This window comes from Pseudoduganella sp. SL102 (genome assembly GCF_027856995.1).
Taxonomy (GTDB): Bacteria; Pseudomonadota; Gammaproteobacteria; order Burkholderiales; family Burkholderiaceae_D; genus Rugamonas; species Rugamonas albidiflava.
On sequence record NZ_CP115554.1, the window covers coordinates 287,793 to 343,094 of the forward strand.

At 65.9% G+C, this 55,302-nt stretch carries 55 protein-coding genes and 1 pseudogene (1 of these 56 cut by a window edge); 37 read left to right on the plus strand and 19 right to left on the minus strand.

The genetic code is table 11. The annotated features are described in order from the left end of the window. Positions 1 to 64: 64 nt before the first annotated feature. On the plus strand, positions 65 to 2,170 hold the full coding sequence (locus OU994_RS01210) for a TonB-dependent receptor (protein ID WP_281609297.1): 2,106 nt from the start codon (positions 65 to 67) through the stop codon (positions 2,168 to 2,170). Between the two features lie 7 nt (positions 2,171 to 2,177). On the opposite strand, the gene OU994_RS01215 is transcribed toward OU994_RS01210, so the two are convergent. Then, a complete protein-coding gene (locus OU994_RS01215; protein ID WP_131148540.1) occupies positions 2,178 to 2,567 on the minus strand; it encodes a RidA family protein in 390 nt (129 codons plus the stop codon). A gap of 122 nt (positions 2,568 to 2,689) precedes the next feature. Here OU994_RS01215 and OU994_RS01220 point away from each other — a divergent pair, with 122 nt between their 5' ends. Both OU994_RS01220 and OU994_RS01225 read left to right on the plus strand, forming a co-directional pair. Next, positions 2,690 to 3,589, plus strand: coding sequence for a LysR substrate-binding domain-containing protein (locus OU994_RS01220; RefSeq protein WP_281609298.1), 900 nt, complete (start codon positions 2,690 to 2,692; stop codon positions 3,587 to 3,589). A 209-nt stretch (positions 3,590 to 3,798) separates the two neighbouring features. After that, positions 3,799 to 4,233, plus strand: a complete 435-nt coding sequence (locus tag OU994_RS01225) for an STY0301 family protein (RefSeq protein ID WP_281609299.1) — start codon at positions 3,799 to 3,801, stop codon at positions 4,231 to 4,233. Positions 4,234 to 4,320: 87 nt separating this feature from the next. Here OU994_RS01225 and OU994_RS01230 read toward each other — a convergent pair whose 3' ends face one another. The 5 genes from OU994_RS01230 to OU994_RS01250 all read right to left on the minus strand — a co-directional run bounded on the left by OU994_RS01230 (position 4,321) and on the right by OU994_RS01250 (position 9,356). Then, positions 4,321 to 4,920, minus strand: coding sequence for a LysE family translocator (locus tag OU994_RS01230; RefSeq protein WP_229420614.1), 600 nt, complete (start codon positions 4,918 to 4,920; stop codon positions 4,321 to 4,323). Between the two features lie 297 nt (positions 4,921 to 5,217). After that, positions 5,218 to 5,640 carry a PaaI family thioesterase gene (locus OU994_RS01235; RefSeq protein ID WP_131148537.1) on the minus strand — a complete coding sequence of 141 codons (423 nt, stop codon included), beginning with the start codon at positions 5,638 to 5,640 and terminating at the stop codon, positions 5,218 to 5,220. A gap of 71 nt (positions 5,641 to 5,711) precedes the next feature. Then, a complete protein-coding gene (locus OU994_RS01240) occupies positions 5,712 to 6,635 on the minus strand; it encodes an ABC transporter permease (RefSeq protein ID WP_281609300.1) in 924 nt (307 codons plus the stop codon). Next, entirely contained in the window at positions 6,632 to 7,735 is a 1,104-nt protein-coding gene (locus tag OU994_RS01245; RefSeq protein WP_281609301.1) for an ABC transporter permease, read from the minus strand. The genes OU994_RS01240 and OU994_RS01245 overlap by 4 nt, the downstream gene beginning before the upstream one ends. After that, positions 7,722 to 9,356 (minus strand): ABC transporter ATP-binding protein, encoded by a 1,635-nt coding sequence (locus OU994_RS01250; protein ID WP_281609302.1) that lies wholly within the window; start codon positions 9,354 to 9,356, stop codon positions 7,722 to 7,724. Before OU994_RS01250 ends, OU994_RS01245 begins: the two co-directional genes overlap by 14 nt. A 263-nt stretch (positions 9,357 to 9,619) precedes the next feature. Between OU994_RS01250 and OU994_RS01255 the strand changes: the two genes are divergently transcribed. From OU994_RS01255 to OU994_RS01270, 4 genes are all read left to right on the plus strand, one after another. After that, complete coding sequence (locus tag OU994_RS01255) at positions 9,620 to 10,516, plus strand: GntR family transcriptional regulator (protein WP_281609303.1); 897 nt, start codon at positions 9,620 to 9,622, stop codon at positions 10,514 to 10,516. A gap of 222 nt (positions 10,517 to 10,738) precedes the next feature. Beyond that, on the plus strand, positions 10,739 to 11,587 hold the full coding sequence (locus OU994_RS01260) for an outer envelope protein (RefSeq protein WP_131148532.1): 849 nt from the start codon (positions 10,739 to 10,741) through the stop codon (positions 11,585 to 11,587). 18 nt (positions 11,588 to 11,605) lie between these two features. After that, a complete protein-coding gene (locus tag OU994_RS01265; RefSeq protein ID WP_281611557.1) occupies positions 11,606 to 12,691 on the plus strand; it encodes a BMP family ABC transporter substrate-binding protein in 1,086 nt (361 codons plus the stop codon). Between the two features lie 154 nt (positions 12,692 to 12,845). Then, positions 12,846 to 13,328 carry a nucleoside deaminase gene (locus OU994_RS01270; RefSeq protein ID WP_281609304.1) on the plus strand — a complete coding sequence of 161 codons (483 nt, stop codon included), beginning with the start codon at positions 12,846 to 12,848 and terminating at the stop codon, positions 13,326 to 13,328. Between the two features lie 3 nt (positions 13,329 to 13,331). Here OU994_RS01270 and OU994_RS01275 read toward each other — a convergent pair whose 3' ends face one another. Beyond that, positions 13,332 to 14,750: a cytochrome P450 gene (locus OU994_RS01275; protein WP_281609305.1), complete on the minus strand. Its 1,419-nt coding sequence runs from the start codon at positions 14,748 to 14,750 to the stop codon at positions 13,332 to 13,334. 107 nt (positions 14,751 to 14,857) lie between these two features. Here OU994_RS01275 and OU994_RS01280 point away from each other — a divergent pair, with 107 nt between their 5' ends. Both OU994_RS01280 and OU994_RS01285 read left to right on the plus strand, forming a co-directional pair. Then, on the plus strand, positions 14,858 to 15,733 hold the full coding sequence (locus OU994_RS01280) for an AraC family transcriptional regulator (RefSeq protein WP_281609306.1): 876 nt from the start codon (positions 14,858 to 14,860) through the stop codon (positions 15,731 to 15,733). Between the two features lie 9 nt (positions 15,734 to 15,742). Next, positions 15,743 to 16,177 carry a lysozyme inhibitor LprI family protein gene (locus tag OU994_RS01285; RefSeq protein ID WP_281609307.1) on the plus strand — a complete coding sequence of 145 codons (435 nt, stop codon included), beginning with the start codon at positions 15,743 to 15,745 and terminating at the stop codon, positions 16,175 to 16,177. A gap of 10 nt (positions 16,178 to 16,187) precedes the next feature. Here OU994_RS01285 and OU994_RS01290 read toward each other — a convergent pair whose 3' ends face one another. Beyond that, the gene (locus OU994_RS01290) at positions 16,188 to 16,850 is read right to left on the minus strand and encodes a uracil-DNA glycosylase (protein ID WP_281609308.1); all 663 of its coding nucleotides are present in this window, start codon (positions 16,848 to 16,850) and stop codon (positions 16,188 to 16,190) included. A gap of 400 nt (positions 16,851 to 17,250) precedes the next feature. Continuing rightward, positions 17,251 to 17,997, minus strand: a complete 747-nt coding sequence (locus OU994_RS01295) for a helix-turn-helix domain-containing protein (protein ID WP_281609309.1) — start codon at positions 17,995 to 17,997, stop codon at positions 17,251 to 17,253. Positions 17,998 to 18,500: 503 nt separating this feature from the next. On the opposite strand from OU994_RS01295, the gene OU994_RS01300 reads away from it, so the two are divergent. From OU994_RS01300 to OU994_RS01325, 6 genes are all read left to right on the plus strand, one after another. Beyond that, the gene (locus tag OU994_RS01300; RefSeq protein ID WP_281609310.1) at positions 18,501 to 19,748 is read left to right on the plus strand and encodes a hypothetical protein; all 1,248 of its coding nucleotides are present in this window, start codon (positions 18,501 to 18,503) and stop codon (positions 19,746 to 19,748) included. A gap of 11 nt (positions 19,749 to 19,759) precedes the next feature. Continuing rightward, positions 19,760 to 20,185: a phosphate ABC transporter substrate-binding protein gene (locus OU994_RS01305; protein WP_281609311.1), complete on the plus strand. Its 426-nt coding sequence runs from the start codon at positions 19,760 to 19,762 to the stop codon at positions 20,183 to 20,185. After that, positions 20,185 to 22,848, plus strand: coding sequence for an EAL domain-containing protein (locus OU994_RS01310; protein WP_281609312.1), 2,664 nt, complete (start codon positions 20,185 to 20,187; stop codon positions 22,846 to 22,848). Before OU994_RS01305 ends, OU994_RS01310 begins: the two co-directional genes overlap by 1 nt. Positions 22,849 to 23,223: 375 nt before the next feature. Beyond that, positions 23,224 to 23,499 (plus strand): hypothetical protein, encoded by a 276-nt coding sequence (locus tag OU994_RS01315; RefSeq protein WP_281609313.1) that lies wholly within the window; start codon positions 23,224 to 23,226, stop codon positions 23,497 to 23,499. Between the two features lie 13 nt (positions 23,500 to 23,512). Next, positions 23,513 to 24,130, plus strand: a complete 618-nt coding sequence (locus OU994_RS01320; RefSeq protein ID WP_281609314.1) for a GAD-like domain-containing protein — start codon at positions 23,513 to 23,515, stop codon at positions 24,128 to 24,130. Positions 24,131 to 24,222: 92 nt separating this feature from the next. Next, a complete protein-coding gene (locus OU994_RS01325) occupies positions 24,223 to 24,840 on the plus strand; it encodes a GAD-like domain-containing protein (protein ID WP_281609315.1) in 618 nt (205 codons plus the stop codon). Between the two features lie 202 nt (positions 24,841 to 25,042). Here the strand turns inward: OU994_RS01325 and lipA are convergent, their stop codons facing one another. From lipA to OU994_RS01340, 3 genes are all read right to left on the minus strand, one after another. Further along, positions 25,043 to 26,035 carry a lipoyl synthase gene (gene lipA, locus OU994_RS01330; protein WP_131148520.1) on the minus strand — a complete coding sequence of 331 codons (993 nt, stop codon included), beginning with the start codon at positions 26,033 to 26,035 and terminating at the stop codon, positions 25,043 to 25,045. A gap of 21 nt (positions 26,036 to 26,056) precedes the next feature. Beyond that, on the minus strand, positions 26,057 to 26,770 hold the full coding sequence (lipB, locus tag OU994_RS01335) for a lipoyl(octanoyl) transferase LipB (protein ID WP_281609316.1): 714 nt from the start codon (positions 26,768 to 26,770) through the stop codon (positions 26,057 to 26,059). A gap of 89 nt (positions 26,771 to 26,859) precedes the next feature. Then, positions 26,860 to 27,135, minus strand: a complete 276-nt coding sequence (locus OU994_RS01340) for a DUF493 family protein (RefSeq protein WP_131148518.1) — start codon at positions 27,133 to 27,135, stop codon at positions 26,860 to 26,862. On the opposite strand from OU994_RS01340, the gene OU994_RS01345 reads away from it, so the two are divergent. Continuing rightward, positions 27,134 to 27,511, plus strand: a complete 378-nt coding sequence (locus OU994_RS01345) for a hypothetical protein (protein ID WP_281609317.1) — start codon at positions 27,134 to 27,136, stop codon at positions 27,509 to 27,511. The two genes, OU994_RS01340 and OU994_RS01345, sit on opposite strands and share 2 nt — an antisense overlap. 31 nt (positions 27,512 to 27,542) lie before the next feature. Here OU994_RS01345 and OU994_RS01350 read toward each other — a convergent pair whose 3' ends face one another. Together OU994_RS01350 and OU994_RS01355 are read right to left on the minus strand one after the other, a co-directional pair. Further along, positions 27,543 to 29,639 (minus strand): DUF6600 domain-containing protein, encoded by a 2,097-nt coding sequence (locus OU994_RS01350; RefSeq protein WP_281609318.1) that lies wholly within the window; start codon positions 29,637 to 29,639, stop codon positions 27,543 to 27,545. A 108-nt stretch (positions 29,640 to 29,747) separates the two neighbouring features. Beyond that, the gene (locus tag OU994_RS01355; protein WP_281609319.1) at positions 29,748 to 30,383 is read right to left on the minus strand and encodes a LysE family transporter; all 636 of its coding nucleotides are present in this window, start codon (positions 30,381 to 30,383) and stop codon (positions 29,748 to 29,750) included. A gap of 109 nt (positions 30,384 to 30,492) precedes the next feature. On the opposite strand from OU994_RS01355, the gene OU994_RS01360 reads away from it, so the two are divergent. The 12 genes from OU994_RS01360 to OU994_RS01415 all read left to right on the plus strand — a co-directional run bounded on the left by OU994_RS01360 (position 30,493) and on the right by OU994_RS01415 (position 42,526). Further along, complete coding sequence (locus tag OU994_RS01360) at positions 30,493 to 31,425, plus strand: DUF808 domain-containing protein (RefSeq protein ID WP_281609320.1); 933 nt, start codon at positions 30,493 to 30,495, stop codon at positions 31,423 to 31,425. A 77-nt stretch (positions 31,426 to 31,502) separates the two neighbouring features. Next, positions 31,503 to 31,919: an inner membrane protein YiaA gene (yiaA, locus tag OU994_RS01365; RefSeq protein ID WP_131148515.1), complete on the plus strand. Its 417-nt coding sequence runs from the start codon at positions 31,503 to 31,505 to the stop codon at positions 31,917 to 31,919. Positions 31,920 to 32,252: 333 nt separating this feature from the next. Then, positions 32,253 to 33,689: an oxygen-independent coproporphyrinogen III oxidase gene (gene hemN, locus OU994_RS01370; RefSeq protein ID WP_281609321.1), complete on the plus strand. Its 1,437-nt coding sequence runs from the start codon at positions 32,253 to 32,255 to the stop codon at positions 33,687 to 33,689. 20 nt (positions 33,690 to 33,709) lie between these two features. Then, positions 33,710 to 34,483 carry a sulfite exporter TauE/SafE family protein gene (locus OU994_RS01375; RefSeq protein ID WP_281609322.1) on the plus strand — a complete coding sequence of 258 codons (774 nt, stop codon included), beginning with the start codon at positions 33,710 to 33,712 and terminating at the stop codon, positions 34,481 to 34,483. Beyond that, the gene (locus tag OU994_RS01380; protein ID WP_281609323.1) at positions 34,480 to 36,912 is read left to right on the plus strand and encodes a heavy metal translocating P-type ATPase; all 2,433 of its coding nucleotides are present in this window, start codon (positions 34,480 to 34,482) and stop codon (positions 36,910 to 36,912) included. The genes OU994_RS01375 and OU994_RS01380 overlap by 4 nt, the downstream gene beginning before the upstream one ends. 13 nt (positions 36,913 to 36,925) lie before the next feature. Next, the gene (gene ccoS, locus OU994_RS01385; RefSeq protein ID WP_281609324.1) at positions 36,926 to 37,072 is read left to right on the plus strand and encodes a cbb3-type cytochrome oxidase assembly protein CcoS; all 147 of its coding nucleotides are present in this window, start codon (positions 36,926 to 36,928) and stop codon (positions 37,070 to 37,072) included. 366 nt (positions 37,073 to 37,438) lie between these two features. Beyond that, complete coding sequence (gene ccoN, locus OU994_RS01390) at positions 37,439 to 38,854, plus strand: cytochrome-c oxidase, cbb3-type subunit I (protein WP_281609325.1); 1,416 nt, start codon at positions 37,439 to 37,441, stop codon at positions 38,852 to 38,854. A gap of 11 nt (positions 38,855 to 38,865) precedes the next feature. Then, complete coding sequence (ccoO, locus tag OU994_RS01395; RefSeq protein WP_131148509.1) at positions 38,866 to 39,492, plus strand: cytochrome-c oxidase, cbb3-type subunit II; 627 nt, start codon at positions 38,866 to 38,868, stop codon at positions 39,490 to 39,492. Between the two features lie 4 nt (positions 39,493 to 39,496). Next, complete coding sequence (locus OU994_RS01400; protein WP_281609326.1) at positions 39,497 to 39,673, plus strand: CcoQ/FixQ family Cbb3-type cytochrome c oxidase assembly chaperone; 177 nt, start codon at positions 39,497 to 39,499, stop codon at positions 39,671 to 39,673. Next, complete coding sequence (ccoP, locus tag OU994_RS01405; RefSeq protein ID WP_281609327.1) at positions 39,666 to 40,592, plus strand: cytochrome-c oxidase, cbb3-type subunit III; 927 nt, start codon at positions 39,666 to 39,668, stop codon at positions 40,590 to 40,592. Before OU994_RS01400 ends, ccoP begins: the two co-directional genes overlap by 8 nt. A 31-nt stretch (positions 40,593 to 40,623) precedes the next feature. Beyond that, the gene (ccoG, locus tag OU994_RS01410) at positions 40,624 to 42,009 is read left to right on the plus strand and encodes a cytochrome c oxidase accessory protein CcoG (RefSeq protein WP_281609328.1); all 1,386 of its coding nucleotides are present in this window, start codon (positions 40,624 to 40,626) and stop codon (positions 42,007 to 42,009) included. Positions 42,010 to 42,019: 10 nt separating this feature from the next. Continuing rightward, entirely contained in the window at positions 42,020 to 42,526 is a 507-nt protein-coding gene (locus OU994_RS01415) for a FixH family protein (RefSeq protein WP_307731783.1), read from the plus strand. A 192-nt stretch (positions 42,527 to 42,718) separates the two neighbouring features. Here OU994_RS01415 and fnr read toward each other — a convergent pair whose 3' ends face one another. Further along, the gene (fnr, locus tag OU994_RS01420; protein WP_131148504.1) at positions 42,719 to 43,477 is read right to left on the minus strand and encodes a fumarate/nitrate reduction transcriptional regulator Fnr; all 759 of its coding nucleotides are present in this window, start codon (positions 43,475 to 43,477) and stop codon (positions 42,719 to 42,721) included. A 194-nt stretch (positions 43,478 to 43,671) separates the two neighbouring features. Here fnr and OU994_RS01425 point away from each other — a divergent pair, with 194 nt between their 5' ends. Continuing rightward, complete coding sequence (locus OU994_RS01425; protein ID WP_281609330.1) at positions 43,672 to 46,818, plus strand: response regulator; 3,147 nt, start codon at positions 43,672 to 43,674, stop codon at positions 46,816 to 46,818. On the opposite strand, the gene OU994_RS01430 is transcribed toward OU994_RS01425, so the two are convergent. After that, positions 46,815 to 47,315: a hypothetical protein gene (locus tag OU994_RS01430; RefSeq protein ID WP_281609331.1), complete on the minus strand. Its 501-nt coding sequence runs from the start codon at positions 47,313 to 47,315 to the stop codon at positions 46,815 to 46,817. The two genes, OU994_RS01425 and OU994_RS01430, sit on opposite strands and share 4 nt — an antisense overlap. A 63-nt stretch (positions 47,316 to 47,378) precedes the next feature. Between OU994_RS01430 and OU994_RS01435 the strand changes: the two are divergent. The 4 genes and pseudogenes from OU994_RS01435 to OU994_RS01450 all read left to right on the plus strand — a co-directional run. Beyond that, positions 47,379 to 47,747 (plus strand): annotated as a pseudogene (locus OU994_RS01435) (NAD-dependent epimerase/dehydratase family protein); the annotation flags it as partial. Positions 47,748 to 47,847: 100 nt separating this feature from the next. Continuing rightward, a complete protein-coding gene (locus OU994_RS01440) occupies positions 47,848 to 48,651 on the plus strand; it encodes an SDR family oxidoreductase (protein ID WP_281609332.1) in 804 nt (267 codons plus the stop codon). Further along, a complete protein-coding gene (locus OU994_RS01445; protein WP_281611558.1) occupies positions 48,651 to 49,115 on the plus strand; it encodes a DUF2269 domain-containing protein in 465 nt (154 codons plus the stop codon). The genes OU994_RS01440 and OU994_RS01445 overlap by 1 nt, the downstream gene beginning before the upstream one ends. Positions 49,116 to 49,296: 181 nt before the next feature. After that, positions 49,297 to 49,950: a hydrolase gene (locus tag OU994_RS01450; protein ID WP_281609333.1), complete on the plus strand. Its 654-nt coding sequence runs from the start codon at positions 49,297 to 49,299 to the stop codon at positions 49,948 to 49,950. A gap of 82 nt (positions 49,951 to 50,032) precedes the next feature. On the opposite strand, the gene OU994_RS01455 is transcribed toward OU994_RS01450, so the two are convergent. Then, positions 50,033 to 50,512: an SRPBCC family protein gene (locus tag OU994_RS01455; protein ID WP_281609334.1), complete on the minus strand. Its 480-nt coding sequence runs from the start codon at positions 50,510 to 50,512 to the stop codon at positions 50,033 to 50,035. A 104-nt stretch (positions 50,513 to 50,616) separates the two neighbouring features. On the opposite strand from OU994_RS01455, the gene OU994_RS01460 reads away from it, so the two are divergent. Continuing rightward, a complete protein-coding gene (locus OU994_RS01460) occupies positions 50,617 to 51,576 on the plus strand; it encodes a LysR substrate-binding domain-containing protein (RefSeq protein ID WP_281609335.1) in 960 nt (319 codons plus the stop codon). Here the strand turns inward: OU994_RS01460 and OU994_RS01465 are convergent. Then, a complete protein-coding gene (locus OU994_RS01465; protein WP_281609336.1) occupies positions 51,508 to 51,798 on the minus strand; it encodes a hypothetical protein in 291 nt (96 codons plus the stop codon). The two genes, OU994_RS01460 and OU994_RS01465, sit on opposite strands and share 69 nt — an antisense overlap. 234 nt (positions 51,799 to 52,032) lie before the next feature. On the opposite strand from OU994_RS01465, the gene OU994_RS01470 reads away from it, so the two are divergent. Genes OU994_RS01470 through OU994_RS01480 form a run of 3 tightly spaced genes read left to right on the plus strand, consistent with a single transcriptional unit; the run spans position 52,033 to position 54,092 of the window. After that, positions 52,033 to 53,244 (plus strand): MFS transporter, encoded by a 1,212-nt coding sequence (locus OU994_RS01470; RefSeq protein WP_281609337.1) that lies wholly within the window; start codon positions 52,033 to 52,035, stop codon positions 53,242 to 53,244. Then, positions 53,244 to 53,375, plus strand: a complete 132-nt coding sequence (locus tag OU994_RS01475) for a hypothetical protein (protein WP_281609338.1) — start codon at positions 53,244 to 53,246, stop codon at positions 53,373 to 53,375. Before OU994_RS01470 ends, OU994_RS01475 begins: the two co-directional genes overlap by 1 nt. A 12-nt stretch (positions 53,376 to 53,387) precedes the next feature. Beyond that, a complete protein-coding gene (locus OU994_RS01480; protein ID WP_281609339.1) occupies positions 53,388 to 54,092 on the plus strand; it encodes an Abi family protein in 705 nt (234 codons plus the stop codon). 52 nt (positions 54,093 to 54,144) lie between these two features. Here OU994_RS01480 and OU994_RS01485 read toward each other — a convergent pair whose 3' ends face one another. Next, positions 54,145 to 55,302 carry the 3' portion of an IS256 family transposase gene (locus tag OU994_RS01485; protein ID WP_281609340.1) on the minus strand. It continues 39 nt past the right edge of the window, so 1,158 of the gene's 1,197 nt are visible here — the last part of the coding sequence; the start codon falls outside the window, past its right edge; the stop codon is at positions 54,145 to 54,147.

Genomic DNA, 55,302 nt, shown 5'->3' on the forward strand with positions numbered 1-55,302 from the left:
GGGCTCTTTCGACATGGCGGCCCCGCGCCGCACCCGTGCCATGCGACCTGGAACGACGCTTTCGATGATCCTGTTCGGACTGCCCGCACTCTTCTCGCTGCCGGAACACGCGCACGCCGAAGATCCCCCCATCGCGACCGTGACGGTGACGGCCCAAAAGGAGCCGGTCGTCCGGAAACTGGACAAGACGGTCCATGACGTTGCGTCAATGCCCCGGGCGGCCAACGGTACCGCGCAGGACGTGCTGCAATCGACGCCCGAGGTATCGGTAACGGCCGACGGGCGCATCGCCGTCAAGGGCAACGACCAGGTCACGGTGCTGGTGGACGGCAAGCCGACGGCCACGATGTCGGGCGAAGAACGCGCGGTGGCCCTGCAGACCATGAGCGGGGCGGACATTGCCAGCGTCGAGGTGATCACCAACCCTTCCGCCGCATACCAGGCCAACGGCGGCGCGATCGTCAACATCGTCCTGAAGCGCAATCGCCGGCCCGGTGCCCGCGCGCAGGTGCGGGCCAGCGCCGCGGACCGGGGCCTGTGGAATGCCGGCTGGTCGGGCGACATGGCCAGGAAAAACTTCAGCGTGCATGGCAGCCTGGCGTACCGCCGCGACGGCACGCAGAAATGGCGCCGCTCGGCGGTCGACTGGCATGATCCGTCCGGCCAAGAAGCCGGCGACGGCGCTGGAGGCGAAGGTGGAGACGGAACGAGATACAGCTTGCAGACCTCGGGCGTATTCGTGCGCCGCATCGTTCGGAGCGCGGCACTGGGCATCGACTACACCCTGAGCGACACCGATAGCGTGAGCTTCTCCGCGCGGCACAACTCGCGCCGCTCGCGTCCACTGCTCGACACGCTGAACGTGGCGGGCAGTGGCACTGGCGAGACGGTGTATCACCGCATCTCCGAGGGCCCCAACGAGCAGTCCGACGACAGTGCCAGCCTGGCCTGGACCCGCCAGGGCGGCGGCAAGGCGCTCAAGGCCACCGTGCAGCGCAGCCGCACGACCGGCCTGCTCGACAAGTCCTACCGGGACGTCTTCGTCGCACCGGCGTACGCCACCGCGTACAGCCATGGCGCCACCAGGTCGGCACGCCGCCTCGACCAGGCCACGCTGGACTGGAGCCGGCTGGCGGGCAGCGGCACCGTGCATGGACAGTGGGGCCTGGGCGCCGATCTCCAGGACGAAGTGAACGACCTCCATAACTACCAGGCGTCCATCGACGCCTCGACGGGCATGGAAACGCCCGATCCCGATACGACCAACGGCTACAAGGTGAAGACGACGCTGGCCGCCGCCTACCTGACGAACCGGCTCAGGTACGGCCAATGGGAAGCCCTGCTGGGCGGCCGGTTCGAGCGCATGGAACTTCAGGTAGGGTCGGCGCAAACCACCCTGCGAACCGGGCATTGGCAGGCATTCAATCCCAGCCTCCACCTCGAGTATGCGCTCGCCGGCAACGCTGCCTTGACCCTCGGCTATCGCCGCAGCCTGCAGCGCCCGGACCCGCGCGACCTCAATCCATTCACGACCTACGTCGATGCGCAAAACCTCAGCCGCGGCAATCCCGACCTGGGACCGCAGCGCCTGGCCTCATGGGAGATCGGCACCACCGCGACAGCCGCGCAACTGAGCGGCAGCCTCGGCGCCTTCCACCGCACCAGCCGCGCCACGGTGGTCGATGCGCGCAGTAACGCCGGCGATGTGCTGGTGACGTCGAAACAGAATGGCGGACTGGCCCGCTCGACGGGCATCACCGGCTCGCTCGACTGGACACCCGCCGCGGCGCTGCGCCTGGGCGTGGACGGCAGCGTGTACCGCATCGCGCTGTCGACGCCCGATGCAGCAGCGCTGGTGCACCAGCACGGCGCGTCGGGCTACCTGAACTTCAGGGCCGCCTACAGCGCCGGGCAGGACCACGTGTCGCTCGATGCGCACGTGCAGGCATCCGCCATCACGCCGCTGGGCCGGAATGGATCGACCAGCAACGTCAACCTGACGTGGAAGCGCGCCTTGACCGGGTCGCTGGACCTGACCGTCAACGCCAGCGATCTGTTCGATGGCAGCAAGCGCACTTACCGGACCGGGACAGCCACGTTCCGCCAGGCGGGCTTCGATCATTTCGTCGCCCGGCGTGTGTATCTGGGCTTCGTTCAAAAGATCGAGTGATGCGCGATCAGCCGCCCGGCCGAACCGCGGCGATGGCCTCGATTTCGATCATCGCCGCTGGATCGTACAGCGCCCTGATTTCAGCAATGGTGTCGGCGGGATACGGCGCGCTGAAGAACTTGCGGCGCAGTTCGACCACGTCCTGGAAATGCCCCATGTCGGTCACGAAGATGGTGACCTTGACGACATCGCCAAGGCTGGAGCCTCCCGCTTCCAGCACGCGCCGCAGGTTGGCGAATGCCTGCTCGCCCTGGGCGCGGAAGCCGCCCGCAACGATCCGGCCATCGTCGCCGGCACCGGCCTGGCCGGAAACAAACAGCAGGTCGCCGAACCTGATGCCCTGCGAGAGCAGGAATGGTTCGTAGTTGTCCGGTTGGGTGATCACGCGTTCCAGCATGGTAAAGTCCTTTCGCTATCAGGGATGCGGCATCTGCCGATACCAGCAAGGTAAGTGCATCCCGTGGCGGCGACAAACTCGAAATCCTCAGGCATCAGGTGAACCCGGCTCATTCATAGCGCATGCGGCGACTCCCTCCCCTTTCGGCATTGCGCGCCTTCGAAGCGGCGGCGCGGCATGGCAGCTTCAAGGAAGCGGCCAGCGAACTCGCCGTGACACCCACCGCCATCAGCCACCAGATCCGCACGCTGGAAGAGCACACCGGCGTCGCGCTGTTCGATCGCCAGGTGCGCAAGGTCGTGCTGACCGAGGCCGGCAAGGCCCTGTATCCGGTGCTGCGCGACGGCTTCAATACCTTCGAGCTGGCACTTCAGCGCCTCGCCCGGCCCCAGGTCCCGCAGCGCGTGACGATCTCGACCACCAGTGCCTTCATGGCGTACTGGCTGGCCCCGCGGGTCGCCCGTTTTCGCGCTCTGCACCCCGGCATCGACTTGGAATTGCATGCTTCCGACCGGGCCGTCGCACTGGATGGTGCTGGCGCCGACCTGGCGATCCGCTATGGCCGCGGCGAGTATCCCGGCATGGTGGCCGAGCCGCTGTTCAGCGACCGCTTCGCCCCGCTCGCCAGCCCGGATCTCGGCGCCGCGTCGATCGCGGACCTGCATCGCCTGCCGCTGATCGACTTCAGGTGGGAATACCAGCATCCGTCGAATCCCACATGGGAACGCTGGTTCGCCGCCGCCGGGCTGGCTGCCGATGCAGTACGCGCCCAGCTGCGCTTCTCGGACGAAGCGCATGCCATCGGCGCCGTGCTGGCTGGCCAGGGCGTCGCGCTGCTGAGCCTCGACCTGCTCGCGGCGGAACTCGCCGATGGCCGGCTGGTCCAGCCCTTCGGGCCGGCGATTCCGGGCCACACCTATCACCTGGTGCGCAGTGCCGGGCATGCGCCGGCGCCCCATGTGGAGGCTGCGCTGGCGTGGCTGAGGAATCAGGCAGCCGTGCCAGCCGGGCTGCCTGGGTGAGGCGAAAGCGCCCCAGGCCCGGCACTCTGCCGTTCGCCAGGCCTGCGCCAGAGCCACAACAACCAGTACCGGAATCTCGGTGATGGACCAATAGAATCCGATGGAAATAAACCCTTCATCTCTCGCCGTTTTATTTGGCGACTGAAGATCTACAATGACGGTACGTACCATCGCCCTTCCGATAACGCATTTGCCTTTTCGGTGATCAAATGAGCCCTGCACGCGTCGTTTTGACCCGCATTGCATTGTCCCTGCTGGCGGCAGGTGGTGCCCAGGCTGCGCAAGCCGGGCAGCTCGAATGCCCCGATGAGATAACTCCCGGCCACGTCACGCTGGCCTCGCGCGGCGAGTGGCAGCCGTATGTGCCACATTCCCTGCCACTATTCGGTGCGGGCATGTCCGCCGGCCCGCCCGCGAGCGAGATGCAACTGCGGGGCGAACCGCTGGATGCCAAAGGTAATGGCACGTCATATCGCTTCGGCGGAGCCGGCCAGGACGAAGAACGCTGGCTTGTTTGCAGATACGGCAGATCGGGTGAGTTCATCATGTCGCGCCGGCTCGACGACAAGATCAGGCAATGCATCATCAGGCATCACAAGCTGGTGGCCGGCAATCCGAGGCGCATCGAGATCCGCTGCAGCTGAGCTGAAACCCTTGCGTTACAGGCATCGGCAATACGTGGCGAAGACAGGCACTAACGCCTGCCTTCGTTCACGTTACAGCCACTCCACCTACAGCCACATCGCCAGCGCCGAATACACCGTCAACGCCACCATCGTTGCGCAGAACACCTTGCGCCACAACGGCTGCGACAGGTAGCGCCGCAGCAGTGCGCCAGCGCCGGTCCACACGGAGATGCACGGCAGGTTGACGGCGCAGAAGATCAGGCAGAACAGCGCGATCGCGACGGATGCCGGCATGCCTTGCGGCAGGAAGGCCGAGCTGCCCGTGATCGCCATGACCCAGGCCTTGGGATTGCAGAACTGGAAAGCGGCGGCGGCCATGAAACCCATGGGCTTGCGCGCCTGCTCGGCCTGGCCATCGAAACGCATGTCGCGCAGCTGCCAGGCCAGGTACAGCAGGTAGCCGGAACCGGCGACCCGCAGCGCGAACTGTGCCGCCGGCACCGCCATCACCAGCGCGCCGATGCCGGTCGCGCAGACGGCCAGCAGCGCACCGAAACCGATGGTAATGCCCAGCATGTGCGGGATCGAGCGGCGAAAGCCGAACCAGATGCCGGACGAGGTCAGCATGATGTTGTTCGGCCCTGGCGTGATCGACGACACGAAGGCGAACATCATCAGCGGCAGGTAGGGGATCAGGAAGTGCATGGCTCGCTCCACGGGTAACGTGTCCATGCTAAACCAGGTGCTCGGTACAGTACCGATACACCGGCGCCAGTATGCACGGCCTTCGTTGCGGCGCTTGTACCAGTACAGTTGCCGATGGCGGCGCTGGCCGATGGCTCCGCTGGCCGACGGCAGCGCCAGGGAAGCGCTAGCGCCTAGTGCCGGTCCCTGCCCTCGCGCTCTTTCCGCTTGCGGTGCGCGTACCACTCGCGCAGGATCGGCGACAGCGCCGACACGATCCCTGTGATGATGATCGCTATCCCCGCGTACAGCATGGTGTCATTTCGGATAAAGGATCATCTGCGTGCAGCGGAACAGCGCGATCGTCTTGCCGGTCGCCTTGTTGCTGACGGTGGCGTCCCACACCTGCGTGGTCTTGCCCATGTGGACAGCCCGGGCCGTGACGGCGATGGTGCCGTCGCGCGCGGTGCCCAGGTGGTTCGACTTCAGCTCGATGGTGGTGAAGTTCTCGGCGCCTTCTGGCAGGTTGACGAAGCAGCCGTAGCCGCACGCCGTATCGGCCAGCGTGACCACCGTGCCGGCGTGCAGGAAGCCGTTGGGGGCGAGGTGATGCTTCTGGATCTCGATCTCGGCCGAGAGTTCCCCCGCCGCTGCGGCCGTGAAGCGGATGTTCATGTGGTCCGGCAGCGTGCCGCCGGCGCGGCTGTTGAAGCGTTCGAGTTTTTGCTGGATGTCGTCCATGGTGTCTCCCCGATTGAATGTTGCATGATAAACCTTGGGACACCATGCCAGAGAGCCGTTCCTCTAAATCGTCAGTCGGCCTTGAAGTTCTGCCCCAGCGACATCGGCTTGTTCAGCAGGATCGTCTTCGGATCGCGGCAGATGATCACCAGGATCACGATCGTCGCCAGATACGGCAGCATCGACAGGAATTGCGACGGCACCGCCAGCCCCATGCCCTGGCCATGGAACTGCAGTACCGTCACGCCACCGAAGAGATAGGCGCCCAGCACCACGTTGCGCGGCTTCCAGGTGGCGAACACCACCTGTGCCAGCGCGATCCAGCCGCGGCCGGCCGTCATGCCTTCCACCCACATCGGCGTGAGTGCCAGCGACATGTAGGCGCCGCCCACGCCCGCCATGGCGCCGCCGAACAGCACGGCGGCATAGCGCAGCCCGATCACCGGCATGCCGATCGCATGCGCGCTGTGCGGCGCTTCGCCCACGGCACGGATCTGCAGGCCGATGCGCGTGCGCGCCAGCATCCAGCCCGCCGCGACGACCAGCAGCAGCGACAGGTAGACCACGGGATCGAAGCGGAACAGCAGCGGCCCGAAGAAGGGTATGCCGGAGAGCACCGGGAACGACAGCGGTGCGATCGGTGCCACCGTCTGGCCGACCAGGTCGCGGCCGAGGAAGGCGGACAGGCCGATGCCGAACAGCGTCAGGGCCAGGCCGGTCGCCACCTGGTTGGTCTGCAGGGTGAGCACGAGGAAGCCGAAGATCAGCGACATCGCCATGCCGGCCAGCAGCGCGGCCAGCAAGCCCAGGGGGAGCGAACCGGTAGAGACGGTGGCCATGAAGCCGGTAACGGCCCCCACCAGCATGATGCCCTCGAGCCCCAGGTTCAGCACCCCGGAGCGTTCCGCCACCAGCTCGCCGGACGATGCCAGCACCAGCGGCGTGGCGGCACCGGCGGTGCTGGCCAAAAATGCGATCACGTAGTCGGGATTCATGCGGCGATCTCCGGGGTGGCCGCCGTTTTCCCGGCGGGTGCCACGCGCACGCCCGGCTTGAAGCGGTAGTGGATGAACAGGTCCGCCGCCAGCAGGTAGAACAGCAGCAGCCCCTGGAACAGGCCGGTGATGGCGGATGGCAGCTGCAGCTCGATCTGCGCCGCCTCGCCGCCGATGTACAGCAGCGACATCAGCAGCGCCGCCAGCAGCACGCCCACCGGATGCAGGCGGCCGACATAGGCGACGATGATCGCCGCGAAGCCATAGCCGGGCGACACGGAAGGCTGCAGCTGCCCGATCGGGCCGGCCACCTCCCCCACGCCCGCCAGCCCCGCCATGGCGCCGCTGACGAGGAACGCCAGCCACACGTTCTTCGGCGCCGAGAAGCCCGCATACAGCGCGGCGGCCGGCGCCATGCCGCTGACCTGCATGCGGTAGCCGGCGAAGGTGTGGCGGCAGAAGAACCACGCGCCCGCCACGCCGGCCAGCGACAGGAGGAAGGCCGCGTTGACGCGCAAGCCTTCGACCAGCAGCGGCAGCGTGGCGGAGTCGCCGAACATCTTCGATTGCGGGAAATTGAAACCGTCCGGATCGCGCAGCGGGCCATGCACCAGGTAGCTCAGCAGCAGGTAGGCCACGTACACCAGCATCAGGCTGACGAGGATCTCGCTCGTGTTGAAGCGCGTGCGCAGCAGCGCCGGGATGGCCGCCCACGCCATGCCGCCCAGCGCCCCGGCGACGAGCATCAGCGGCAGCACCCAGGGCGCTTCCACGCCATCGAAGTACAGCGCCACGCAGCCGGCGGTGATGGCGCCCACCGTCAACTGGCCGTCCGCGCCGATATTGTGCACATCGGCCCGGAAACCGATCGCCAGGCCCACGCCGCACAGGATCAGCGGCGTGGCCTTCAACAGCAGTTCGCCCACGCCATACAGCGTGGTGGCCGGCTTGATGAAGTACACATAGAACGCGTGCAGCGGTTCCTGGCCCAGCAGCAGGAACAGGATCGAACCGGTGACGAGCATGGCCAGCGCGGCGATCAGCGGCGAGGCGAGCATCATCGCGCGCGAGGGCGCGGGGCGGGCTTCAAGCCGGGACATGGTGGTTCCCTTCTTCCTTGGTGGCGGGGGCGGTGGCGCCTGTGGAAAAGTCGCCACTCATCCACACCCCGATCTGATTGACGGTGGCTTCCTTCACCGGCACGGCGCGCGACAGGCGGCCCTTGGCCAGTACGGCGATGCGGTCGCACATCATGAACAGTTCGTCGAGTTCTTCCGAGATCACCAGCACGGCGACGCCCTGGTCGCGCAGGTCGATGATGGCCTGGCGGATCAGCATCGCCGCGCCGATGTCGACACCCCACGTGGGCTGCGCGAGCACCATCACCCTGGGCGCCAGCGCGATCTCGCGGCCGACGATGAATTTCTGCAGGTTGCCGCCGGAGAGGCTGGACGCCGCCGCGCCGGCGCCGGCGCATTTCACCTTGAAGCGGCTGATCACGCTGTCGGCGAAGTCGCGCACCGCGCCACGCCGAATCAAGCCTCCCGTCAAGCCCCCCGTCAAGCCACCCGCCAGGCCACTGCGCAGCATGCCAGCGCCCTCGGCCAGGTAGCCCGTGAGCAGCGCATTGTCCGCCAGCGACATGCCGGGAACCGCGCCGCGGCCGAGCCGTTCTTCCGGCACGAAGCCGAGGCCGAGCCGGCGGCGCGCCGCGGCGTTCAGCCGCCCCGCTTCGATGCCGCACAGCCGGATGCCAGCCGCACCGCGCAGCGGTACCTCGCCGGAAATCGCCTTCATCAATTCCTGCTGCCCGTTGCCGGAGACACCGGCCAGGCCGACGATTTCGCCGGCATGCAGGTCCAGCGTGATGTCGCGCAGGTCGGTACCGAATGGATCGGGGCTGGGCAGCGACAGCTTGTTCAGCGCCAGCCGCACCTCGCCCGGTTCGCGCGGCGCCAGCGTGCAGGTGGGCAGGTCGCCGCCGATCATCAGTTCGGCCAGTTCGTGCGCCGTCTGCGTGCGCGGCGTGGCGGTACCGGATACGCGGCCGGCGCGCAGCACGGTGGCGCGGTCGCACAGCGCCTGGATCTCGTCGAGCTTGTGGCTGATATAGAGGATGCTGACGCCTTCGGCCGCCAGCTGGCGCAGGGAGACGAACAGCTTCTGCACCGCATCGGGTGTCAGCACCGAGGTCGGCTCATCCATGATCAGCAGGCGCGGCGACTGCAGCAGGCAGCGCACGATTTCCACGCGCTGCCGCTCGCCGACGGACATGCTGTGCACGCGCCGTTCCGGGTCGAGCGGCAGGCCGTAGCGGGCCGACACCTCGCGGATGCGCGGCGCCAGCTTCGCCGGCGTGATCCTTTCATCCAGCGCCAGCGCGATGTTCTCCGCCACGGTCAGCGTTTCGAACAGGGCGAAGTGCTGGAACACCATGCCGATGCCGAGGCGGCGCGCGGCGGCCGGCGACGGGATCGTGACCTGCCTGCCTTCCCACAGGATCTCGCCGGCGTCGGGCCGCGTCACGCCATAGATCATCTTCATCAGCGTGCTCTTGCCGGCGCCGTTCTCGCCCAGCACCGCATGGATTTCTCCCGGCATGACGGCCAGGTCCACGCTGTCGTTGGCGACGACGGAGGGGTAGATTTTCGAGATGCCGAGCAACCGCAGCCGCGGCTCGGTTCGGTGCGGGCCGGGCGGCGCTGGCTGTGGTTCGTTCATCTGCGGCTCCATCGGGGTAATGGCACAGTCCGTGCAAGTTGCATGCCAACGGTTTCCGCCCGGCATCCGGCCGGGCGCGCCCATCCAGGATACGCCATCGTTCATTTTGTATACAAATTGCACCAAAAAATGTGCACTATTGCCCCACTATCGTGCATCCGATATGGCGCGGCCCCGGCCATCGCGTGCACGCTTCGTGCTTTGCCATTACGATCGCGTGCGGATCGACCCCGCCCGATCCCGAACCGATGCGGAGACTGCCAATGACCAAGCACACCCCAGCGGAGCGCCCACCAGGCCGCCCCGCGCACGCCGCCGATCCGGCGGCGGACAGTAACGCAACAAGCAATGCCGTAAGCAAGGTAGCAAGTAAGGTAGTAAATAAGGTAGCAAGTAAGGTAGTAAATAAGGTAGTAAATAAGGTCACCAGCAAGGCGGCAGGCAACGCGGCGGACAACGCCGCAGGCACGGCACCAGCCAGGAAGCGCGGCGCCGCCGCCGTCGACCTGCGCATCTACAGCGCCGTCGTGAATGCCGTGATGGGCCACAAGCTGCCGCCGGGCACGCGGCTGGGCGAGGCCGAATTCTGCGAACTGTATGGCGTGAGCCGCACCACGGTGCGCAAGGCGCTGCAGCGGCTGGCGCATGAGCACATCGTGGTGTTGCGCCCCAACCGCGGCGCGGTGGTGGCATCGCCCTCGCCGCAGGAAGCGCGCGACGTGTTCACGGCCCGCCGCGCCATCGAGCGCGAGATCGTGCCGCTGGTGATCCGCAACATCACGCCCGCCTCGATCGGCCGCATCCGCGCCGCGCTGGACGCCGAGGAACAGGCACGCCGCAGCGGCGACCGCACCGCCTGGATCCGCCTGGGCGGCGAATTCCACCTGCTGATGGCCGAGCTGGCGGGCAATGCGGTACTGCAGCGCTTCATGGTGGAACTGGTGTCGCGCTCGTCGCTGATCATCGCCGTCTATGAAAACCCGGGCGCGCCGATGTGCGGCAACCACGAACACCACGACCTGCTGGCGCTCATCGAACGGGGCGACGTGAAGGGCGCCACCGCGCTGATCGAGCATCACCTGGCGGAAATCGAGGCACGGCTGCATTTAGGCACACCGGAACGCAAGTTGAGCCTGGCCGAAGCACTGGGCGGGCTCTAGAAAATTGTATACAAAACGCCCCAAAATTGTGTGCATAATGCACCGGCAATGCACATCGGCAGCGTTGGAACGACCCGTCCTGGTGCGGCGTTACACAGCGGCGGACATTTCGTAGAGGAGACAGCGGGGTGGCCCGGTACTTGCTAAAGGTACTGTCGTGTTGCATGCAATCGATCGGCACATTGGATGCAATCCGTTACACAACACTTACAAGGACCCCGCATGAAGACCATTCGTTTTGCTGCTACCTTCGCCCTCGCCGCCACCTGCGCCAGCGCCGCCCATGCCGCCGACTGGAGCGATACGGCGCTGAGCTACCGCTACGGCTCGAAGTTCTCGGAGCCCTACAACGGCGCCGACATCGTCAAGCACGTGGTGAACTTCAGCCATGCCAGCGGCTACAAGTACGGCAGCAATTTCTTCAGCATCGATTACCTGATGTCGGACGAAAACGACCCGTCGGCCGTCGGCGCCCGGTCCGGCGCCCACGAAGCCTACGCGCTGTACCGCCACACCCTGGACCTGGGCAAGGTCACGGGCAAGAACCTCGCCTTCGGCCCGGTGCGCGGCGTGGGCATCACGGCCGGTTTCGACATCAACAGCAAGACCGACGCGGGCTACAACTCGAAGAAGCGCATGCTGGTGCTCGGCCCCACGGTGATGTTCGACGTGCCGGGTTTCCTGAACGTGAGCCTGGTGGCGTTGCATGAATCCAACGCTCCGTACAACGGCTTCACGCAAACCTCCACCAACCGCTACCGCTACGACACCCACGCGGCGCTGTTCAGTTCCTGGAGCATCCCGATCCCGAACGTGCCGCTGGAATTCGAAGGCTACGCGAACTACATCGGCACCAAGGGCAAGAACGAGTTCGGCGGCCCGACGGCGGTGGAAATCAATGTCGACATGAAGCTGATGTACGACGTGAGCCCGCTGCTGGGCGCCAATCCGAAGACCTTCAAGCTCGGCGTGGCCTACCAGTACTGGAAGAACAAGTTCGGCAACCCGTCCGATACCGTCCGCGGCGCCACGGCACGCACGCCGATGGTGCGTGCCGAATACCATTTCTGACCAACCTGAAAGAGGAACATCATGAATCGTCGCAAGCTGCTCGCCCTTGCCAGCCTGTCCGCCGCGCTGTCGGTGGCCGCCATCGCACCGGTGCAGGCACAGGAACCTCTGAAGGTGGGCTTCGTCTACATCGGCCCGGTCGGCGATGCGGGCTGGACATACGCCCACGAACAGGGCCGCCTCCAGATGGAGAAAGCGCTGGGCGGCAAGGTGAAGTCCACCTACGTGGAGAACGTGCCGGAAGGCGCGGATTCCGAGCGTGTGATCCGCAAGCTTGCGGCGGATGGCAACAAGCTCATTTTCACCACCTCGTTCGGCTACATGAACGCCACGGAAAAGGTGGCGAAGGCTTTCCCGAACGTGGTGTTCCAGCACGCCACCGGCTTCAAGACCACGAAGAACATGGGCGCCTACGAGGCGCGCCTGTTCGAAGGCTCCTACCTGCAGGGCATCATCGCCGGCAAGATGACGAAGACGAATACGCTCGGCTTCGTGGGTTCGTTCCCGGTGCCGGAAGTGATCCGCAACATCAACGCCTTCACGCTGGGTGCGCAAAGCGTGAACCCGAAGATCAAGACCCGCATCATCTGGGTCAACAGCTGGTATGACCCGGCCAAGGAACGCCAGGCGGCGGAAACGCTGATCGCCCAGGGTGCCGACGTGCTGACGCAGAACACCGACTCCCCGGCCACCCTGCAGGCCGCCCAGGAAAAAGGCAAGTACGCCTTCGGCTGGGATTCGGACATGCAGCGCTTCGCGCCGAAGGCGCACCTGACGGCCAGTACCAACCAGTGGGGCGGCTACTACACCGAAGTGGCGAAGGCCGTGCTGGCGGGAACGTGGAAGACCGGCCATGTGCACGGCGGCCTGAAGGAAGGCATGGTCAGGATGTCGCCCCTGAACCCGGTAGTGCCGGCCGACGCGGCCAAGCTCTTCGACGAGAAGAAGGCGGCCTTCGCGGCCGGCACGGCGGTACCGTTCACGGGTCCGATCAAGGACCAGTCGGGCGCCGTGAAAGTGGCCGCCGGCGTGCAGATGCCGATGAAGGAACTGATGTCGATGAACTTCTACGTGCAGGGCGTGGAAGGCACGATTCCCAAGTAATGATTCACGGGTCATGAATCCGGGGTCATGATTCCGGGGGTAATGATTCCGGATTGATTCCTGCGCGATCCGACACGCGCTACGGGGCGGAATCAGCCGCCCCGCTTTTTTTTGCTGGGCGGCTGATTCCGCCCCGCTTTTTCGAGAAGAATCCATGACTGAACCGACAGCGCGCGACCACCAGTTCCTCACGGACGTGCTCGCGCTGGCCCAGCGCTCGCGCGACGAAGGCCACCACCCGTTCGCCGCCATCATCGCGGATGCCGATGGCAACGTGATCGCGCAGGCGATGAATGCTTCGAGCAGCGACCGCACCGCGCACGCCGAGATGAATGCGCTGCGCATCGCCTCGGCGCAGCACTCGCCGGACAGGCTCGCCGGTGCCACGATGTACACGAACGCCGAACCCTGCGCGATGTGCGCCGGCGGCACCTACTGGAGCGGCGTGGGGCGCGTGGTGTACGCGATGTCCGAAGCCACGCTGCTGTTGCTGACCGGCAGCGATCCGGAAAACCCTACCCTGTCGCTGCCCTGCCGCCAGGTGTTCGCCGCCGGGCAGCGGCCCACCGAGGTGATCGGGCCGCTGCGCGAAGAGGAAGCGAAGATCGCGCACGCGGGCTTCTGGCACAGGGCCTAGGCGTTATTCCGCCCTGGGCCGCAGCCGCATCGCCATCGGCGTCGGCCCCATCACGAATCCCATGACCTCGGCCGGTTCGCTGCGATCTCGCGCCCGCACGCCGGCGATGTCGAAACGGCCCAGCAGCACGGCCATCGCCACCTTCAGTTCCATCAGCGACAGGTAGCGCCCCGGGCACATGCGCGGCCCGGCACCGAACGGCAGTGCCACGCTCTTGTCCACCGTGCCGGCCAGCCAGCGTTCGGGATCGAAGCGCAGCGGATCGGGGAATGCCTTGTCGCCCACGCTGTCATGCCGCATTACGCACCACAGCAGCGTGTCCTTCGGCAGGTGCACCCCCAGCACCGTGGTGTCGCGCATGGCTTGCAGCGGCAGGAACGGCGCCGGCGGTTTCAGGCGCATGGCCTCCAGCGCGCAGGCGTCGAGGTAGTCGAGCGCAGCGATGCTTTCCACCGTCAGTTCGGATGCATGCTGGCGCACCTCGGCCTGTGCGCGGGCCAGCGCCTGCGGGTTTTGCCACAGCAGCCAGATCAGCCAGGCCAGCGCGCTCGATGTCGTGTCTTCGCCGGCCAGCAGCATCGTCGAGACGTTGCCCGCGACGGCATCGTCGTCCACCCCGCTGCCTGGCTGTTCAGCCGCGGCCAGCATGGCCTGCAGCAGGTTCGCGGGGCGCTCCCGCAGCGCCGGATCGGTCGCCATCGCGGCCCGCGCGGCGGCAATGAAACCATCGGTGGCCTCGCGCACCGCGCGCACGCTGCGCTCCAGCCGGCGGTCCGCCGGCAGCCTGCACCAGCGCCAGTAGGCGAACGGCAGCAGCGAACGGCGCGCGACACCCGCCAGCACGGTTTCCACGTGCTCCTGGATCGAGTCGCCGCCACTCTCGAGCGTGTTCACGTCGGCGCCGAATGCAAGGCCGGCGATCACGTCCACCGCGTAGCGCTTCAGGTCCGCGTTCAGGTCGATGTCACGGTCGCCGGCTGCCATCCAGCGGGCTTCCAGGCGCTGCGCCACCTGCACCATGCGGTCGAAGTAGGCGCGGATCGCCGTTGGCGAGAAGGCATGCATCACCATGCGGCGCTGGTCGCGCCAGACATCGCCTTCGGCCAGGAACAGCCCCACGCTGCCGCCCAGTTCGGCCGACACCTCGGCCGTGATGGCGGGACGCCGGAAGCCATCCGGCCGGTCGCGCAGCAGCGTCATGATGGCCGCGCTGTCGGACAGCACGACGACCTCGCTCGACCCGATCCGCGCGCGGAACATGGCGCCATATTCCCGGCTCCAGCGCTCCATCGCCAGGTGGATCGTGGCGGGCTTCAGCTGCAGCGCGTTGCCCAGCAGCGGCAGGCCGCGCGGACCGGGCAGGTCGGCGATGGCGCGCGGATGGGGCGTCGGCTGGGGCATGTTCACGGCGGCGGTTGTCATGCGGGCTCCTGTGCATTCGATGGTGCCAGTGTGGCGCCCCGTGCGCCGGCGGTCTTGAACGTTTGCGACATGGACAGAACGACATCGCGCCGCGATAGAATCGGCCCATGACAAACCAAGCCATGACTGCGCCCTTGCCGCCAACGGTCGCCCGCCTCGTCGCACCCGGCGTGCCGCTTGCCTCGTGCATCCGCGGCTACATGCTGCGCAGCACCCTGGCTGTACCCCTGGCGCCTGCCCAGCGGCTGAACCGCTTCCCCGCCACGCCATTCTGCGGGATCACCTGGATGATCGCCGGCAGCGGCGAGCTTGTCGAACCGGCCACGCCCGGCGCGGTGGCGCCCCAGGGCGCCGCCATCTTCTCCGGCCCGCGTACACGGCCATGCGTAACAGGCAATCCCGGCCCGGTGCACACGCTGACGGTGCTGTTCTTCGCCGATGCGCTGCATGCGTTGACAGGGCTCGACATGGCCACGCTGCTCGACACCATGACACCGGCCGATACCGTACTCGGCGACGAGTGGCATGAAGTGCTGGCCGCGGTGGTGGCAGCGCCCGACGACGACGCGCGGATCCGTGTGTTCGAAGCATGGCTGGAACCACGCTGGCGCGCAGCCCGCGCCCCGACTGGCGTCGGCGCATGGCTGCCGGCGCGGGACTGGGTGCAGGCGCTCGCGGTGCGCGCCGCGGCCACCGGCGCCGGACGCAGCGCGCGGATGGCCGAACGGCGCGTGCGGGCCTGGGCGGGGCATCCGCTACGCACGCTGCGGCGCTTCGCTCGCGTGGAGGAATCGCTGCTTGCCGCGCGCGACGAGCACCAGGCCGGGCACGTGTCGCTGTCGGATGTCGCGCTGCGCGGCGGCTATTCGGACCAGGCGCACCTGTCGCGCGAAGCACGTGAGCTGATCGGCAACAGCCCGCGGGAGATCATCCGGCTGGCGGAGACGGATGAGAGTTACTGGCCGTACCGGATCTGGTGGTAGGAGGAAAACATGTGGAGAAAGTTCAGTCTTGCCTGTGCCTGCGCGATGGCCTTCACTGAAGTTCATGGCGAGCCGCAAGTGGATGCGGCTGCCGCGGTGCTCGAACAATGCGACGAGTTTTCCCAGGCCGGCTTTCGGGAATGCCTGCAACGCAAGGTGCGTAACAGCTTGAAATCACTCGCCCGGGCGGAAGCCAGGGCAGCGATCTCAGTCGAGCGATGGGATGAAGATGAGCAGTACATCGCGCGTGCCCGAAGCCGGCTGCGTACATCGAAAAACGCTTTCGTGAAATACCGCGACGCGCAGTGCGCATTTGCCACGTCGCTCGGCGGCGGAGCGATTGGCGCGGCCCTGGAAATGCGCCGGCTGGCATGTGTCTATGGCCTCAATACAGAACGTACCGTGGCGCTGAAGCGGCTGACGGAGACCATGCCACTCGAATAACGGCGCCTGCTCACCCCCAAGAAATCGGCTCCTTGCCCTGCTCCCGCAAATAATCGTTCGCCCGTGAAAACGGCCTGCTGCCGAAGAACCCTTTATGCGCCGAAAATGGCGACGGGTGCGGCGATGTGATGACGAGGTGCTTCGCCGTGTCGATCAGCGCCTTCTTGGCGATTGCATAGCTGCCCCACAGGATGAACACGAGATGCTCGCGTTCTTCGGACAGCGTGCGGATCGCGGTATCGGTGAAGGTTTCCCAGCCCTTCCCCGCATGCGAACCGGCGGCCCGGGCGCGCACGGTCAGCACGGCGTTCAGCAGGAACACGCCCTGTTCCGCCCAGTCGGACAGGTCGGTGCGCGTGCGCCGTATGCCCAGGTCGCTTTCCAGTTCCTGGAAGATGTTCTGCAGGCTCGGCTGCGGGCGGTTGCCGTCCGGGACGGAGAAGCAGAAGCCCATCGCGGCGCCGGGCGTGTGGTACGGGTCCTGCCCGAGGATGACGACCTTGACCTGGTCGAACGGCGTGAGGTCGAAGGCCCGGAAGATGTGCTTGCCCGGCGGGCAGCATTGGCCGGCGGCGTACTCGGCGCGGACAAAATCGGTGAGTTCGGTCCAGTAGGGCTTCTCGAACTCGGCGTGCAGGTGCTGCTTCCAGGATGGCTCGATGCGTACGGTCATGGTCGGGTCCGGATGTGAAAACGGCGGCCCGGGGGCCGCCGTCCGTACAGACAGATCGATGTCGAGCCAGCGTCTCGCCAGGTGACCGCGGTGGATCGCAGCTCGGCTGTGTGCAGCGGAGCCCCGATTATACGGCCCGTTGCGTGAACGACCCGCAGGCCACCGAAGCGTACAGGGTCACCCTGGGGAACCGGGCTCGATCGACTTGACCACCTCCCCTGTTCATCCAGCATCTGGATCTGCGCCTTGCCGTCGGCACTGACCAGCAACAGCACCTGGTGCGGCCCCGGGCACCTTTCCAGGCGCCGGTCAGCGCGAACACGGCGGCCAGGGTGGCTGCCATCGTCGTGGCACCGCTGAGGAAAGTCCGGATCTGCGACATGTGAATCTCCTTGCCTGGTCAATGGGTTTTGTTTTTCATGCGGCGCAGGCGCCATTCGATGAACAGTCCGACGAAACCGGAGGCGAGGATGATCGCGCCGAGAAACTGGAGGACGCGGTTGCCGGGCGCCTCGATGTGTTTCTCGTTGAGCAATTCGAATCGCCGGCGGCCGTTTTCCGCCGGTTCCAGGTATGCGCTGCCGCGATAGGCCGTTGTCTCCACCGTCAGGGGCCTGGCCCGGTTCGCCTTGAAGTCGGCCAGCTGGCCGGCGAACTCTTCGGGCGTGATGATCTTGGCCAGTTGCCGCAGGTTCAGGATCTGCTCGTACTTGTCGAACACCAGTTCGCTTTCCCCCGCCAGGATCACGCCGGGCGAAAAATAGCGGTACACCTTGTTGGAATAGAAAATGCCATCGTTCGCCGCCAGCATCAGCGCGAACCCGACGATCCACACCAGCGCGCAGCCATACAGCCAGCGCTGGTAGTGATGCACCTGTACCGTCACCGCATGGTCGCTGAACCGGGTCACCGCCGGGATGTGCCGCAAGGTCGTGGCGAGCGTTTCCTGGTCGATGTCGCTCAGGAACGTGGCGGCGTCCATGCCGGTGCCGGCAAGGATGGCGTTGAACATTTCCGCGGACGGGACCGATTTATCATTTTCCAGCTTCGAGAGGTAGGACTGTTCGATTCCGAGCTGTTCCGCGAACTGTGGCTGGGTAAGCCCGCGCTGCGTACGGATCTGCTTGAGTTTTTCGCCGAAATTCATTGCATCCTTTCCTGGAGGTCATCGAATAGCCCGTATTCTTCGGCATTCATGCATGACTTGGAAGATGAATATTGATGAATTAGCAAGAATTTCCGAGAAACTCATCCGCCTGGTCGTTCCCGCTGGCCTCGGCAGGTGCGCAGATCGACGGCAAGCGTTCCCCACCACCCCCCTGGTGCGGGAAAGTTCCCGTTGTTGGCCGGACGGCGGGCGACGCGCCCTGGCATGCGGGTGTCCGAGACTGCTCTCGGCTGTTGTATGCCGGCATTGCTTTGCGGTTTTCTTTTAGTTCCATACGGAAACTTATCGACAGGAAGCTGGCAATCCAATAGAGTAGGGGCTCGCGCGGTCCCTCAATCCCGTACCGCCACCCAGTTTCGATGTACCAGCGACGTACCGTCTGCAACAGCTCCCCTTTGCTACTACCAGCGCCACTTGAAGCGCTAAAACAAACGCTGCAAGTAACGCCATCACGCGCGCAGCGACGCATGGCCCAGGAAATTATGTCATCAGTTCTTTTCGTTACGCGCCGGTGCAAAGCCGCCTGCGCTGCCGCCTTCGCCCTCGCGTGCACGCACGGTGGCGCATACGCACAGGCCAAATGGACGTTCGGCGGCTTCGGCACGCTGGTCGGCGTGCATTCCACGGCGGACCAGGCCGACTATACGGCCAGCCCGATATCGCCCGGCCAGGCCGGCTACAGCAAGGAATGGGCATTCGACGTGGATAGCCGGCTCGGCGCGCAGCTCGGCGTGCAGCTCGATAAACGCTGGTCTGCCGTGATCCAGGTGGTGCATGAAAAGGATGTCCGGGGCTCGTTCAGGCCGCATGTCGAATGGGCGAACGTGAAATACCAGGTCACGCCGGAGCTGTCGGTGCGGGCCGGCCGTATCGCGCTGCCGCTGTTCCTGGCCGCGGACTACCGCAAGGCCAGCTACGCGCTGCCATGGGTGCGGCCCCCGGTCGAGCTGTACAGCCTGATGCCGATCTCCAGCAACGATGGCGTCGATGCCACCTACCGCTGGAACGCCTGGGGCGCCAAGCATGAAACCCAGGTCACGCTCGGCAATGCGGACGTGCAGATCACCCCTGAAATCCGCGGCAAGTCGCGCGATGCGTATGCCATTACACAAAACACGACGATCGGCGCCCTGACGATGCGTGCCACCGCCGCATCGACGACGATGAACATTCCCGGTGCCGAAGAGATGTTCGATGCCCTGCGCAGTTTCGGGCCGCGCGGTGTCGCCCTGGCGAACCGCTACGACATCGCCTCGCGCAAGATCGACATCTACAACGCGGGTTTCAGCTACGATCCGGGCCACTGGTTCCTGATGGGCGAGATCGGGCGTGTCAACACCCGCTCCATGCTGGGTGACCAGACCGCGGGATATCTCAGCGGTGGATACCGGTTCGGCACCGTGGCGCCGTATGCCACGCTGGCCCGGGTCGACGTCAACATGGCTACCCAGGTCGACGGCGTGCCCACGGGGGGCTTGCCGCCCGCCGCGGCCGGGCTGGCCACTTTGCTGAACACCGAGTTGAATGCGCGGCTGCGCTCCATCGGCGTGCAGGATACCGCCAGTGTCGGCGTGCGCTGGGACATCGCGCCGAACTATGCGGTCAAGATGCAGCTCGACCGCGTTCGCCCGCGCGGTGGCTCGAACGGCACGTTGACCAACGTGCAGCCAGGATTCCGTTCCGGCCACGCGTTCGGCGTGATCAGCGCCGGCGTGGATTTCGTGTTCTGAGCGGGGCCGACATGTTGAAGCGAAAACTCTGTTGTACGCTCGCGGCCCTGCTGGTGGCCGGCAGTGCCGGCGCCGCTGACCTGGTGGTCATCGTCTCGGCCCGCGCACCGGTGACGGCAATGCGCGCCGACCAGGTTGCCGATATCTTCCTCTCCGAATCGAACCGCTTCCCGGACGGCGGCGAGGCGACGCCGGTCGACCAGCAGGTCGGCACGGTGCTGCGCGACGAATTCTATGAAAAGGTGGCGCGCCGCTCGCCTGCCCTGATGCGGGCGTACTGGACCAAGATGATCTTCACCGGCCGCGGCCAGCCGCCGCGTGAGGTGCCCGGCAATGCCGGCGTAAAGAAACTGGTTGCCGACAATCCCGGCATGATCGGCTACATCGACCGCTCGGAGCTCGACCCGACCGTGCGTGCGGTGCTGATGGTGCGCTGATGACGGCCGGGCGCCCCGCACCCCGCAAGATGCGCTGGCTCCGGCTCGGCCTGGAGACCTACGTTTCCTTGCCGCTGTTCATGCTCGTCCTGCTGGGCGTGGTATGGGCCGCCTCGTTCCACTTCATCGGTAACGAACGGGTGGCCGCGCAGGCCGCCGCGCGCGAGTCGGTCGACGAACTGCTCGACACCTATGAAGCGCACGTGGCGCGCAACCTGAACGGCATCGACCAGACCCTGAAGCTGGTCAAGTATGCCTCCGAACGCAAAGGCCCGACCGCGGCGCTGCCGGAACTGGCGCAGGAAGGCCTGCTGCCGCCCGCCCTGGTATTCGCCGTGAGCATTGCCGATGCCTCCGGCCATATCGTCGCCAGCAACCCCGCCGCATCCGAGCAGAACGTGGCCGGCGAGCGCTATTTCGAGTACCACCGGCAGCGCGACAACGGCCAGGTGTACGTCTCCGAAGCACAGCGCGACGTCAGCCGCGACGACTGGCACATCCACTTCACGCGCCGGCTGAACGGCCCGGACGGCCTGTTCGCCGGCGTGGCGATCGTGGAAGTGGCCCCGGCCTATTTCACCAGTGGCTACGAGCGTTCGCGCCAGGGCGACCTGGGACTGCTGGCCATCCTCGGCACGGACGGCGTGGTGCGCGCCGCGCGCATCGGCGAGAACACATCATGGGGCCAGCGCCTCGACCTGGCGGCATCGCGGGAAGCGTCCGCGCAGCCGCGTACCACCACGCTGGACAAGGTGCCCCGCTACACCGCCATGCGTACCCTGCGCACGTATGGCCTGGTGGTCGTGGTCGGCCTGGCCGAGGCCGAGCAGATGGCGGCATTCGAAACCGGGCGCCTGACCCACATGTGGGAGGCGGGCACGGCGTCGGTCGTGCTGATCATCCTGATCGCCCTGGTGTGGCTGTGGTCATGGCAGGGCGCCAAGGCGCGCCGCCGCGTGCGCCGCGCACAGGAAACCTATGCCGCCGCATCGGAAGCGAACCTCGATGCGTTCTTCGTGCTGCGCGCCGTGTATGGCAAGGACAGGCAGATCGCCGACTTCCGCATCGTCTCCACCAATACCCGCGCCGAGCTGATGACGGCGCGCAGCAAGGAAGAGATGCGCAATACGACGTTGCTGCAGTGGCTGCCGCGCGCGCGGGACAACGGCATCTTCGCCACCCTTTGCCGTATCACGGCCGAAGGCGGCGTGCAGCAGGAGGAGTGGCACAACGACATGCCGGAAATCCAGGCCGAATGGATGCACTGGCAAGTGGTGGGCGTGGAGGGCGGCGTGGTGGCGATCCTGCGCGACATCACCGAGAGCAAGCGCGATGCGGCCCGCATCTTCCACATGGCGCAGCACGACGCGCTGACGGGCCTGCCCAACCGCAACCTGATCGGCGACCGTATCGAGCAGTCGATCCTGCACGCCGAACGGGAAGGGCAGGAAGTCATGGTGGCCTTCGTGGACCTGGACAGCTTCAAGCTCGTCAACGACACGCTGGGCCACACGGCCGGCGACGAACTGCTCAAGACGGTGGCCAGCCGCATGGTCGAGTGCGTGCGCAAGAGCGATACCGTGGGCCGCTTCGGCGGCGACGAATTCGTGCTGGTGCTGCCGCAGGCCGACGCGGACGATGCCGACCGCGCCATGCTGCTGGAAAAGGTCCTGGCCGCCGTGGTACGCCCGGTGGTGCTGGATGGCCAGGAAGTGCAGGTCAGCTGCTCGATCGGCGCGGCCGTGTACCCGCGCGATGGCGGCAGCCGCGATACGCTGATGATGAACGCCGATGCCGCCATGTACCGCGCCAAGGAAATGGGCAAGAACAACTGCCAGTTCTACGCGCAGGAAATGAACGCGGCGCTGGAAGAAAAGCTGGCGCTGATGGAAGGACTGCGCCGCGCGGTCGACGACAACCAGCTGCGCCTGCTGTACCAGCCCAAGGTGGACCTGGCGAGCGGCCAGGTATTCGGCGTGGAGGCGCTGCTGCGCTGGCAGCATCCGGAACGGGGCACGGTGCGCCCGGACCTGTTCATTCCGCTGGCCGAGGAAAGCGGCATGATCGTCGCCATCGGCGAATGGGTCCTGCGCGAAGCCTGCCTGCAGGCGCGCCGCTGGCAGGATGCCGGGCTGCCGCCGATCAGCATGTCGGTCAACGTGTCGCCGCGCCAGTTCGACGATCCGCACCTGGTCAGGCGGGTCGCCGCCGCGCTGGCCGAGGCTGCCCTGGATGCACAGTGGCTGGAACTGGAAGTGACGGAAAGCCTGATCATGCGCGATGTGCAGCAGGCCATCGACAAGATGCGCGAACTGGAAACCATGAGCATCGCGCTGTCGATCGACGACTTCGGTACCGGCTACTCCAGCCTGGCGGCATTGAAGTCGTTCCCGATCTCGCGCCTGAAGATCGACAAGTCGTTCGTGCGCGACCTGGCGCACAGCACGGACGACCAGGCGATCGCCCGGGCGATCATTTCGCTGTCGCACCAGTTGCAGATGCGCGTGATCGCCGAAGGGGTGGAAACCGAGCAGCAGCGCGACTTCCTGGTGGAGAATGGCTGCGACGAGATGCAGGGTTACCTGTTCAGCAAGCCGGTGCCGCCGGACGACATCGCGGCCATGCTGGCCAGGCCCAGCGCGGTGGCCGACGCCGGCGCCTGAGCGCTCGCATTCCGCCTTGAAGAGCGGCTATCGGGGCTGAATGTCCTCGGTAGCCGCTTTTTCTTATGACATGGCCGCGCTTGCCCTTTCGATCCTCTACCTTTCCCCGCGCTGCATCTTCCTCTCGCGCTCCGCTTCTTCGCAATCCCGTCCGCCTTTCTTCTTTGCAGTGTCTGCTGGCCGTCACGAGGCCGGAAGGCATGGCGCATCGCCGGTGCCATTCAGCAATAACTTGCCCCTCATCAACTAGCGATTGTTCGAACCCGCCTACGCTGCCTTGGTAGAGCGCTGGCGGCTCCATTCGCCGTCCAGCATCCGGGTGGGCTCGATGGCGTCGGGCCTCCGAACAACCTGCGCTGGATTGCGGAGCTTTCGATGGGCGATGACAGGACCGGCGCATGGCGCGTGTGGAGCAAGCTCGAGCGCAAGGAAGACGAGCTGAAATGGTGCGGACAACCGGGTGGCTTCGGCCGGCCCCATGACAGCATGGGCCGCCTGGCCGACGCGGCCTGCCACCTGTGGGGTTCCGAACAGATGGGGCGCGTGCAACGCGTGCGCCGGGCGCTGTCCGATTCGGGGCCGCTGGCGCAGCGCCTGATCGCCCAGAGGCTGGCCGGCATCGACGTAGCGGCGATCTGGCCATTCTCCTAATAAGGAGCAACTCATGGACGAAAATTTTGACTACTTCCTGGAGAAAATGGGGCCAAGCTTTGACAAGCAGCATGTTCCCCTGTCGAGTATCGATCGTTACCGCGGCAAGCTGCCAGACCAGCTGTTGACATACTGGAAAGAACATGGTTGGTGCGGCTATGCGGATGGCTTGTTTTGGACGGTCAACCCTCAAGAATATGAGCCAGTGCTGGAATCATGGATTGGCGACACACCATTTATGGAACAGGATGCGTATCACATTATTGCTCGAGGTGCCTTTGGCGACTTGTATTTATGGGGCGAAAAAACTGGCGACTCGCTATCGATATTTGCACCGGGCTCTTATTGCTTTCCAACCGACTCTATATTAATTGGCGAAAAAATGAATTTAGGTGTACAAGCATTTTTTGGTTTGCTATCTCGCGATGAGAATGATTTCGCTGACATGTTCGAAGACGCATACCAGAAACTAGGGCGCCTGACGCGTGACGAGATGTACGGGTTTTTCCCTGCTTTGGCACTTGGCGGCCCTTCCACAATAGATCATTTACAAAAGGTTAAAGCTGTTGAGCACTTGGTTATATTGGCCCAATTCGCGCCGCTTGAGGCGATCACCTCGCCGCCCCCTTAGTTCTATTGAGAATGACCTAGTGCATGCTACAGAGATAATTCATCCTTCAACTGCAAGTTTCTGCACGCTGAACAACTCGGACGGACAATGGAATGGATGATAATTTTGCCAGTTTCCTGATGGATTTTGGTCCAGCAATCGAAACGCGCCACGTGCCCACTTCGAGTATCGAGCGCTATCGTGGCAAACTGCCCGACCAATTGTTGGCGTACTGGGAAAACTACGGATGGTGCGGCTACGCAAACGGTATGTTCTGGACTGTTAATCCCCAAGACTATGAACCAGTGCTGGACGCGTGGATCGGCGATACCGAGTTCATGGAGCACGACGCATACCATATTATCGCGCGAAGCGCATTCGGCGACCTGTACTTCTGGGGCGAAAAAACTGGAAATTCTCTTCGCATATTTGCGCCGGGATCCTTTTGCACTTCGCGCAAATCGATACTCATTGCCGATAAAATGAACTTTGGAATGCAGGTATTTTTTGGTTCCCGGTACGTTGAAGACAACGACTTTGAAGACATGTTTGCTCCGGCGTTAAAAAAACTCGGCCGCCTCAAACATGATGAGATGTACGGTTTCGTACCTGCGCTCGCTCTTGGAAGCGCGGGCACCTTGGAAAATCTGCAAAAGGTTAAAGCCGTCGAGCACCTTGTGATCCTCTCGCAGTTAGAACCGCTGGAAGTGATTACCTCGCCGCCCCCATAGCCCCACAATGTGGGACTACAATTCCGCCTGTATAACGAACAGGCAGCCACGTCTCACGCACGACATCAACCCATTCGAGCCATCCGCATAATCGGATACCGCCCCGTAAACGACATCGGGCAGCCAGGCTGATGGCTGCGGATTCCACATCCGCGCCACCAGCCCGGCTGCCCGAGGCTGTTTGCTTCTTTAACTGCGCGGCTTAGCCGTTCACCGCTTCCAGCAGGTTATGCGCCTGCACATCCGCGTGGTACGAGCTGCGCACCATCGCGCCCACGGCGGCGTGGCCGAAGCCCATCTTGTACGCTTCCTCTTCGAACATCTTGAACACGTCCGGGTGCACGTAGCGGCGCACCGGCAGGTGGCTGTTCGACGGCGCCAGGTACTGGCCGATCGTCAGCATGTCGATGTCGTGCTCGCGCATGTCGCGCATCACCTGCAGGATTTCCTCGTCCGTTTCGCCCAGGCCGACCATCAGGCCCGACTTGGTCTTCACGTGCGGGTAGCGTGCCTTGAAATCCTTCAGCAGCTTCAGCGAGTGCAGGTAGTCGGCACCGGGGCGGGCTTCCTTGTACAGGCGCGGCACCGTTTCCAGGTTGTGGTTCATCACGTCCGGCAAGCCGCCGGCGAAGATGTCCAGCGCCTTGTCGAGGCGGCCGCGGAAGTCCGGCACCAGCACTTCGATCTGCGTTTTCGGCGACAGCGCCTTGGTCTTCGTGATGCACTCGACGAAGTGGCCGGCACCGCCGTCGCGCAGGTCGTCGCGGTCCACCGACGTGATCACCACGTAGGACAGGCGCAGCTTGGCGATCGTGTTGGCCAGGTTGCCCGGCTCGTCCACGTCCAGCGGGTCGGGGCGGCCGTGGCCCACGTCGCAGAACGGGCAGCGGCGCGTGCACTTGTCGCCCATGATCATGAAGGTGGCCGTGCCCTTGCCGAAGCACTCGCCGATGTTCGGGCAGGAAGCTTCCTCGCACACCGTCACCAGCTTGTTTTCACGCAGGATGTCCTTGATCTCGTAGAAGCGGCTGGACGCCGACGCCGCCTTCACGCGGATCCACTCCGGCTTCTTCAGGCGCTCCACCTGCTCGATCGGCACGATCTTGATCGGGATGCGCGACGTCTTGCTGGCGCCTTTCTGCTTTTCGCTGGGGTTGTAAGCAGGGGCGGCGGCGGTCGTGGTTTCGGTGGTCATAGGGTTCTCTTGTGAATTCATTCAGGCGGCGGCGGAGAGTTCCGGGTGTGCGGGGGACGGCGCAACGTCGAGCTGGCGCACCAGTTCGTTGGCCAGCGCCAGCTGCACGTCGGCCAGCGGCACATCGATACCCATCGAGCGCATGTCGATGGTTTCCAGGCCGGCATAGCCACAGGGGTTGATCCAGGTGAACGGCGCCAGGTCCATCGCCACGTTCAGCGACACGCCGTGGTAGGTGCAGCCATTGCCCCGGACTTTCAATCCGAGCGCGGCGATTTTCGCGCCGCGCTTCGGGCCATCGGCGATATAGATGCCGGGCGCGCCCTCGACGCGCTCGCCGGCCAGGCCATGCGCGGCCAGCACGTTGATGATCGCGGCCTCGATCCTGTGCACGAACTGCCGGGCATACACCTTGCCGCCCGGCTTGTTGCGGCGCAGGTCCATCAGCAGGTAGATGACGACCTGGCCGGGGCCGTGGTACGTCACCTCGCCGCCGCGGTCGGTCTGCACCACGGGAATCTGCGCGGCGCCGCCCAGCAGGTGGCCCCGATCGGCACCCAGGCCCAGCGTGTAGACGGGTGGATGCTCGACGATCCACAGCTCGTCGGGCGTGTCCGGCGTGCGCGCATCCGTGAACGCGCGCATGGCGGCGAACGTGGGTTCGTAGTCGGCGCCGCCGAGATGGCGGATCACCGCCGGCTGGAGTGGCGTCGTGAACGAGCTGGTCGTGGACATGGCAGGGCTGCGCAGGTGAGTCAAAGCCCTGCCATTATACGCCGCGTGCCTTGTGCTTGCTCAAAGACCGGGCAGTTGCGCTGTTGCAATTACAGGACGATCTTGACCATCGGGTGGCCGGACAGCTCCGAGTACAGCGCATCGAGCTGTTCGCGGCTGGTCGCGCGCACGGTCACGGTCAGGCCGGTGTACTTGCCACCCGACGACGGGCGGGTCTCCACCCTGCCTTCATGGAACGTCGGATCGTGCTTCGTGATGACTTCGATGATGGTCACGGTGAAGGCATCGTGCGTGGGGCCCATCACCTTGATCGGGAAGTCGCTCGGGTATTCGATGAGGGACTCTTTCGGAGGGATTGCAGCCATGGTATTTCCAATCGACAGTGGGAAGAAACAGATGAATAACGGATCAATAACTGATGAGCAGCCCGGCGCGGGCAACGGTGAACTGCCACGCCAGTCCGTTATTTTATCGAATGCGGCGCGCGCCGGGGCGGCGCAAAAAAATGGCCAGCCCTGGAGGCTGGCCGAAAAACTATTCTGGGCCGTAAAAACTGCGCACGGAATAGTCGGGACATGGGTACGGTCACGGGATCGCGTTGCTGCGGCATTCGAGTGCCTGTCGTGCGTGCTTTCCCGGCATTTCCACACTGTAGTCAGTGTACAAATCGCCCGCTACGGCTTTGTGACAGGCTGCATGAAAATGCGGATGAACGAACAAAATTTCGGGCTGGGCCGCTAAATTGGCGTCCCAGCCGTGGAATATTTGTCTGTTAGCGCTCGCGGGCACCATCCGAACGGTCGGGCCGTCCGCCGCGCGGTTGCACGGACGGTGCGGGCGCCGGGGCCGACGGCTGGGCCATCGGTGCCGGACGGGGCTGCATGGCCGGCGGCGGCTGCGGTGCCGGCCGCGGCTGCATCATGGGCGGCGGGGCGGGAGCCGCGACGGGTGCGGGCCGCGGCTGGGCGGCCGGCGGCGGCTGCTGGATGGACATGCGCTGGGCAGCTTCCCGGCGGCTTTCATCGCGGCGCGCTTCGGCCCGCTCCAGCATCATCTCGCGCTGCCGTTCCCTGCGCTCGTCCTGGATGAACGCCCTCGATGGCGGCGGTTCCGGCCGCGCCTGCGGTGCCGGCTGCGCCACCGGCGCGTTGAACACCGGCTGGCTTGCCGCGCGCTCGACTTGCGGGCGCTCGACTTGGGGGCGCTCGATTTGCGGCCGTTCCACGCGCGGCCGCTCCGTCACGATCACGTTATTGCCGCGCAGCGGAGCCTCGTTGCGCTCCCGCTGCATCCGCTCGGCCACGCTGTCGATATTGCGGTCGCCCTGGAAGCGGTTCGCCGTGACATCTCGGCTACGGTCGACCTGCTGGCGGTCCGGCGTGCCATCGCCGTCGCGGTCCGTCTGGAGCCGGTTACTCGTCGTCACCTCGCGGTTGCGGTCGGGTTGCAGCCGGTCCGGCATGCCGTCGCGGTTGCGGTCGGCCTGCAGGCGGCCCGGCGCGCCATCGTCGTCGCGGCCGGTCTGCAGCCGGTTGACTTGAGGACCACTGATCTGGGGCCGGTCGATCTGCGGCCGGTTCACCTGCGCCCGGTCGGCGATGCCGTCGCGGTTGCGGTCCGGTGCCCGGGCAAAGCCAGGCACCACCGGTGCGGCGGCGACAGGCAGGTTGCCCCGGTTCGCCACGGATGCGCGCGGCAGGTTGTTGACGCGCACGCTGCGGCGATCCTCGAAATGTTCGCGGGGCACGATGGTGATGCCTTCGCGGCGCACCGGCGTATTCTTCCACCGCTCGTTGCCGCGGTATTGCCAGCCCAGGCGGCGCTCATGGTCCGCCGACACCTGGTAATGCGGCACATAGCGGTCGCGCGGGGTCAGCGGATACCAGCCCAGGCCTGGGCGGTTGCGGCGGTCGCTGAACGACACGGACCAGCCGTCGCCGCCCACCCAGCCCACCAGCGCGGGCGCCCACACGGGCCGGCCCACGATGCGCCCGGGCGCCCAGTACCAGCGGTCGCGCACCGTCACCCAGCGGCCGTAGTGGAACGGCGCGTAGCCCCATGGCGCGTTGTCGACCCAGGTCCAGCCCCACGGCGCTACCCAGGCCCAGCGGCCGTCGCTGTAGGGCGACCAGCCGCTGGCGATGGAGCGGGGCGCCCACAGCGGACCATAGTCGTCGTTGACGGTCCAGCTGCCGTACTGGTCCAGCTCTTCGTAGCCCGTCACGTAGGTGGGAACGTAGCGCGTGGCGATCGCGCCATCGTCGCGGCGGTCGCGCGCGAACGCCCAGGCATCGAACGAATCCTGCAGCGCCTGGCCGGTGCGCACGTCGTCGCCGCGGATGTCGGCGCGCTTGCCGGTGCGCAGTGTCAGCGCGGTGCCGGCCGCCTCCAGGCGGGCGATGCCCATCAGCACGGAAACGGTCGTGGTATCCGGTTCGCGGTCGGTATCGACGCGCACCGTGCCCGGCTCCGTGAGCAGCACGCGGCCGTGCGGCGTGGCCAGTTCGAAGCCGGACAGCGCCTGCGGATCGCGCACCCGCACGCTGGCCGAGCCATAGTTCAGGCGCAGGTGCATCACGTCTTCATCCAGCTCCTCGATGTCGAGCGCGCTGTCGCCGTCCAGGCGCACCGCGACCGGGCCCACGCGGAACTCCGTGCGTGCGCCACGCGCGGTGGTGATGCGGTCGCCGCCCTTGACGGGCCAGTTCAGCAGCGAGCCGGTTTCGTCGCCATCGTCGGTGCGCACCGTGACCTGGCCCTCGGCGGCGGAGATGCGGCCCACCAGCGTCGGCGGCTCGGCGGCCAGCGCAAACGATGAGGCGGCCACGAAGGCCGCCAGCAACAGGAAATGCAGGAATTTGCGGGACATCAGGATCTCCGGCGACGTTATGTGGATCGATATGTGGTTCAGCTATCTCATATAACGCCGGAAAAGCCCCGAAGTAGACCTTCGTTACAAATAATTTCCAATCGGCGATCAGGCGTTACGTTTGACGAAGAACAACGCCGCCCCCACTCCCATCAGCAACCCGCCGAACACGCGGTTCTGCAGCCGCATGGCGCGTGCATCGCGGAAGTAGCCTTGCATCGTCGAAGCCAGGAAGGCGTAGCCATGCATGACCGTCATGTCGATCGCCACCATCGTGGCGGCCAGGATCAGCAGCTGTGGCAACACCGGTTCGCCCTGCGTGATGAACTGCGGCAGCACGGCCACCATGAAGATGATGCCCTTCGGATTCGTGGCGTTGGTCAGGAAACCCGCCAGCAGGCGCCGTTTCACGGACGGCACCGCGGCGCGCGACGCCACCTCCACTTCCGCGCCTTCCTTCACCTTGGCACGCCACTGCGACAGGCCCAGGTAGATCAGGTACAGCGCGCCCACCGTCTTGACGATATTGAACGCCACTTCGGACGCCAGCAGCAGCGAACCGACGCCGGCGCCGGCGATGAACAGCACCAGCAGCAGGCCCAGTTGCAGGCCCATCACCGTGGCGCTGGCTTTTTTCACGCCATACGACAGGCCGTGCGACATCGACAGTACCGCGCCGGAGCCGGGCGACAGGGCGATGATGATGGCGGAAACGGCAAAACCGAACCAGGTGGCGAAGCTCATGAAGTCACTCTCGACAGATTAATTCCGGGAAAACAGGCGATTGTAGCGCGGCCGCGGCGCCGGGCGAGTGAGGTAAGATGCCGCATTATCATTAACGAGAGAATGACCGATGGCCGGAACCAGCCTGCTTGCCCTGATCGACGATATTGCTTCCATCCTCGACGACGTTGCCGCCATGAGCAAGGTCGCCGCGAAAAAGACCGCCGGCGTGCTGGGCGACGACCTGGCGCTGAACGCGCAGCAGGTCTCCGGCGTCAAGGCGGATCGCGAATTGCCGGTGGTGTGGGCGGTGGCCGTCGGCTCGATGAAGAACAAGGCGATCCTGGTGCCCGCCGCGCTGGCGATCAGCGCCTTCGCGCCGTGGGCGGTCACGCCGCTGCTGATGATCGGTGGCGCCTACCTGTGTTTCGAGGGTTTCGAGAAGCTGGCCCATAAATTCCTGCACAGCAAGGAAGAAGACGAGGCCCACCATGCCGAACTGGTGTCGGCCGTGGCCAACCCGCAAGTCGACCTGGTGGCGCTGGAAAAGGAAAAGATCAAGGGTGCCGTCCGTACCGACTTCATCCTTTCCGCCGAGATCATCGTGATCGCGCTGGGTACCGTGGCAGGTGTGCCGTTTTCCCAACAGGTGGCCGTGCTGGTGGCGATCGCGCTGGCGATGACGGTCGGCGTGTATGGCCTGGTGGCCGGCATCGTCAAGATGGATGACGCCGGCATGTACCTGACGCAGCGCAGCGGCGCCGGCATGGCCGTGCCGCGCGCCGTCGGCCACTTGCTGCTCGCCGCGGCGCCGAAGCTGATGAAACTGCTGTCCGTGCTGGGCACCGTGGCGATGTTCATGGTCGGCGGCGGCATCATCACGCACGGCGTGCCGTTCCTGCATCACGCGATCGAGAACGCGGCCGCGGCAACCGGCCCGGTGCTGGGCGCGATCACGCCGCACGTGGCGGACATCGTCGTGGGCGTGGTCACCGGCGCGATCGTGCTGGCTGGAGTTACCATCGTCAGCAAGCTGCTGCGCGGCATCAAGCGCAAGGCTTGAGGGTTCTGGTCTGATCACGGGCGGCGCATCGCAACGGCGGTGCCGCCCGCATCGACATCATTCCTGAAGGAGTATTCATGGCAATTCATCAACGTCCTACTTCCGCCTTTGTCGGCGCTTCCTGGCTGGCCCTGCTGGTCGGCGTCATCACTTACCTCGTCGGCTTGTGGAACGCGACGATGCAGCTGAACGAGAAGGGTTATTACTTCACGCTGCTGCTGTACGGCCTGTTCGCCGCCGTGTCGCTGCAAAAGTCCGTGCGCGACCGGATGGAAGGCATCCGCGTCACGTCGCTGTATTTCGGCCTGTGCTGGGTTTCCGTGCTCGCGGCACTGGTGCTGCTGGGCGTGGGCCTGGTCAATTCCACGCTGGCACCGAGCGAAAAGGGTTTTTATGCGATGTCCTATGCGTTGAGCCTGTTCGCGGCCGTGGCCGTGCAAAAGAATGTGCGCGATAGCGTGGAACCGGTGGAAGCGCTGCAGGAAAAGGTCTAGGCAGCCGCGTTTTCCGATAAGTACCGGTTGCCGATAAGTCATGCTTCCTGAGAAGTCGCGCTTCCCAGTAAGTCGCACTTTCCGATAAGCCGCGCGTCCCGATAAATTACGCTTCCCGACAAGCCCCTGTTGCCGAGCAATGCCCGGCAACAGGGGCTTTGTCGTTTTTGAGCCCTTTGTTTCGTTTTTAGTTCTTGGACATTTTCAAGCCTTTCGCCGTTTTTGATCTACATCAAGGTTTTAAAGTGTTGCCCTACCTAAACTGGAACCCGTATCGCAATTGCCATTAAGAAACTCGCCTAAAGCCTGGCCGCCCACCTGACTGGAACCATCATGACCACCATGCCGTCCGTGCAGTTCGATGCCGACATCATCCGCAAGCTGTCGATGTCCGGACCGCGCTATACCTCCTATCCGACCGCCGACCGTTTCACGGCGCGGTTCGGCTACGGCGATTACCTCGAGGCCCTGGCCGGGCTGACCTACCGGGGCGGGCGCCGGCCGCTGTCGCTGTACCTGCACGTGCCGTTCTGCGACCGGCTGTGCTACTACTGCGCCTGCAACAAGATCATCACGAAGGACCGCTCGAAGGCTGCCACCTACCTGGGCTACCTGAAACAGGAAACCGCCATGCAGGGCAAGCTGTTCGCCGGCATGAACCGTGTCGAGCAGCTGCACCTGGGCGGTGGCACGCCGACCTATTTCTCCAATGCGCAGATGGGCGAGCTGATGGCGCACCTGCGCCGCCACTTCGATTTCGCGCCGGACGCCGAGGGCGAATACTCGATCGAGATCGATCCCCGCACCGTCGACGCACGGCGCATCCATTCGCTGCGCGCACAGGGCTTCAACCGCGCCAGCCTGGGCGTGCAGGATTTCGATCCGGACGTGCAGCAGGCCGTCAACCGCATCCAGCCCTACGAGGAAACGATGGCGGTGATGAACGCCGCGCGCGACGCCGGATTCCGCTCGATCAGCGTGGACCTGATCTACGGCCTGCCGCAACAGACGCTGCGAACGATGGAGCAGACGCTGTCGAAGATCATCGTCGCCAACCCGGATCGCATCGCGCTGTACAACTACGCGCACATGCCGCACCTGTTCAAGCCGCAGCGCAGGATCAGTGAAAGCGATTTGCCGGCATCCGCCGCCAAGCTGGACATGCTGGCCCTGTGCATCAGCCGCCTGACCGCCGCCGGCTACGTGTACATCGGCATGGACCATTTCGCCAAGCCGGCAGACGATCTCGCCGTGGCCCAGCGCCAGGGCCGGCTGCACCGCAACTTCCAGGGCTATTCGACGCATGCCGAAACCGACCTGGTGGCGTGCGGCGTCTCCGCCATCAGCGCCGTCAACGGCACCTACAGCCAGAACGAGAAAACGCTGGACGAGTATTACGCGAAACTCGATGCCGGCAGGCTGCCGATCGCGCGCGGCTACCGCCTCGGCAACGACGACCTGCTGCGGCGCCTCGTGGTGCAGCGGCTGATGTGTGATTTCGCGCTGTCGCTGGCATCGGCCACCGAAGGCATGGCGGTGCCGTTCCGCGAGTACTTCGCGCCGGAACTGCGGGAATTGCAGGCGTTCGTGGCCGATGGCCTGGTAACGCTCGACGATGACTGGCTGTCCGTCACGCCGAAAGGCCGGCTGCTGATCCGGAACATCTGCATGGTGTTCGATCGCCACCTGCGGGAGGCGCGCCTGCAGGCCGCCGCGATGCCGGCTGCCGCGCTGGCGGCGCAACCGCTGCGCTTCTCGCGCACCATCTGAGCGGCGGAGGGGAGATCGTCATGGACGGGCTGAACCTGTTGCCCGTGTTCGCCGTCGGCGTGGCCGGCAGCGTGCACTGCGCCGGCATGTGCGGGGGCATCGTGGGCGCGCTGAGCGGCGCGCTGGGCAAGCCGGGGCCGGGCCGTACGATCCCGATCGCACCGGCCGCTTCGGCCATGCCCGCGCTGGCCGCCCTCGATGGCGCCGCGCGCGTGCTGGCCTACAACGCCGGGCGCATCGCCAGCTACATGGCGGCCGGCGCGCTGGCCGGCGGGCTCGCGAACGGTGCCGGCACGCTGGTGCTGGCGGCACGCTGGCAGGGCGTGGCCTACCTGCTGGCCAACGCGATGCTGGTCGCCCTTGGCCTGTACCTGATGAACGCCTGGCATGGCCTGGTGCGCGTGGAAGCGGCCGGCAACGTGCTGTGGCGCCGGCTGCTGCCGGTATTGCGATACCTGCTGCCGGCCGATACCTTGCCGAAGTCTTTTGCGCTGGGTGCGCTGTGGGGCTGGGTGCCGTGCGGCATGGTGTACAGCGTGCTGCTGACGGCGCTGCTGGCCGGTTCCGCCGCCGGCGGTGCCGCGGTGATGCTGGCGTTCGGCGCCGGCACGCTGCCCATGCTGCTGGCGCTCGGCGTGGCGGGCGCGCGGCTGCGCCCGGCGATGCAGCACCCCGCCGTGCGCACCGCCTGCGGCACGCTGGTGCTGGGCTTCGGCGTGCTGGGCCTGGTCCGCTACGGCGCCGGCCTGCCGCATGGCTGGCTCGACGCGCTGTGCCTGGGAGTGCCGGCATGAACGCCATGCTGCAACCGCAGTGCTTTCATTGCGGGCTGCCGGTACCCGCGGGTTCGGCGTGGACCGTGGCGATCGAGGGCGCGCCGCGCGGCATGTGCTGCCCCGGCTGCGCGGCGGTCGCGCAGACGATCGTCGACATCGGCCACGAAAGCTACTATCGCGAGCGCACCGGCTTTGCCGCCACCGCGGAAGACGCCGGCCTGGTGCCGCCCGAATTGCGCCTGGTCGATGCCGACCCGCGCTTTGTTTCCCGGGACAGTGCCAACGATGCCGAACACGAAGCGGTTCTGCTGGTCGAGGGCATCCGCTGTGCCGCCTGCGTGTGGCTGGTCGAGGGCCGGCTGCTGGCGTTGCCCGGCGTGATCGCCGCGGACCTGAACGTCGCCACCGAGCGGCTGGCCGTACGCTGGCATGGCGGGCGCGTCGAACTGTCGGCCATCCTGCAGGCGCTGCGCACGATCGGCTACAGCGCATGGCCCTACGATGCCGCGCGCCACGAGGAACAGCTGCACCAGGCCGGCCGCACGCTGGGCCGCCAGCTGTTCGTGGCCGGCCTGGCGATGATGCAGGTGATGATGTACGTGGCTCCTTCGTACCTGGCCGGCGACGGCACGCTCGACGCGGACATGGCCGCGCTGATGCGCTGGGCCAGCCTGCTGCTGACGATTCCCGCCGTGGTCTACTCGGCGCAGCCGTTCTTCCGGGGCGCCTGGGCCAGCCTGCGCGCACGTGCCCCCGGCATGGACGTGCCGGTGGCGCTGGGCATCGCCGCCGCGTTCGGCGGCAGCTTCGTGGCCACGGTGCGCGGCAGCGGCGAAGTGTATTTCGACTCCGTCACGATGTTCGTGTTCCTGCTGCTGGCCAGCCGCTGGCTCGAACTGCATGCCCGGCGCAAGGCGGCCAGCACGCTGCAGCGCATGCGGCATGGCTTGCCAGCCGCCGCCACCCGCTTCGCCGGCTGGCCGGCATCGGGCAATACCAGCGTCGTCGCCGCCGCCTCGCTGGTGCCGGGCGATCACGTCTTCGTGCGTACCGGCGAAGCCTTTGCCGCGGATGGCCTCATCGCCGAAGGGCGTACCTGCGTGGACCTGGCGCTGCTGACCGGGGAGTCCGCACCACAGCCGCGCGGGCCGGGCGATGCCGTGCCGGGCGGCGCCGTCAATGCCGGCCCCGCCGTCGTGCTGCGCGTCACGCACGCGGCCGAGCACAGCACGCTGGCCGGCTTGCTGAAACTGGTGGAGCGGGCCGGCAGCGCCAAGCCGCGCATCGCGCAATGGGCCGACCGCGTCGCCGCGCGCTTCACGGCCGCGCTGCTGCTGCTGGCATTGCTGGTATTCGTGGCGTGGCACTTCGTCGACCCGGCGCGGGCATGGCCGGTGGCGATCGCGGTGCTGGTGGTGTCGTGCCCTTGCGCGCTGTCGCTGGCCACGCCGTCGGCGCTGGCGGCGGCCACCGATGCGCTGCTGGGCAAGGGCGTGCTGGTGATGCGGCCGCACGTGCTGGAAACGCTGCACCGCGCCACGCACGTGGTGTTCGACAAGACCGGCACGCTGACCGCCGGCCGCCCCACGGTGCAGGCGGTGCGCTTGCACGGCGGCGTGGATCGCAATGCCTGCATCGCCATCGCCGCGGCGCTGGAAGAGGGCAGCCTGCATCCGATCGGGCGGGCCATCGCCGCGCTGGACAGCGAGCTGCCGCGGCTGCACGGCTGGCATGCGCGCAGCCTGTCGGAAACGCCCGGCCAGGGCTTGGAAGGCACGGTGCAGGGGCGCCGCTACCGGCTCGGCAACGGCGCCTTCGTGGCCGCGCTGGCGGGTGGCACGCCGCCGCCGGCGCTGCCGGACAGCACCGCCGTCTACCTCGGCACCGATGGCGAGTGGCTGGCCTGCTTCACGATCACCGATCCCTTGCGGCCCGACGCGCAGGCCACCGTCGACCATTTCCGCGCGCAGGGCAAGCAGGTGGTCCTGCTGTCCGGCGACCGGCAGGTGCTGGCCGATGCCGTGGCCGCGCAGCTGGGCATCGCCAAGGCGATCGGCGACTGCCTGCCGGCGCGCAAGCTCGATTACGTGCAGTGCCTGCAGCGCAAGGGCGCCATCGTCGCCATGGTCGGCGATGGCATCAACGATGCGGCCGTGCTGTCCGCCGCCGACGTGTCGTTCGCGATGGGCAGCGGCGCCGCGCTGGCGCAGGTGAGCGCGGACACGGTGCTGCTGAACGGCCAGCTCGGCCTGGTGGCCGACACCGCCGCCACCGCGAACGCGACGATGCGCGTGATCCGGCAGAACCTCGCCTGGGCCAGCGTGTACAACGCGGTCGCCATTCCCGCCGCCGCGATCGGCTTGCTGGGGCCATGGCTGTCCGGCGTCGGCATGGCCGCCAGCTCCGCGCTGGTCATCCTCAACGCGCTGCGGCTGCGCTATCGCTGAAACGGAGGCCGCCATGGAATCGCTGTACCTGCTGGTCCCCCTGTCCATCGCCCTGGTCTTCGGCGCGCTGTGGATCTTCTTCAAGGCTTCCGACGACGGCCAGTTCGACGACCTCGAAGGCCCCGCCCTGCGCATCCTGCAAGACGACGACAACTGCTGAGCGACAACTGCTGAGCTGGTCGCAAAACAACGTTGTAAAAGCTCTGGGGACAGTCCCTCCCAAAGCTCTGGGGACAGTCCCTCCCACGGGGACTGTCCCCAGAGTTTTTACAACAATCTTGTGGTGTTTACATCGCTTGCTGATACCTGGCGTATGCGAACAATGTGCGCGGCTTATGGCACGTCGGATATCCAACAAATTCGTAGCTCGCCAGCAAACTGTTGCCAAAATTCGGGGTCTGACCCCAGTTTTGGGCAATAGTTTTCGGGTGAAGTAATGCACTTGGCCAATTTTGACTTAGGTCAAAGTTTTTGAACATCCCGCTGCGTAATCTGTGACGCATATCAAGAAATCGGGGGTGTTCAAGTGGAACAGAACTACAACTACAAGGTCGTGAAGCAGTTCGCGATCGCGACGGTGCTGTGGGGCGTCGTCGGCATGCTGGTCGGCGTGGTCATCGCCGCGCAGCTGGCCTGGCCGGCGCTCAATTTCGATGTGCCGTGGCTGACGTATGGCCGCCTGCGCCCGCTGCACACGAATGGCGTGATCTTCGCGTTCGGCATCTCGGGCCTGTTCGCCACCTCGTACTACGTGGTCCAGCGCACCTGCCAGGTGCGGCTGTTCTCGGACAGGCTGGCCGCCTTCACGTTCTGGGGCTGGCAGGCCGTGATCGTGTCCGCCGTGATCACGCTGCCGATGGGCCTCACGCGCGGCAAGGAATATGCCGAACTCGAATGGCCCATCGCCATCCTCATCGCGGTGGTTTGGATCGCCTACGCCGTGGTCTTCTTCGGCACCATCGTGAAGCGCAAGGTCAAGCACATCTACGTGGCGAACTGGTTCTTCGGCGGCTACATCCTGGCCGTCACGCTGCTGCACGTGGTGAACGGCATGGTGATGCCGGCCACGCTGACGAAATCGTATTCGATGTACACCGGCGTGCAGGATGCGATGATCCAGTGGTGGTACGGCCATAACGCGGTGGGCTTCATCCTCACCGCCGGCTACCTGGGCATGGTGTACTACTTCATCCCGAAGCAGGCCGGGCGCCCGGTGTACTCGTACCGGCTGTCGATCGTGCACTTCTGGGCACTGATCTTCACCTACATGTGGGCCGGCCCGCACCACCTGCACTACACGGCGCTGCCCGACTGGACGCAGTCGCTGGGCATGGTGTTCTCGCTGATCCTGCTGGCGCCTTCGTGGGGCGGCATGATCAACGGGATCATGACCCTGTCCGGCGCCTGGCACAAGCTGCGCACCGACCCGATCCTGAAGTTCATGATCGTCTCGCTGTCGTTCTACGGCATGGCCACCTTCGAGGGGCCGATGATGTCGATCAAGACCATCAACTCGCTGTCCCACTACACCGACTGGGGCATCGCCCACGTGCACGGCGGCGCGCTGGGCTGGGTGGGCTTCATCACGATGGGCTCGATCTACTACCTGCTGCCGCGCCTGGCCGGTCGGACGAAGATGTACAGCACCAGCCTGGTGGACGTGCACTTCTGGGTAGCCACCATCGGCGTGGTGCTGTACATCGCCGCGATGTGGATCGCCGGCGTGATGCAGGGCCTGATGTGGCGCGCCGTGAACCCGGACGGCACGCTCACCTATACCTTCGTCGAAAGCGTGAAAGCCACCTATCCGTACTACGTGGTGCGTTTCGCCGGCGGCACGCTGTACCTGGCCGGCATGGCGATCATGGCCTGGAACACGTGGATGACGCTGCGCGGCCGCGACGTGCCGGTGGCCGCCATCCCGCAACTGAAAGCCGCCTGAGGAAGAACAACATGACATCTTCAACGAAATTCTCCCACGAGTGGATCGAAAAGAATCCCTGGCTGCTGATCGCGCTGGTGACACTGGTGGTATCGGTCGGCGGCGCCGTCGAGATCGTACCGCTGTTCTTCCAGAAATCGACCACCGAACCGGTGGCCGGCCTCACGCACTATTCGCCGCTGCGCCTGGCGGGCCGCGACATCTACGTGCGCGAAGGCTGCTATGCCTGCCATTCGCAGATGGTGCGCCCGTTCCGCGCCGAGACCGAACGCTATGGCCACTACTCGGTAGCCGGCGAGTTCGTGTTCGACCGCCCATTCCAGTGGGGCTCGAAGCGCACCGGCCCCGACCTGGCCCGGGTGGGCACCCGCTACAGCGACGAATGGCACCGCACCCACCTGCGCAACCCGCGCGACGTGGTGCCGGAATCGAACATGCCCGGCTATCCATGGCTGGCCGAAACAAGGCTGGTCCCGCAGGACATCGTGCCGAAGCTGCGCGCGCTGCAGCGCCTGGGCGACGGCTACACGGAGGCCGAAATCGCGGCCGCGCCCGCCGAACTGGCGGACAAGACGGAAGAAGACGCGCTGATCGCCTACCTGCAGGGCCTCGGCACGCTGATCAAATCAAGGAATTGACGCCATGAGCATCGAACACATTTTCGACAGCGCCAGCAGCGTGATGACGGTGGTCTCGTTCATCACCTTCGCCGGCATCTGCGCGTGGGCCTGGTCCACCCGCAAGCAAGCCGATTTCGCGCAGGCCGCGCAGTTACCGTTCATGGAAGAAGTGCGGCACGAGGAGAAGCGCGATGTCTGATTTCACCAGCGAATTCTGGAACCTGTACATCGCCGTGCTGACGGTGCTGGGTATCCTGGGCTGCGGCGTGCTGCTGTTCACGCAGTCCGTGCACAAGGTGTCCGCCGCGGATGCGGCCGCGGGCAAGGGGGTCGGAACGACAGGCCACGTCTGGGACGACGACCTGACGGAACTGAACACGCCGATGCCGCGCTGGTGGATGTGGCTGTTCTACCTGACGATCGTGTTCGGCGCCGCCTACCTGTTCCTGTACCCCGGCCTGGGCACCTACGCCGGCAAGCTGGGATGGCGCTCGGCCGGCCAGTACCAGCAGGAACTGGCGAAAGCCGACGAGGCCTATGGCCCGCTGTTCGACAAGTACCGCCGGCAAGACCTGAAGGCGGTGGCGGCCGACCCGCAGGCGCGCGCGATGGGCGAGCGGCTGTTCCTCACCTACTGCGCGCAGTGCCACGGCTCGGATGCGCGCGGCAACAAGGGCTTTCCGAACCTGGCGGACAGGGACTGGCTGCACGGCGGCACGCCCGAGGCGATCAAGCAGACCATCATGCAGGGCCGCCATGGCGTGATGCCGCCGATGGGCGCGGCCATCGGCTCCGACAAGGATGTCGAGAACGTCGCGCATTATGTGCTGAGCCTTTCCGGCAGCAACGCGGCCGATCCGATCAAGAGCGTGTTCGGCAAGGGCAAATTCACCGCCTGCCTGGCCTGCCATGGCGCCGGCGGCACCGGCAACCAGGCCCTCGGCGCGCCGAACCTGGCCGACAAGACATGGCTGTACGGCGGCAGCGCCGACACGATCATGGAAACCATCCGCAAGGGCCGCGACAACACCATGCCGGCCTTCGGCGACTTCCTCGGCGAAGGCAAGGTGCATGTGCTGTCGGCCTACGTGTGGGGCCTGTCCAACGACACGAGATGAAACAAGCCAGATGAATCGGAGTGAGACAGCCATGAACGCCCCCGTGCCGGAACAGGTGATCCGGATGTATGAAAAGCGCCAGCCGATCCATCCGCGCGAAACGGATGGCCGCTATGCGCGCCTGCGCTGGCTGTGCCTGTGGCTCACGCAACTGGCCTACTACGGCACGCCGTGGCTCGCATGGAACGACCGCCAGGCCGTGCTGTTCGACCTGGGCACGCGCAAGTTCTACCTGTTCGGCCTGGTGCTGTGGCCGCAGGATTTCATCTACCTCGCGGCGCTGTTGATCATCTGCGCCTGGGGACTGTTCCTGGTGACGGCGGTGGCGGGACGCGTGTGGTGCGGCTTCGCCTGCCCGCAGACGGTCTATACCTCGATCTTCCTGTGGATCGAGCGCGGGATCGAAGGGTCGCGCGCCGCCCGCATCGCGCTGGACCGGCAAGGCCCGTCCGCCCGCAAGTTCGGCAAGCGCATCGCCAAGCACCTCGCCTGGGGCGCCGTGGCGCTGTGGACCGGCTTCACCTTCGTCGGCTACTTCACCCCGGTGCGCGAACTGGGCACCGGAATCGCCACGCTGGCGCTGGGGCCGTGGGAATGGTTCTGGGTGCTGTTCTATGGTTTCGCCACCTATGGCAACGCGGGCTGGCTGCGCGAGCAGGTGTGCAAGTACATGTGCCCGTACGCCCGCTTCCAGAGCGCGATGTTCGACCGCGACACGCTGATCATCACCTACGACACGGGGCGCGGTGAACCGCGCAGCAAGAAGGCCACGGGCGGCGCCTGCATCGATTGCACGATGTGCGTGCAGGTCTGCCCGGCCGGCATCGACATCCGCAACGGCCTGCAGTACGAATGCATCGGCTGCGCCGCCTGCGTGGACGCGTGTAACAACGTAATGGACAAGGTCGGCCAGCCGCGCGGCCTGATTCGCTACAGCACCGACCGGGCCATGACCGCGATCCTGACGCCGGCACAGATCCGCCAGCGGGCACTGCGCCCGCGCGTGCTCGCGTACGGCGCGGCGCTGCTGGCCATCACGCTGGCGGTCGGCTTCGCGCTGGCCACCCGCACGCCGCTGAAGATGGACGTGATCCGCGACCGCGGTTCGATGGGGCGCGAAGTGGATGGCGGCGCGATCGAGAACGTGTACCGGCTGCAGATCATGAACACCTCGGAGCAGCCGCACCGCTACCGGATCGCTGCCGACGGATTGCCCGGCCTGGCGCTGGCGACGGACGACGTGGTGGCACTGGCCGGCACCGAAACGCGTGCCGTGCCGGTGCGGGTGCGCGCGCCAGGGGAGGCACTGCGGGGCGCGGGCAAGACCGGCTCGCACTCGATCACATTCACGCTGACGGCGCTGGACGATGCGCGCCTGGCCGTCGAAGAACCCGCGGTCTTCATCGTGCCGCGCTGAGGAGATGACCATGCAACCGATGACGATGTCCGCCACGCCCTGGTACCGCGAGCGCTGGCCTTGGCTCCTGATGGCTGGCCCGGCCGCCGTGCTGGTGGCCGGCTTCTATACGGGCTGGCTGGCCTTCGCGCAGCAGGACGCGCTGGTGGTGGGCGACTACTACAAGCGGGGCAAGGCGATCAACCAGGATTTGCGGCGCGACCGCACTGCCGCCGCGCTGCATGCCGCCGCCGCCCTGCGCTACGATGCCGCGCACGGGGTATTGCACGGCCGGCTATCGGCCAGCGCGCCGCTGCCCGGTCCCTTGCAGCTGCACCTGGCGCATGCCACCCAGCCGGAAAAGGACTTGCGGCTGCTGGTGCGGCCCGATGCCGGCGGCAGCTTCGCCGTGCCGTTGCCGCTGCTCGAACGCAGCCGCTGGACCGTGCTGGTGGAAGACGAACGGCGCACCTGGCGCCTGGAGGGGCAGTGGCAGTGGCCGGTGGAGCGGGAGGTGACGGTGGCAGCTTTGCAATGAAGCAGGCGCCGCTGCTGCATCAAGCTGCAACCGTTGGCCGGCGGACACCAGTGTCAGATACCAATGCCGCTAAGTTAAGCGTTACCCGACACATGAAAGCGCATGCATTCACCCCAAAGGCGAAGGACTGGGGTCAGACCCGCCGGGTCTGACCCCGGCATTTGCACTTGGGGTGGGCTTATCTAAGCGGCATCACGCGCAGGTCTCGGTCCCCGCCGTGATCGCCTTCAACCGCGGCAGGTCGAGCACCTTGACCTCCCGGTTCGCCACCATCAGCAAACCCTGCTTCTTGAACTTGTTCAACAGCCGGCTGATACTCTCGATCGTCAGCCCCAGGTAGTTGCCGATATCCTCGCGCGACATGCGCAGCTGGAATTCGGTGCTCGAGTAGCCGCGCGCCTCGTAGCGCGAAGCCAGGTTGACGAGGAAGGCGGCGAAGCGCTGGGTTGCCTGCATATTGCCCAGCAATAGCATCACGCTTTGCTCGCGCGTGATTTCCTGGCTCATCATGCGGTGGAAATGGCGCAGCAGCGTGGGCATGTCCACCAGCAGCTGTTCCAGGCTGGCGAAGGGGATCTCGCAGACCTCGCTGTCTTCCAGCGCCAGCGCGCTGCAATAGTGCCTGTCGGTGCTGATGGCGTCCATGCCCAGCAGTTCGCCGCCCATCTGGAAACCCGTCACCTGTTCTTCGCCGTTGGCGTTGATCTGGTAAGTCTTGAAATGGCCGAGCCGGATCGCGTACAGGTTCGTAAACGGCTCGCCGATACGGAACAGGTTCTCGCCCTTCTGCACCTTGCGGCGGCGCCCGATGATCTTGTCCAGCTTGTCCATGTCGCCCATGTCCAGCCCCATCGGCAGGCACAGCTGGTGCATGCTGCAGGTCGAGCAGCGTGCCTTGAGGATCTCGATCGTGGCGCCGGGCAGGGTCAGGGATGGCAGCTCATGCATCATTGTCGGGTCCGATGTCATCGTCCATTGTCGGTTGACCTCCAGTGTACTTGATCCCGCCCCGATCCCGCCTCGATCCCGGCTTGATCCCGCTGTCCGGGCAACCGCGCAACTTGCAGCTTGCGTGCCCTTCCGCACAGTGCGCCAGCGGGGAAGCGGCGCATAGTGTCCCGACAACATCGGGGCGGGGGGAGACAATGCGTCCGCTTGGTATCAAGGCGAAAGTCGCGCTGGCGACGACCGTCACGTGCATCGTGATGATCGCGCTGGTCACCGTGCTGCAGGCCCGGCGCATGCAGGAGGATTTCACGCGCGTGCTGTTTGCCCAGCAGGATGCGCTGATCGCGCGCACCGCGCTCGAGGTGGATGAAAAGATGACGCTGCTGCGCGACATCGTTGCCGAATCGGCACGCTGGCAGCCCGGCGACATCTGTGCCGACCCGCCCGCGCTGCGCGCCCACTACGACTACCGCGCCGTCCTTCGCCTGTTCGATGACATCATCGTCGTCAGCCCGGCCGGCACGATCGTGGCCGACATCCCCGCGCTGCCGGGCCGCCCCGGCGTCAGCGTCACGGACCGCGCGTACTTCCAGCGGGTCATGCAGGAAAAGGCGCCCCTGATCGCCGAACCGGTGATCGGCAGGGCGAACCGGCAACCTGTCGTGCAGATGGTCGCCCCCGTGCTCAGCGAGGACGGCGAGGTGGCCTGCGTGCTGATCGGCGTGCTGCGCCTGTACAAGAACAACCTGCTGGGCCACCTGCGCACGGCCAAGGTGGGCCGCACCGGTTATTACTACATCGTCACCGGCTACGAACCATCGGTCTACGTGGTGCACCCCGACCCGGCCCGCCTGCTGAAGCCACGCGGCCAGGAAGGCTATGCCGCCACCGTGCTGGCGATCCGCGGCGGGTTCGAAGGCACCACGATCAGCACCGATGGCCGCGGCGTGCGCGCGCTGCTCAGCTACAAGCGCCTGAAGACGGTACCGTGGATCCTGATCGCCAACCTGCCTGCCGAGGAAGCGTTCGAGCCGTTCGACGACCTGCTGGTGCGGCTTGCGCTATGGGGCACGCTGGCCTCGCTCGTCACCGCGGCCGTCATCACCTGGATCACGCTGCGGCTGATGTCGCCGCTGATGCGGCTGCGCGATGCGATCGGCACCTTGCGCGGCACGCCGGGGCACTTCGCCCCGCTGCCGGTCACGTCGCGCGACGAGATCGGCGAGCTGACCGGGGCGTTCAACGACCTGATGCGCGAACGCGAGGCGGCCGATGCCCACGCCCGCGACCTGATGGAGGAGCTGGAAACCCGCGCCGCCGAGCTGGAACGGGCGCGCGACCGGGCCGAGGCGGCCAACCGCGCCAAGAGCGATTTCGTGGCCAACATGAGCCATGAGATCCGCACGCCGATGAATGCGGTGCTGGGCATGGCGCAACTGCTGCAGAACACCGACCTGGCGCCGCAGCAGCGCAAGTACCTGCACATGATCCGCACCGCCGGCGATTCGCTGCTGGGCATCCTGAACGACGTGCTGGATTTTTCCAAGATCGAGGCGCAGCGGATGGAACTGTCGCCCGTCGAATTCGACCTGGACGAATCGATGAGCACCTTGGCGACGACGATGACGATGAACGCCGGCGACAAGGAACTGGAGCTGGCCATCGTGGTCGACCCCGAGGTGCCGCGGCTGCTGCGGGGCGATGCGCTGCGGCTGCAGCAGGTACTGGTGAACCTGGCCGGCAACGCGATCAAGTTCACCGCGCACGGCGAGGTCGTGGTCGAGGTGAGCCTGGTGGAGCACGGCGGCGGGGAGGCCGGCGCGGTGCTGGGCTTCGAAGTGCGCGACACGGGCATGGGCATGAACCCGGAACAGCTGTCGCACCTGTTCCAGGCGTTTACACAGGCCGATGAAAGCATCACGCGCCGCTTCGGCGGCACCGGACTGGGACTGGCGATCACGCGCCGGCTGATCGAACTGATGGGCGGGGAAATCCATGTCGAAAGCGAACCGGGCAAGGGCAGCCGCTTCTGGTTCACGCTGCCATTCGGCGTGCTGCCGCGGCCGGAAGCACCGCGCAAGCCGGCCGCCGGCCATCTCGCCGTGCTGGTGGCGGACGACAATGCCACCAGCCGCAACCTGATCGGCCGCCTGATCCGCACCTGGGGGTGGGAAGCGGACCTGGTCGATTCCGGCAGTGCCGCGCTGGCGATGTTCACGTTCCGCATGCGCACCGGCCGGCCATACGACGTGGTGCTGGCCGACTGGCACATGAGCGGCCCGGACGGGAATGCCCCCGCCGCGGCGATCCGGCGCGAGGCCGACGGGCACCGGCAGCCGATCGTGGTGATGCTCAATGCCTTCGCGCGCGAGCGCCTGGAACAGATTTCAAGAAGCGCGGAAGCCGATGCGGTACTGGTCAAGCCGATCACCAGTTCCACGCTGTTCGACGCGCTGCACCAGGCCCTGGCGGCAAAGGGCGGCGGCGGCGAACTGGTGTCCGCCAACGCCCAGGGCCATGCGAACCGCCTGCAAGGCGTGCACTTCCTGCTGGTGGAAGACAATCCGCTGAACCAGGCCGTGGCGCGCGGCATCCTGGAACATGCCGGCGCCACGCTGGACGTGGCCGGCGACGGCCAGCAAGCCCTGGATGTGCTGCGCATCGACGCGCAGCGCTACGACATCGTGCTGATGGACATGCAGATGCCCGTGCTGGACGGCTTTTCGGCGACCGCCGCGATCCGCTCGGAACTGGCCCTGCGCCTGCCGGTGATCGCAATGACGGCCGGCGTGCTGGCCTCCGAGCGGGAACGCTGCATGGCGGCCGGTATCACCGACTTCATTGCCAAGCCGGTCGTCGTCGACGAGATGATGATGGTGATCGAGCGGCACCTGCCGGCGCGGCGCAGGCAGGCCGAAGCGCCACCGCCGGCGGCCAAGGCGGCTGGCCCGCTGGAGCCAGCCGCGGCGCAAGGGGGCGAACCCGTGTTCAGCATGGACAGCCTGGGGCGCGTGATGGGCCGCGATCCGAAAGGCCGGGCGCTGATGCGCAGGATGGTGGAAAGCGCCCTGGAAGGCGGCATGACGCCGGCCGACGAAGCGGACCGCGCGCTCGCGGCCGGGGACGTACAGGCGGCGGCGAATACCTTCCATGCGCTGCGCGGCGCCATCGGGGTGCTGGGGGCGAAGCGCCTGATCCGGGCCACGATGGATGCGGAACTGGCGATCGCCGAATTGCCCGCCAGCGAACTGGCGCCGCATTTCGCGGCAGTCCGCCATGAACTGGCGCTCGTGCTGGCAGCGGGCCGGGCGTGGCTCGACCAGGCGGAGATGGCGGGGAGCTAGGCGCTGGTGTACCTGCGCCGCGCCGCGCTAGCGGTTGCGATGGTTGACAGCGCGCCGGCCGCCAGGCCGATGGCGAAAGCGCCGTACACCATCGCCAGGGAACGCTTTGACAGGCGCACGTCGAAGCCCGGCTGCAGGCGCTGCGGCGTCAGCTTGTAGTCGACGAAGCAGGCCACCGCCGATGCCGCCGCCGCCGAGGCCAGCTTGGAGGCCACGCCGGGCTTGTCGAAGATCTTGCCGGCCGCCTGCTCGAAGATGCTGGCCCAGAAATGCGAGCTGGCATGGTGGATCGCATAGCCGGTCAGCGTGTATTTCCAGGTGGGCTCGTCATGCACGAAGGCCCTGTCGCCCCACACCATGTGGCTGACCGCGTTCGCTCCCGAGTAGGGGCTGCCGGTTTCCTGCTTCGAGCGTAGCGCCAGCGCGCCTGTCGACGCCAGGCTGGCCAGCGCGCCCGGCATCATGCCCTTGATGATGACCTGCTTCCAATCGTCCATGCTGTCCTCCAAATATTTGCGATTCTTCGTACACTGGGTCCCTCATGACGACGAGGACCTCCGATGCTGATCCTGCTCACCGGTTCGACCGGTTTTCTCGGTTCCCGCCTGTTGCCGCTGTTGCGCGCCAGGGGCCACCGCGTGGTGTGCGCCGGGCGCCGCGGCCAGCCCGGCTGCGACTTCATCGCGGCCGATTTCGCCCACGATAGCGAAAAATCGCACTGGGTGGCGCGCCTGTCCGGCGTCGACGCGGTGATCAATACGGTCGGCATCATCCGCGAGTCGCGCGGGCAGACGTTCGCGCGGCTGCACTCGGAAACGCCGCGCGCGCTGTTCGCCGCCTGCGCCGAGGCCCGCGTGCGCCTCGTGGTCCAGGTCTCGGCGCTGGGCGCGGACGAAGCGGCCACCACGCCGTACCACCTGAGCAAGAAGGCGGCGGACGATTTCCTGGCCACGCTGCCGCTGCGCTCCCGCATCGTGCAGCCGTCGCTGGTACTACGGCCCCGAGGGCGCCAGTGCCCGCCTGTTCCGCATGCTGGCCACCATGCCGCTCGCGGTGCGCTTCGGCAGCGCGCCGCAACCGGTGCAGCCGATCCACGTGGACGACGCGTGCCAGGCGATCCTGGCGCTGCTGGAGGAAACGGGCGGGCCGCGCAGCATGCGGGTGCCCCTGGTCGGCCCCGCGCCGCTGCCGTTCATCGGCTACCTGGCCACGCTGCGCCGCGCGCTGGGCCTGGGCCGGCTGCGCGTGCTGCCGCTGCCGGGCGCCGTGGCGCGCGGCGCGGCCTGGCTGGGCGGCTTCGTGCCGGGCAGCCCGCTCACGCCGGACACGCTGCGCATGCTCGCCCGCGGCAACACGGCCGATCCCGCCATGACGTCGCGGCTGCTGGGACGCCCGCCGCGCGCTGTGGACAAGTTCATTACTCATCCACAGGCGGAACGCCGCGCGGCGCAACTGGACTGGCTGCTGCCGCTGCTGCGCATCAGCCTGGCGATCGTCTGGATCTGGACGGCCTTTGTCTCCGCCTTCGCGTGGCCGGTCGAAGACAGCTACCGGCTGCTCGAGCGCAGCGGCATACCGGCCATGCTGGCGCCGCTGATGCTGTATGGGGCCAGTGCGCTCGATCTTGCGTTCGGCATCGGCACGCTGGCGCTGCCGCCGCGCTGGCGCCGCCCGCTGTGGCTGGCGCAGATCGCGCTGATCGGCTTCTACACGGTCGTGATCGCGCTGCGCCTGCCGGAATTCCTGTGGCACCCGTATGGCCCGCTCAGCAAGAACCTGCCGATGCTGGCGGCGATCTGGTTGCTGTACGAACTCGAAAAGGGGAAGACGTGATGGAATACCTGGTGGTGAAGTGGCTGCACATCCTCAGTGCCACGTTCCTGTTCGGCACCGGCATCGGCTCGGCCTGGTATCTGCTGTTCACCGTCGTCAGCCGCAACGTGGCGGCCGTTGCCGTGGTGTCGCGCATCGTCGTGACGGCCGACTGGCTGTTCACGGCCACCACCATGGTCGCCCAGCCATTGACGGGTTTTTACCTGATCCACCTCGCCGGCTACCCGCTGCACAGCAAGTGGATCATGTGGTCGGTGATCCTGTTCGCCATCGCCGGGCTGTGCTGGTTCCCGGTGGTGTGGCTGCAGATGCGGCTGCGCGACCTGTCGGCCGCCGCCGCGGCGAACGGCACGCCCTTGCCGCCCCTGTTCTGGCGTTACTTCAAGATCTGGGTGGTGCTGGGCATTCCCGCATTCTTCGCCTTCCTCGCGGTGTTCTGGCTGATGGTGGCCAAGCCCATGTAAAGACTTTCGAAATTTTCGATAATAGGACGGCAATCTTTCCGTTTTTGTTTTCTCCCCGACTTGTTCATACTTCATTCCATCGACGCAGCGCAGGCGAAACAGCCAAGAGAACACGGCAGCGTAGCGCGGCGCCAGACTTTCGAAGATATCGACAATCCATTTAATCCCAGGAGAAAACATCATGCCAATCGCCAAAGCCCAACCCGGTAAAACCCTGCTGAACGGCGCGGACCACACGCTGATCCTGATCGATCACCAGTCGCAGATGTCGTTCGCCACCAAATCGATCGATGCCACCGTGCTGCGCAATAACACCGCGCTGGTCGCGAAGGCCGCGGCTGAATTCAAGGTGCCGACCATCCTCACCACGGTGGCCGCCGAATCGTTCTCCGGCCCCATCTACGAAGAGATCCAGTCTGTGTTCCCGGACCAGAAGCCGATCGACCGCACCACCATGAACACGTGGGAAGACCAGCGCATCGCCGATCGCGTCAATGCGATCGGCAAGGACCGCATCGTGCTGGCCGGGCTGTGGACGTCGGTGTGCATCGTCGGCCCCGCACTGTCCGCGCTGGACCAGGGTTTCGAGGTGTACGTGATCACCGATGCCTCGGGCGACATCACCGAGGAAGCGCATGAGCGCGCCGTGCAGCGGATGGTGCAGGCCGGTGCCCGCCCGATCACGTCGCTGCAATACCTGCTCGAACTGCAGCGCGACTGGGCCCGCGGCGACACCTACGACCAGACCGTGAAGACTTCGGTACAGCACGGCGGCGCCTACGGCCTGGGGCTGGTCTACGCCAAGTCGATGTTCAACGCCTCGGAAGGGCATTGATGGCGGGCGCGCCCGGAGCGGGAGGGTCTCCGGGCGCCGCTTTCCACCGGGCGCCGCGGCTGGCGGCGCCTGCTATTTTCGACTAGGGCGCGTGCCGCAGCAGCGCGGCCAGGCGATCGAGGTTCTGCTCGTTGGCACCGGCCACGAAGCGCGCCACCTTCGCGCACTCGGCCGGGTCGCCGAAATGCATCGTCCAGCGCAGCCGCGTCTTGCCGTCCGCGTCGGTGAACTCGAACGTGGCGCGGAACGCATGGCCGGAGACGTGGTCGAACACGATCCGTTCGCCCGGCACGATCTCCACGAAATGCGATTCGTTCGGATAGGTCGTGCCGTCCGGCCCGTGCATCACGAAGGTCCACGCGCCGCCCGCCGTGAAATCGAAACCCTGGAAAGTGCTCGTGAAGCCTTCCGGGCCCCACCATTGCGCCAGCTGTTCCGGATCGCTGAAGGCGGCGAACACCCGCCCGCGCGGCGCATCCAGCACGCGGGTCGTCACGATGTTGCAATCGTCCATGCTGCCGTCGTCCATGCTGCGTTCGCCGTCCATGTTGCACTCGTCCATGTTTTCTCCGCTCGCGATCTTTGCGTCATCCGGTTGCGTCATCCGGTTGCTTCATTCGTTTGCAATATTCTAATGCGATATGATCGGCGTTCGATGGAGGACACATGGCCAACTTGCTGCTGAACCTGCCGCCGCTGGATGCCCTGCGCGGCTTCGTGGCGGCCGCGCGCCGCCTCTCTATCACCGCCGCGGCACAGGATCTGTGCCTGACGCAATCGGCCGTCAGCCGCCAGGTCCAGGCGCTGGAAGACCGGCTCGGCACGCCGCTGTTCGTGCGCGGCAACCGCGCGATCATGCTGACGGACGCCGGCCGGCAGCTGTTCGACCTCGTCTCGCCATGGCTGGACCAGCTGGCCGAACTGTCCGACACGCTGAAGCAGGCCACGCCCCGCCCCGTGACCATTTCCGCCAGCATCGGCGTGGCCGGCCTGTGGATCCTGCCCCGGCTGGGCGCGTTCCAGGCGGCGCACCCGGACCTGGACCTGCGCCTGGCCACCAGCAACCGGCTGATGGACCTGCGCCAGGATGGCGTGGACCTGGCGATCCGCTACGCGCCGCCATCGGCTGTTCCGGCCGACGCGGTGCGCCTGTTCGACGAGGACGTGGTGCCGGTCGCCAGCCCGGCGATCGCGGCGGCCGCTTTCGCGGCGCCGGATGCCCTGCCGCGCCAGGTGCTGCTGGACCTGGACGAACCGGGCCGCCCGTTCCTGCAGTGGGCCACGTGGCTGCAGCGCCATGCCTTGCCGTACCGTCCGCAAGCCACGCTGCGCTTCAACCAGTACGACCAGGTGATCGCCGCCGCGCTCGACGGCAATGGCGTGGCACTGGGCCGCCTTGCCCTCGTCCTGCCGATGCTGAAGGATGGGCGGCTGGTGGCCCAGATGGCGCGGCGCACGCGGGTCGACTACGCCTACTGGCTGCTGCAGGCCACGGCGCAGCCGCGCCACGAAGTCGCCGTGGTGCAGGCATGGCTGCAAGGCCAGGTCGGCATCACGTCACAGGAACTGGCGCAACTGGCCGGCCAGGCCGGCAATGGCGGCGACGGCGCGTCGCAGGCGGCTTGAAGGCAAGGCCACTTCCAGCTCGAAGTCGACCTGGCGGGTGCGCCGCACGCTCGACAGGTGCGTCGCCTGCATCGCCCGCAGCTCGGCCGCTTCATCCTGCTCCAGCAGGCGATCGATCCCGTCGCAGCCGGTGATCCACAGCGTGCCGCCCAGGCAGCGCACGCGGACGGTGCCGCGTACCCGCAGCGTGGCCTGTTCCATCGGTTGCAAAATCAATCGCATGATGCACTCCGCATGATGCCCTCCATCTTGCAGCGATTGTGCGGCACCGGGCGGCATGCCTCAAGCGCGAAACCGGCATCGGCCGCATGCGCGGCGCGCATGGCTCGCATGCCCATTCGCCGCTGGTGGCGGGGTGCCGCGCAGCGCTATGCTGGCGGTTCACCAGGAGGATTGCATGGACAATGGACTGATCGTGACCGGCGCCACGCCGGCGGCGGACTGCAGGGAACGGCCATGAACGCTTTCCGTACCGCGAAAGCCCACGCCCCGCTGGCCGCCGTACTGTGCGGCGGCATCATCGTCGGCCTGGCGCTGGGCATGCGCCATGTGCAGGGCCTGTTCATGCTGCCGATGATCGGCACGCGTGGCTGGGGGCGTGAAGCGTTCGCGCTGGCCATCGCACTGCAGAACCTGGTCTGGGGGCTGGCGCAACCGGTCACGGGCATGATTGCCGACCGCTGGGGTGCACGCCGGGTGCTGGCCGCCGGCTGCGTGCTGTATGCGCTCGGGCTGTACCTGATGGCGCATGCCGCCACCAGCATGGAACTGGCGCTGTCGGCCGGCTTGCTGATCGGCGTGGCGCTGTCCGGCACCACGTTCGGCGTCGTGTACGGCGCCATCAGCCGCATCGTGCCGCCGGCGCGGCGCAGCTGGGCGCTCGGCATGGCCGGCGCGGTCGGCGGCGTCGGCCAGTTCGCCATGGTGCCGGCCACGCAGCAGCTGATCGGCGGCCTGGGCTGGATGCTTGCGCTGACGGTGTTCGCCCTTGTCCTGGCTTTGGCGCTGCCGCTCGCCTGGCCGCTGGACGACCGCCAGGCCGCCTCACCGGACCGGCAGGCGCAGTCGATGGGCGGCGCGATCCGCGAAGCGTTGTCGCACCGCGGCTTCTGGCTGCTGAACCTGGGCTTTCTCGCCTGCGGCTTCCAGCTTGCGTTCATCGCCGGCCACTTCCCCGCTTTCCTGATGGACCAGGGCCTGCCGCCGCAGACGGGCGTGGCCGCGCTGGCCATCATCGCGCTGGCCAACGTGGCGGGCACCTACCTGTGCGGGCAACTGGGCGGCATCTACCGCCGCAAGTACCTGCTGGCCGGCCTGTACCTGGTGCGGTCCGCCGCGATGCTGGCGTTCGCGCTGCTTCCTGTCAGCACGGCCAGCGTCTACGCCTTCTCGTTCGTGATGGGCCTCACGTGGCTCGGCACCGTGCCGCTGACCAATGGCCTGGTCTCGCAGGTCTTCGGCGTGCGGTACCTGGCCACGCTGTTCGGTTTCGTGTTCGTCGGCCACCAGCTGGGCGGCTTCCTCGGCATGTGGCTGGGCGGCGCCGTGTTCGATGCCACCGGCTCGTACAACACGATGTGGCTGCTCGCGGTATTGATCGGCCTGGCGGCGGCCGCGCTGCACTGGCCGATCGACGACCGTGCCGTGGCGCGGCTGCAGGCGGCGTGATGAACCGCCGCGAGTCGCTCGGCCGCATCGCGGCGGTGCTCGCGCTGTGCGCCGTGTGCGCCTGGGCCACCGATGCGCTGCTGGACCCGGCCAGCGTGCTGGTGCTCGCCGCGATGTTCACGCTGTGCTAGCGCTTAGTTCGCTTGCGCCGTTACCCGAATTTGGTTAACATCGCGTTCAACAACGCCACCTGTTCAAACCGAGAACGAGAAATTGTTCAAAGTACTGGTGGCTTTTCTACATCTATGGTCTTCACACTGATCCCTTACACCAAGCCTTCCCGCACTGCGCGGCAGCTGATAGGGAAGTTGCAAACTCAAGGCTTGGTTGTGAACGATATTCCCTCTACGGAAGCGTTCCTGGGACGAGTAAATTACTACCGTTTCCGCGGCTATTTATATCCTTACTTTGATCGGGCAAAGGCCAGACCGTGGCAATTTGCCGCGGGCACCAACGTCGAGCAAGCTCGACAAATGTATTGCTTCGATGAAGAGCTGCGTCATCTGCTTTTTGACGTCCTTTCTCAAATCGAAGTTTTATTTCGCACGAAACTGGACGCCACAATGTCGCTCGCGTCAGGCGATGGATTTTGGTATCTCGAGCAGAAATGGTTTCATCGCCAGAGGTATCCGCAGCGAATCATCGACAGCCTTCATGCCGACTTCACCCGAAGCAAGGAAGAATTCGCGCAGCACTATCACCGTTCTTACTACAACCAAATTTCTTCATCTCACAAAGGCTTGCCGCCATTCTGGGTCGTTGCTGATCTCACTACGCTCGGGCAGATAAGGGAAATTTTCAGGGCATTGGATCAGCATGCAAAGGCGTTTGGCCACACTGCTGGATAGTGTCCCCAGGAGTGGTGTATGAGAAGTGATTCTCAAGGGGCTGGGTCCCCGATCAGTTAATCACGGCGGAGAGCCGTGCGGGCTGATTGTCGCTCAAGGACAATAATCCTTCAAGCTGCATGTATCGGCGCTGCAAGGACCACTCGTCATTCTGTTCGAGCATCATGGCCCCGACCAAGCGGATGATGGCGGCATCGTTAGGGAATATACCGATGACGTTGGTTCTACGCTTCACCTCGGCGTTCAATCTTTCAAGCGGATTGGTGCTGTGAATTTGGGTCCGATGCGCTTTCGGGAAGGTCATAAACGTCAGTACCTCGTGCTCAGCATCGTCCATCATCGCAGCCAGTTTCGGAAATTTGGCCCGCAGCTGATCGGCAACGATGCGCCACTGTGCACTGGCCGCTTCCGCAGTTTCCTGCACGAAGATCGTGTTGATCATGGCGAGTACGGCTTGTCGCTGGCCCTTTCCAGCATGGGCCAGGGCATTGCGGATGAAGTGGGCGCGGCAGCGCTGCCAGCTCGTTTTGAGTACTTTGCTGGCAGCGGCTTTGAGGCCTTCGTGGGCGTCGGAAATGACCAGCTTCACGCCACGTAGGCCGCGACGCGTCAGACCGCGCAGGAAGTCGGTCCAGAAAGGCTCTGCCTCCGAAGGCCCAGTTGCTACGCCAAGAATCTCACGCACACCATCGGTATTGACGGCCACGGCGATTATCACGGCCACGGAAACGACCCGCCCGGCCTGGCGCGACTTCACGTATGTCGCGTCGATCCACAAGTAGGGCCAATCGCCTTCGATCGGCCGATTCAAGAACGTTTGTACGCGCTCGTCGATCTCTTCGCACAGCCGGGAAACCTGACTTTTCGATACCCCGCTCATGCCCATTGCCTTGACCAGCTCATCGACTGAGCGCGTCGAGATCCCCTGGATGTAGGCTTCTTGGATGACTGCAGTGAGCGCCTTTTCGGCAGTGCGCCTTGGCTCGAGAAAGCCGGGGAAGTAGCTGCCACTGCGCAGCTTCGGGATTTTCAGATCAACCTTGCCGGCCCGGGTTTCGTAAGCCCGGTCGCGGTAGCCGTTGCGGCTGTTAATGCGCTCATCGCTGCGTTGGCCGTATGCAGCTTGGCAGAGCGCTTCGACATCCATCTCCATAAGCCGCTGCAGGGCGTGCTGCAGCGTTTGACGGATGAAATCTGCTTCTGCCCCCTT

Excerpts from the sequence above, each read along its gene's own strand:
- OU994_RS01270 (WP_281609304.1), top strand. The coding sequence starts at position 12,846 with ATGACTGAACCGACAGCGCGCGACCACCAGTTCCTCACGGACGTGCTC.
- OU994_RS01360 (WP_281609320.1), top strand. The coding sequence starts at position 30,493 with ATGGCCGGAACCAGCCTGCTTGCCCTGATCGACGATATTGCTTCCATC.
- OU994_RS01305 (WP_281609311.1), top strand. The coding sequence starts at position 19,760 with ATGTTGAAGCGAAAACTCTGTTGTACGCTCGCGGCCCTGCTGGTGGCC.
- ccoS (WP_281609324.1), top strand. The coding sequence starts at position 36,926 with ATGGAATCGCTGTACCTGCTGGTCCCCCTGTCCATCGCCCTGGTCTTC.
- OU994_RS01340 (WP_131148518.1), bottom strand. The coding sequence starts at position 27,135 with ATGGCTGCAATCCCTCCGAAAGAGTCCCTCATCGAATACCCGAGCGAC.
- OU994_RS01415 (WP_307731783.1), top strand. The coding sequence starts at position 42,020 with ATGCAACCGATGACGATGTCCGCCACGCCCTGGTACCGCGAGCGCTGG.
- OU994_RS01255 (WP_281609303.1), top strand. The coding sequence starts at position 9,620 with ATGACCAAGCACACCCCAGCGGAGCGCCCACCAGGCCGCCCCGCGCAC.
- lipB (WP_281609316.1), bottom strand. The coding sequence starts at position 26,770 with ATGTCCACGACCAGCTCGTTCACGACGCCACTCCAGCCGGCGGTGATC.
- ccoG (WP_281609328.1), top strand. The coding sequence starts at position 40,624 with ATGAACGCCCCCGTGCCGGAACAGGTGATCCGGATGTATGAAAAGCGC.
- OU994_RS01215 (WP_131148540.1), bottom strand. The coding sequence starts at position 2,567 with ATGCTGGAACGCGTGATCACCCAACCGGACAACTACGAACCATTCCTG.
- OU994_RS01345 (WP_281609317.1), top strand. The coding sequence starts at position 27,134 with ATGGTATTTCCAATCGACAGTGGGAAGAAACAGATGAATAACGGATCA.
- OU994_RS01450 (WP_281609333.1), top strand. The coding sequence starts at position 49,297 with ATGCCAATCGCCAAAGCCCAACCCGGTAAAACCCTGCTGAACGGCGCG.
- OU994_RS01230 (WP_229420614.1), bottom strand. The coding sequence starts at position 4,920 with ATGCACTTCCTGATCCCCTACCTGCCGCTGATGATGTTCGCCTTCGTG.
- OU994_RS01300 (WP_281609310.1), top strand. The coding sequence starts at position 18,501 with ATGTCATCAGTTCTTTTCGTTACGCGCCGGTGCAAAGCCGCCTGCGCT.
- OU994_RS01250 (WP_281609302.1), bottom strand. The coding sequence starts at position 9,356 with ATGAACGAACCACAGCCAGCGCCGCCCGGCCCGCACCGAACCGAGCCG.
- OU994_RS01290 (WP_281609308.1), bottom strand. The coding sequence starts at position 16,850 with ATGACCGTACGCATCGAGCCATCCTGGAAGCAGCACCTGCACGCCGAG.
- OU994_RS01245 (WP_281609301.1), bottom strand. The coding sequence starts at position 7,735 with ATGTCCCGGCTTGAAGCCCGCCCCGCGCCCTCGCGCGCGATGATGCTC.
- hemN (WP_281609321.1), top strand. The coding sequence starts at position 32,253 with ATGACCACCATGCCGTCCGTGCAGTTCGATGCCGACATCATCCGCAAG.
- lipA (WP_131148520.1), bottom strand. The coding sequence starts at position 26,035 with ATGACCACCGAAACCACGACCGCCGCCGCCCCTGCTTACAACCCCAGC.
- OU994_RS01235 (WP_131148537.1), bottom strand. The coding sequence starts at position 5,640 with ATGGACGACATCCAGCAAAAACTCGAACGCTTCAACAGCCGCGCCGGC.
- OU994_RS01225 (WP_281609299.1), top strand. The coding sequence starts at position 3,799 with ATGAGCCCTGCACGCGTCGTTTTGACCCGCATTGCATTGTCCCTGCTG.
- OU994_RS01460 (WP_281609335.1), top strand. The coding sequence starts at position 50,617 with ATGGCCAACTTGCTGCTGAACCTGCCGCCGCTGGATGCCCTGCGCGGC.
- OU994_RS01280 (WP_281609306.1), top strand. The coding sequence starts at position 14,858 with ATGACAAACCAAGCCATGACTGCGCCCTTGCCGCCAACGGTCGCCCGC.
- OU994_RS01465 (WP_281609336.1), bottom strand. The coding sequence starts at position 51,798 with ATGCGATTGATTTTGCAACCGATGGAACAGGCCACGCTGCGGGTACGC.
- OU994_RS01470 (WP_281609337.1), top strand. The coding sequence starts at position 52,033 with ATGAACGCTTTCCGTACCGCGAAAGCCCACGCCCCGCTGGCCGCCGTA.
- OU994_RS01430 (WP_281609331.1), bottom strand. The coding sequence starts at position 47,315 with ATGGACGATTGGAAGCAGGTCATCATCAAGGGCATGATGCCGGGCGCG.
- OU994_RS01380 (WP_281609323.1), top strand. The coding sequence starts at position 34,480 with ATGAACGCCATGCTGCAACCGCAGTGCTTTCATTGCGGGCTGCCGGTA.
- OU994_RS01310 (WP_281609312.1), top strand. The coding sequence starts at position 20,185 with ATGACGGCCGGGCGCCCCGCACCCCGCAAGATGCGCTGGCTCCGGCTC.
- OU994_RS01315 (WP_281609313.1), top strand. The coding sequence starts at position 23,224 with ATGGGCGATGACAGGACCGGCGCATGGCGCGTGTGGAGCAAGCTCGAG.
- ccoP (WP_281609327.1), top strand. The coding sequence starts at position 39,666 with ATGTCTGATTTCACCAGCGAATTCTGGAACCTGTACATCGCCGTGCTG.
- OU994_RS01275 (WP_281609305.1), bottom strand. The coding sequence starts at position 14,750 with ATGACAACCGCCGCCGTGAACATGCCCCAGCCGACGCCCCATCCGCGC.
- OU994_RS01285 (WP_281609307.1), top strand. The coding sequence starts at position 15,743 with ATGTGGAGAAAGTTCAGTCTTGCCTGTGCCTGCGCGATGGCCTTCACT.
- OU994_RS01240 (WP_281609300.1), bottom strand. The coding sequence starts at position 6,635 with ATGAATCCCGACTACGTGATCGCATTTTTGGCCAGCACCGCCGGTGCC.
- OU994_RS01445 (WP_281611558.1), top strand. The coding sequence starts at position 48,651 with ATGGAATACCTGGTGGTGAAGTGGCTGCACATCCTCAGTGCCACGTTC.
- OU994_RS01320 (WP_281609314.1), top strand. The coding sequence starts at position 23,513 with ATGGACGAAAATTTTGACTACTTCCTGGAGAAAATGGGGCCAAGCTTT.
- fnr (WP_131148504.1), bottom strand. The coding sequence starts at position 43,477 with ATGATGCATGAGCTGCCATCCCTGACCCTGCCCGGCGCCACGATCGAG.
- yiaA (WP_131148515.1), top strand. The coding sequence starts at position 31,503 with ATGGCAATTCATCAACGTCCTACTTCCGCCTTTGTCGGCGCTTCCTGG.
- OU994_RS01295 (WP_281609309.1), bottom strand. The coding sequence starts at position 17,997 with ATGAATTTCGGCGAAAAACTCAAGCAGATCCGTACGCAGCGCGGGCTT.
- OU994_RS01325 (WP_281609315.1), top strand. The coding sequence starts at position 24,223 with ATGGATGATAATTTTGCCAGTTTCCTGATGGATTTTGGTCCAGCAATC.
- OU994_RS01440 (WP_281609332.1), top strand. The coding sequence starts at position 47,848 with ATGCTGGCCACCATGCCGCTCGCGGTGCGCTTCGGCAGCGCGCCGCAA.
- OU994_RS01400 (WP_281609326.1), top strand. The coding sequence starts at position 39,497 with ATGAGCATCGAACACATTTTCGACAGCGCCAGCAGCGTGATGACGGTG.
- OU994_RS01455 (WP_281609334.1), bottom strand. The coding sequence starts at position 50,512 with ATGGACGAGTGCAACATGGACGGCGAACGCAGCATGGACGACGGCAGC.
- OU994_RS01425 (WP_281609330.1), top strand. The coding sequence starts at position 43,672 with ATGCGTCCGCTTGGTATCAAGGCGAAAGTCGCGCTGGCGACGACCGTC.
- OU994_RS01355 (WP_281609319.1), bottom strand. The coding sequence starts at position 30,383 with ATGAGCTTCGCCACCTGGTTCGGTTTTGCCGTTTCCGCCATCATCATC.
- OU994_RS01220 (WP_281609298.1), top strand. The coding sequence starts at position 2,690 with ATGCGGCGACTCCCTCCCCTTTCGGCATTGCGCGCCTTCGAAGCGGCG.
- OU994_RS01475 (WP_281609338.1), top strand. The coding sequence starts at position 53,244 with ATGAACCGCCGCGAGTCGCTCGGCCGCATCGCGGCGGTGCTCGCGCTG.
- OU994_RS01375 (WP_281609322.1), top strand. The coding sequence starts at position 33,710 with ATGGACGGGCTGAACCTGTTGCCCGTGTTCGCCGTCGGCGTGGCCGGC.
- OU994_RS01210 (WP_281609297.1), top strand. The coding sequence starts at position 65 with ATGATCCTGTTCGGACTGCCCGCACTCTTCTCGCTGCCGGAACACGCG.
- OU994_RS01260 (WP_131148532.1), top strand. The coding sequence starts at position 10,739 with ATGAAGACCATTCGTTTTGCTGCTACCTTCGCCCTCGCCGCCACCTGC.
- ccoO (WP_131148509.1), top strand. The coding sequence starts at position 38,866 with ATGACATCTTCAACGAAATTCTCCCACGAGTGGATCGAAAAGAATCCC.
- OU994_RS01350 (WP_281609318.1), bottom strand. The coding sequence starts at position 29,639 with ATGTCCCGCAAATTCCTGCATTTCCTGTTGCTGGCGGCCTTCGTGGCC.